Below are 57,671 nucleotides of genomic sequence, written 5' to 3' on the forward strand. Positions count from 1 at the left end.
TTAGTTCCTCCTTGTTATTCTAACCTATATTAGTTTCTATAATATCTAAATTTAATACTATTCTACTTAATCATATCTTCCAAAATCCTTTACTGCTCTGAGCATTGCATCAACATTACAAGCTGGAGTCGTAGGAGAAAGTCCGCAATCAGGCATTAAGATAAACCCACCTGGAAAATCTTTCATCTTCTCAATTATATATTTACTTTCCTCATAAACCTTATCCGGATGCTCATTATTTAATGTAGTATTTTTTACATTACCTCCTATAATATAGTCATCACCCAAGTATTCTGCTGTCTTCACTATATCCATCTCAGTGCCGATTGCAAATACTGCCCTTTTAGGAACCTTTATATCCTTTATCCAATAGCCAAGATTATTAATATGATCTCCACATAAATGAATGACCATCTTTCTTACTCCCCAATTTTGCAAAGTCTCTATAATCTCTTTAGTATAAGGTAGTGAGAACTCCTCGAAATTTTTAGATGATATTAAAGCATGAGACTCTAACGGATATGCAGTAAAAGCTGAAGCCTTTTCAACACCAAATCTATCAATCATATATTTGGCAATTTCAAGAATATAGTCAGTACTTATTCTCATAAGATAATGAATTCTCTTTGGATCCCTTATCATGGATTTTAATAGTTCCTGTGGCCCTATAAGTGCCTCTACTCCTGTAAGTGCCGAACCCGCCGGAACGCTATATCCAAACCCTCTTTCTATTGACAGTTCTGCAAACCTTATCATTCTTGATGCCATTGGTGCCTTATTTATATCCGGTATATTTAATTTCAGAATATCTTTAGTAACTTCAATTGGATACTTTACTATTTTAGGTAAGGCTGCTCTATTTCTGGTTGAAAATTCTAACTCTCCTCCAAAATCCCAAGTCTGCCAATTTGGGACTCCATAGCCTGGTCCGGCATCATATTTATGAAGCATTATTGAATTTATATGAGATTTTAAAGCTATTTCAGGCTCTAAATAATATTCCCTTGAGGTATAATTAGATATCAATGCAGTATACGTACTAGCAAATGGATTCATTGGTACCCTGTCTATCTTTGTCTTCATAGCTAGACCTTTCATTCTTTCAGCTGAAGTTAACTCCATATTAACCCTCCATCATCTATATTTAATTACTTTCTTGTCTCCAACGAAGCACTTTTTTTTCCACATGTTTTAATAAAGAATCTATAATTGACATTAAGAAAAATAAGATAGATATGCACGAAAGTACCCTTGTAATATTATAAACACCGCCTGCTGATTGAACCATCCATCCAAGCCCACGATTTGAACCTAAATATTCTCCTACAATAGTACCCATAACAGCTGAACCTGCTCCTGCCCTTAGACTTGCAGCAATCCAAGGAATACATGAAGGCAAAGTTACTTTCATTATTATCTGAAACTTTGATGCCCCCATTAATCTCAATGTGTTGAGCAGATTAATATCTGTACTTCTAAAGCCTGCATATGCATTAAAGAATACTAGAAAAAACACCATAATTGCTGACATAAATATCTTCGCTTCTATACCTATGCCAAACCATATTATAAAAAGAGGCCCTAAGGCTAATTTAGGCAATCCATATAGCCCTACTAAAATGGGATCAAATATCTTTGAAAGTATTTGAAAATTACCGAATAGAAAAGCCACAACCACCCCTGCAACAGTCCCATATAATAATCCTAAAATAGATACACCAAGGGTTATACTAATATTAGGCCAAATTTCACCAGTTTTAAATAGTATGATTAAATCCTTAAAAATTTCCAATGGTGAACTGAAATGAAATGTATTTATCATCTCTCTATTAGCTGCAATTTGCCAAGCTACTATAAAAATAGCTATAAATCCTATACAATAACTTTTATCTATCATGGATTTCTTGCTCATATTATAGCCATTTCCTCCTCTCTCGATATAATCACTTCATTCTTTATATCCTTCCAAATAGCTTTCTCCAATTCTATAAAGAGAGATTTATGCCTATTTTCCTGAATATTTCTTGGTCTAGGAATATCAACTTTATATTCAGACTTTATATTTGATGGTCTATAGCTCATCAATATTATTCTATCAGCCAAGTTAATAGCTTCAGCTATATCATGAGTTATATAAATTATAGTATTCTTCCTTTTCTCCCAAATCTTAAGTATTTCCTCCTGAAGCAATTCCTTTGTGAATACATCTAATGGACCAAAAGGCTCATCCATGAAAATTATGCTAGGATTTGTAGCAAGTGCTCGAATTATAATAGCCCTTTTTCTCATACCTCCTGATAATTCATAGGGGTATTTATACTCAAATCCTGATAAACCACTGGTCTCCATAAGCTCCCTTGCAATTTCATACCTTTCTTTCTTAGAAATACCTTCAACCTCTAAGCCAATAGCTACATTATCAATTATTTTCCTCCAAGGAAGCAGAGTATCAGATTGAGATATATATCCAATTCTATGCTTATTAAAATCAAGGTCTTCTCCATCAATTATTACCTGTCCATTTGTTGGTTTTATCATACCTGACATAATATTCAATAAAGTACTTTTACCACATCCGCTTGATCCAACAATAGCAAGAAATTCCCCATCTTCCACAGCTAAATTTATATTATTTAATGCATGAACCATTTTTCCATCTTTGGATTCATAATAATGAATAACATCATTAACTTGCAATTTAATTTTCTTTTCCATATAGAAACAACCACCTCCTTCTGTCTACAGCATTTTCAAATGCTATTATCCTAATAATTAGTTAACCCATTGTTTCCTATGAATAATCTGTTTATAAGTGGATATATGGATTGCTTTTTTATTTGCTACAATTATCCCCTCCGTATTCAATATAAAATGCTTTGGATTAATAGGATTATTTCATGTTAACTTTATAACATCCTTTAACAGTGTATATTAATTTAAAAAACTAATCTAATTATTTTTTTAAATATAAGCATTATAATTTATAGATATAATTTATAATAAAATCATCAATAAAGGTTCTTTCATATTTGATTTAAATCTGTCTAAATTGATGAAGATATATAGTATCTACAGCATTAATATAATGAATATCTAGTAAATCTCTATATCTTATTTTATTAATTCATTTGCCCAAATGCTGTTTTCAATTAATGACTTTAATTGTAGTTCAGAAGATTTTCCAAATGACAGTGTATCTATCATGGCATTTGCTGCGGGATGGTAATATTGTCCTCTTTCTTCCGCTTCCTTACCTGCATTTTTAGCTTTTTCTATTATAGTTAAATCTTTTAATCTAATTTCATTTGGTATAGGATTTAATAACAATGTTTTTCCTTTTAATGGTTGTCCACTGTATTTGCCTGTAAGTTTAATTGATTTATCAGTTACCATAAAACCATCTATAGTATCTGTATCTTTGCCCCATATACTGACATCATGGTCCAATAACCATTTAATAGTTGCCTCTATATCTATAACATCCTTTGGTGAAGTAGCTATCAATGTTACATCCATAGTTGCTATGGCAGGTAAATCTGCACATAGCTCTTCTCCTATAATATCTCCAATGCCACCCATTCCGGCAGTTACTGCAATATGGATTCCTCTTTCCCTTGCTGCCATCATGGTTCCAGATGCAGTTAGAGCACCGCTTATACCATTATCACAGGACTCTATAAAGATATCCTTATCAATTCGTATCAATTCCTTAGCTCTATTTCTAAAACTAATAAATTCGTTTATATTTCCTATTATTACTTCTCCCATATCAACCCAAGCTATACATTTATGCTCCCAAGGCCATAACTCAACAAGGGTTTCATTATCAATGGATTTTAATCCATGGGTCAATAAAGCTGTTTCTACGATGAATTTAGTTTCTATATTCATTAAATTCTCACTTCCTTAAATTAATATTATTATTTAAATCCGTTATTAATTATCTCCATTCTTAATTATCTATTATAGGTTTCCTGCTAAAATTCTTTATATTGCTAATAATCAATACTAAAATAACCACTACAAAAGGCATCATCTGCAATAACTGAGTAGGTACTCCAAATGATGTTAAGGTAAGGGTTATTGCATTTGTATAAGCAAATAACATACCTATCAATGCAGCTTTTAAAGGGTTTCCCTTCCCCACAAGTATAGCCGCAAAGGCTAAAAATCCACGACCTGCTGTCATGTTTTCAGAAAACATACTTAGTCCTGACAAAGGCATATAGGCACCGCCTAAGCCTGACATCATTCCCATAATAATCAATGCTATCCACCTGTATTTTAATATATTTACTCCTGAGGTCTGAGCTCCTACCTCGTTAATTCCAATACCTCTAAGTCTTAGACCAAAGGGAGTCTTATACATGATTATAACGCCTATTAATATAGAGATATAAGCTATATATACAAGTATAATTTGATTGTTTAAGACCTTATTGATATATGGAATTGACTTTAAAACAGGTATATCTATAGGTTGAAAATTTACAATTTGAGGACTATGAAAGAAACCCCTTACTTTAAATATCTTAGTTAATAACAAGGTAGTCATTGCCCATGACCCGAAGTTAAGTGCTATACTTACAATCATTGGATTTGCATTAAAATGAAGTACAAATATACCAAAAACTGCAGCAAGGATTACTCCTGCAAGAATAGCTAATAAAGCACCTATATAGGGACTTCCCGATAAATAGCTTCCCCATGCAGCAAAGAATGCTGCTGAAAGCATAAAACATTCAAAGGCAATACAAAATGTTCCTGTTTGTCTACTGAAGGAACCGCCTATGCTTGTCAATATAATTGGAGTGCTCAATCTAAAGGTAGCTGACCATGTTACAGTTCCAAATAAGATTTCCATTATAGTCAACATATTGAAGAGCCTCCTTTACAATTAATTTTCTTTGACTTTATCTTCTCTTTCCATTTGTTAAATAAATTATCATAATCAATAGAAACAAATAATACAAATAACATTTGAATTATGATGACTACAAGTCTATTTAACGTAGTCATACGTTCCATATGCAATGCCCCTTGTTTAAGAGCTCCCCATATAAGAGAAACTATTATTACTGCAATTGGGTTATTATTTGCTACACGAGTTATCATAATCCCATCCCAACCTAAATTATTACTGAAATTAGGCGTGAATCTATAATATGAGCCGGTCACCTCTATACCCCCGCCCATTCCAGATATTAGACCTGATATTAGAAAAACCAGTACAAAGGATTTATTGATATTTACTCCACCCATTCTGGCAAAATTCATATTCTGTCCTATTTGAGTAAATTCATAGCCCTCTAAAGTATATTTATAGATAAATGCTATGAATAATAAAATTCCTAATGCTATAAAAATCCCAGTATTGGCAGTAGTACCTTTGATGATTGTAGAAAGCCTAGCAGTCTTAAATATCTGGGGAGTTGTTATAGATGCGGAGCCGTTAGCAGACTGCTGTCCTCCCATTATTATCCACATGGTTATATATTCTGTTAGATACTTTGCTATGAAATTAAGTATTAAAGTTGTTATAAGCTCATCAATTTTAAAATACATCCTAAGTAATGCCGGTATTAATGCATATAACATTCCAACTACAGATGCAGCTAATAAACATGCTATTACATGCAGTCCATGGGGTAGTTCTATGGAATATCCGATTATTGCTGCTGATAATGCTCCCATATATAGCTGCCCTTCAATACCTAAATTGGAGACTCCTGATTTAAATGCGACTATAGCTGCCCCTCCTACCATTAAGCTGGATATAACCCATCTAATGGTATTTCCAATATTTATCTTACTTCCGAAGGCACCTTCAACAATATACCCTACAGCTTCCAAAGGGCTTTCTCCTTGAACAGCAATTAGAATACATCCAAATAAAAGAGTTAATATAATTGATATACTATATCTTAATATAGTTCCCCTAACCTCATGACTCATTTTAAGCTTCATGGATTTCACCACCTAACATCATAAGACCTATCTGCTCTTCTGTTAATGATCTGCTGTCTTTATGCTCAATTATGGAGCCATTATACATTACTAATATCCTATCAGAAAGCTGCATCACTTCATTGAGCTCATGGCTGATTAACAGTATCCCTACTCCTTCTTCTGCCATTTCAATTATTCTCTTCCATATAAATTCAACTGAGCCAACATCAATCCCTCTAGTCGGGTCTTCAATAATCAATAGCCTTTGCTCTTGTAAAAATTCACGTCCTACTAGAAGCTTCTGTACATTACCTCCTGACAGAGTCTTTACCTTATCTTCTATTCCTTGTATCTTTACTGAATAGTCCTTAACTATTTTATTTGTAAATATATTTATATCTTTATAATCAAGTAGATGTTTAATCTTAAATCCTTTGGCCCTATGGTAACCCATTATTGCATTTTCCCATATAGTCCCTTCTTTATTAGTACCTACAGATGACCTGTCTTGAGCAATATATCCCATTCCCATTTTTCGCCTTTTAGCTATTGTCTCATCTATTACATTTTCTCCTGAGAACAGTATTTCACCATCTTTATTACAGTTTGACAGACCTACCAATGCTTCTACCAACTCTGCCTGACCTGAACCTGCTATTCCCGATATACCTACTATCTCTCCCGCATGTACATTAAAACTGGCATTTTTAACTCTTGTTACTCCTGACGAATCCTTAACTGATAAATTTTCAACCTTCAGTACAGCATTTCCTATTATAGGTTCCGGCTTATCAACTTGCAATATGACTTCTCTTCCAACCATAAGTCTGGCTAATTCCAATTCGTTTGTATTCTTAGCTGATAAATTTCCTGTTACTCGACCATTTTTTAATACCGTAATATCATCAGCAATTTCCAACACTTCTTTCAATTTATGGGTTATAAGTATTATAGTTTTCCCTTGAGCCACTAAAAATCTTATGGCATTAAATAAACCCTCTACTCCTTGAGGAGTCAATACAGAAGTTGGCTCGTCCAATATTATAATATCTGCATTTCTATATAAAACCTTTATAATCTCCACTTGCTGTAATGTAGCAACTGGTAATTCATCGACCTTTGTATCAATAGAAATATTAAATTTATATTTCTTACATATCTCTTCCACTTTTCTTCTGGACTTCTTATAATCTATAAAAATTCCTTTTTTCTGCTCAAACCCCATTATTATATTATCCAAAACTGTCATCTCAGGAAAAACCATAAATTCCTGATATACCATTCCTATTCCATGTCGAACTGCATCTAAGGGGTTCTTAAAATTTACCAGCTCCCCATGAACATATATATTTCCACTATCAGGGCTTTGAATATTAGTTAGTATATTCATCAAAGTACTTTTGCCGGCACCATTTTCTCCAATTAATGCATGTACTGTACCTTGTCTGACTTTAAACGTAATATTATCATTGGCCTGCAGGTCCTTAAATTTCTTATTAATATTATGCATTTCCAATACAAATTTATCTTTATCCATATCTCTATCTCCTTGATATGCAAATATAGGAACGTTTAAACGTTCCTATATTTAAAAAATATTATTAATAATTTAGTCTATATTGTTCAAATCCTTCATAAACATCTACTTTTCCGCTTTTAATATCCTCAATTAATTGTTTAACCTTTGCTAGTAAGTCTTCCGGAATATTTTTTTCATCTCTTTCGTCATAAACAGCGCCGCCTGAGCTTAGGTCAAAATCCACTGATGTTCCAAATTCTTTTCCTGCTGCATGATCTTCAGCTAAGGATATAACCGCAATATCCATTGACTTAACTGCTGACCAGAACACGGCTGGGTCTATATCTCCTTGCCAATCATCAACACCAATAACTTTGATACCTGCTTCTGCACAGGCTGATATTACTCCAGGTCCTCCTAAATATGCACTTTGATATATAATATCTACATCATTGTTTTGAATCATTGTTTTAGCAGTTTCTTGTCCCTTAACCGGATCAAATGGATCTCCTGTAAATGCAGAGATTACTGATTTGCCATTGTTAGCATAGTTAACACCTGCTGTATATCCATCACGGAATCTTTGAACCTTTAGTATATCCTTATGTCCAATCCAACCAACTATATCCTTTTCAGTCATATTTGCAGCTACATAACCAGCTACAAATGATGATTCAAATGGGTCAACAGATACACTTGTTGCATTTTTCTTATCATGTTCCATATAAGTATCTAACATAAATATATGAAGATCTGGATAATTTTCTGCTAGTTCATCAGAAAGTTCCAATGCTACATTGCTTAATTCATCAAACATAGTAAACATAGCTGTATATCCTTGAGCTGCCATTGCTCTAATTTGTTCCGGATATTCTGATGCTTCTGATACTTCAATTGACTTAACTTCCCATCCTTTTTTCTCTAACTCTTGAAATCCGCTCCATATTAAATCTGTAAAATCATTTCCCAATGGTGTTGTTGTTATTAAACATGCTTTTTTAGCAATTCCATCTTTACTTCCTTCACCATTTTCTTCTCCTGTAACTTCTGGTTTTCCTTGATCTACATTTGCCGGTTCTGCATCTTTCTTGGTACATGCTGTCATTGTCACTACTAGCATAATAGCCATAACTAAACTAAGTAATCTTTTCACTCGTATCTCCCTTTCTTTTAATTTTATAGTTCATCCTTGAATAGGATTTTTAGATAAAATATAAGTAAACCATATCTGATTTAATTAGTAATTACATTTTATCTATATTCCCTTTATACAAAGATTTTCTTATTTTTTATAAAAATAACCCTCAACATTTTGTCGAGGTTATATTTTAAACAATTTAAATTATAGACATCTTTATCAAAATACTTAGGAAATTACTATTTGGAGCAAACCGATTTTCCTCCGCATCCCCAATTTTCACTTGGATGCTCTTCAATAATTACAGTAGTCTTAGTATAATAGTCTTCATTGCCTATGGCTTCTGCTAAAGCATGGCTAACTTTCTCTATTGCATCTTGCTTCATATTGCTATCCTTCAAAACGCCTTCTTTCATCTTTAAGATTATTAACGGCATATTATCTTGCTCCTTTCATTTAATAATTAATCTATATTCAGTCCAATAATTTATAACTGAATATAAAAGTGATATCTAATATGTACTTTACATATCTTTCGACATTTTCAGATATGTTTCGATATTTTTCATGATAGCACATCACATTTCTATAGTACAATTAAATATATCTATCCTAGTATTTTCTTTATAGATTTTATCTATCGATATAATCCCATTTGACTCCCTCTACTCTTCACTGAATAACAACTCCTCATCAATAGGATAACTTCCATATATTCTAGCTGCATCAACTAATGCTTGGATATTTTCAATTGGTGTATTCATAGGAATTTGACATCCTGCTGAAAGAACAAAACCTTTCTTAGAGTCATAAGCTTTTCCAATACATTGTTTTGCTGCCCTAAGGACATCTTCTACTTTACCTAGTCTCATTACATCTACTGGTGGAACATTACCTGATATCGTTATCCTATTTCCCATTATTTCTTTTGCATCTTCAAGATCTTCTTCATTATCTATGCTAAAACTTGAAATTCCAGTATTCATTACATGCTCCCAAATTTCCTTACTCTTACCACAAATATGTATGGATGAGCTACGTCCTGTTAATTCTTTTACTTTATCTACATTTTTCTTAATATAAGGTGCAGAAAACTCATTAAAATGCTTAACACTTATTACACTTGTGGAGGAAACTGGATCGGAAAACCCTACCCCTACTCCTAATTCTACAGCTTTTTCAATTAGTTTGTTATTAGATTCTGTTATTATTTCCATCAATATATAAATATCTTTAGGATATTTAATCATCCACTTCAATAAATTCTCTGTACCTACTACTGAGGCAGCTGTACTAAAAGGTCCCGTCAATCCCAATCCAACCTTTGCCTTATTTCCTATCTTTTCTTTTAGTATCTTTAAAGCTTTAAGTACTATAGGTAATCTTCCATCTTTCTCAGGATTCGGTGGAACTAGATTTGCTATATCTCCTACATTCTTTATAGCAGGGGATTCTAATAACTGAAGCCCGTTATCTGGATAATATAATTTAGAACCCATGGCCTCTCCGACTCCTTGTAATGTAGTTGAAACACTAAGACCATCAGCCCCAAATCTTTCATATAATGCAAGTTTCAATTCAACCATTTTCTCTGCAGAATAATAATATTCTTTAGTACTTATACCTATTAAAGATGCCATGGTTTCTCCAGTACTAATACTGCAAGGTATTCTATCTACATCTTCTCCCTTTGCAAAAGCTGTCATTCTTTCTATTGAAGTCATTTGATCCTTCTTAGGTTTCAATTTATATCCTTTCAAATTTATTCCTCCCTAACTAATTAGATAAATAATTAGAGAACAGTCATCATTTGAACACTGTTCTCTAATTTCTACTTTTTATTGATTCTATAGCATTTCCAAAAATGCGGATATTCTAGTAGTCAATTGTCCTATGGTTTCTTGTGAATAATCAGTTTCTAAATGAAGATATGGTCTATTCTTTGCATTCACAGTGGTTTTTACCCTATTTCCTTCCATATTATAAGTATGACATGATTGAAGTGTTATATCTATAACACCATCTATTTTATATTCATCAATATAATTCGATATCATATTCATTCGATGATCATTTGGACTCATACATGCGCATCCTGATTTTAAATATCTTTCAGTAAGTGCATCTATTGGATCTCCTTCTTCGTCAACTTTATCCTCTTTATCCTTTATAGATGAACACATTTCAAAACATACTACTACACCGCCATTTTCTTCAATTATCTTTATTATATTTTCAGTAGCATCTCCAAGGGGAGAGCCTGTTACAAGGATTCTCTTTGCTGTAGTAGGTACTTTACTTCCATTCTTTTCATAGTCTTCTTTTATATCATTTGTCAACTTCTCTATTCTCTCTATTTCCTTTTCCTTATCAGCAATAAACAATGTAGCCTGCAAAACACGTCTAAGATCAAATCCATAGATTGGAGGAGGTGTCAATTTACCTAATTCATAAAACTCCCTTAAAGCTTTTCTCTCTTTATTTCTTATTTTTATTCTTTCTCGTATTTTTTCATCAGTTATCTCTACATTTAATTCCTTTTCTATGGCCTCTTTTAACTTTACCATTTCAGATCTATAATACCTAAAGGAATCTGAAGCCTTTGGATTTTGGGGTAAATGCATTATATGCATAGGCTTAAAATCACCTAAAAATTCATACATCTTTTTCTTTCCATCACAAGTTGTTTCCCCAATTAGCATATCTGAAAAATAAAAGTAAGGACATTTATCTTCAACTGCAAATCCATAACTTGATTTAATTAAAGGGCAAAGATTAGCTGGAAGATGTTTTTCTGCATAAGGAATAGTTTCTGCTGACATTCCGCATAACCATGCAGCTATAGCTCCAGAGGCAGTTATTATCTCCCAAGGCGCAAATCCGCAATATACTCCTATTACTTTCTTACCTTCATCCTTTAACTCCTTAGTAGTAATAAAGCCATTTTGTCTTGCTTCAGCAAATTCATTTAACATTTGAGTAAAATCCATGATATCATTCTCCTTTATAGCATCTCAATAAATGCTTCTATTCTAGTGCGAAGTTGTCCAATTTCTGCTGGTGTAATATTGCTTTCAATCTCCATATATTCAATATTCTTTTTCTCAGTTATAAGTCTCTTCATTAATATGGTCTCAACTCCAAATGTAAGACATGCCTGAAGGGATAAATCAATAACTCCATCTATCTTATATTTATCAATTAATTCTGAAATAAGATTCATTCTTCTATTATTTGGTGTCATCACTGGACAAGGGATATTTAAATATTTCTCAGCAATACCATCTATTGGATTAATATCCTCTCTTACTAAGTCCTTAGTTTCCTTCATCCAATCACAAGTCTCTAAACAGACAAGATTTCCTCCTGCCCCTTCTATAATATTTATTATTCTATCCATTTTTTGACCCAATGGACAGCCAGTTAATAGGATTTTAGGTTTCTTACTAATCCCTATATTATCAGCTTTAGTTTCTGATTTAATCGTTTCTGTTATAGTCTTTATATCTTCCAATGCCTTTTCATTATCCAATCTATAATTGTAATTAGCTAATATTGTATAAACTTGTCCACTACTTAAGATTATAGGAGCTTCAGTCCATGTTTCATATAAATCTCTTAAAGCAATTCTCTCCGCATTTCTTAATTTAATAGCCTCTTTAATTTTTTCATCTGAAATCTCAACTTTAAACTCCAATTCAAGTTTCTCTCTTAATCTTTCAATCTCATTTCTCCACAATGAGTATTCTTCTTCCCCTTCATTTCTTTGAGGTAGTTGCAAAATATGAGTTTCTCTAATATTTCCTAAATACTCATACATCTTTTTCTTTCCATCACAGGTTGTCTCCCCTACGATTAAGTCAACAGCCTTAAAATATGGTGAATTCCCACCTAAGGCCTCTCCATAACTTGATTTAACTATATTACAAATATTGCTAGGTAATTCTTTTTCCCCTATAAGTATATATTCATCTGTTGTATTACACAGTCTAATTGCCTTTGCATTAGCTGCTAATATCAACTCTATTGGTGTAAATGAACAATATGTACCAACTATCTTTGCACCTTCATTTTTTAATCTGTTTAATTCTTTAATCGAATCAGCTCTAGCATTAATAAATCTCTCTAGGATTTCCTTTATTTCCTCCACTCGAAGTCCACCTTTCATTGTTAAACTAATTTCAAATTTATCAGATTTATTTACCTACTTAAAGCATTATCAATTTTTTTAATTGATGCAGTTATACATATAAATAAAATTAATATATCAAATGTAATACTTTGAAATTCATTATTAAAAGGTTCTCTTTAAGACTAAAAATAAGTAATAACTTCCTATGAGATATAAAAAAATCAGGGAACTAATCCCTGATTTTTTTAATGATGATGGAATATACTCATGGATAAAGCCATTACCATCATTCCTACAATAGCTCCATATACTGATATATGATGATCTTCGTATTTTTGAGATGATGGCAATAGTTCATCTAATGATACAAATATCATAATACCTGCTACTATGGAGAAAAGGATTCCGAAAACTAAGTCATTGAAGAAATTTGATAAAATCAGATATCCTATAATTGCACCTAAGGGTTGGCAAAGACCTACAAATAAGGAATATAAAAATGCTTTCTTCTTACTGCCTGTAGAATAATAAATTGGCACTGATATAGCGATACTTAATGGTATATTGTGAAGAATTACTGCTGCAGCTATGGGGACTGATACAGATATATCTTTTAATCCTGCAGTAAAAATCGCTAATCCTTCTGGTAAATTGTGTATAGCTATTGCAACAGCCGACATAAGTCCTAGCTTTGATAGATGCTCACCATTTTCACAATCATCGTTATCGTGGTCATGATCATGCCCATGATGTTCATGATAATGTCCTCCATATTTATGAACTAATTTTTCTATAATTGCAGTAATAAACATACCTCCAAAAAAACCTGCCAAGGCTATAAATTTACCATGTTCTCCAAAATATCCTTCTATTAATTCCATTCCTTCTGGTAAAATCGCCATAAAGGATACATATATCATTATCCCTGCGGAAAAGCTCAATGCTATAGCTAAAAACCTTTTATTAGTTTCCTTTACAATAAATGATAATAAACTACCAAGTCCCATGGATAATCCCACTATAGTCGTAAGCCCCAATGATAATATTGCTTCTTTATTCATTTTTCACATCTTCTCCCGTTGTTTTTTATTAAAATATTAGCTCGTATGTTGGTCATAGTCTTAATTCTATTTTTATCTACATTTAAATTTGCAGACCATCTTTCAGATTTAAAATCTATAATTTAAAGAATAAATTATGACTTCCTCTCTTAATCTAGTTAAATATATAAATCTCATATAATGATATTAATCCTACTAATACCTAACTCCATAATCTTAGTATTGACACTAGATAGTGAAAATATAGTTATTATCCTAATTCCTATTGTCATTAATATAGATATAAGCTTAATATCTGATTATCTCAGTATCTAAGATAATAGTTAAAAGATAGATTCTATTATTAAAATCAGCCATATAATTTCTTTTAGCTACTTTATACCCCCTACTACAATAGCTAAAAGAATAATTGCAAATCTTTACTGTACAATTAATTAAAACTATTATTAGTAAATAAAGATATATTTTTCATAAAATATTTTCTTTCATTTTTACTTCAAAATATTATATCACAATACCCTATAATTGAGAAAAGAATTGTCAGGAGAATAACTCTCATGACAATTCTTAATTTATAGTTAAAGTTATTATAGGTACAATAATTGCTATAACAAAGGATAATACCAATAAGTAAATTATAACATTAGTAAACTTTGATTTTCGCATAAAATCCCTCCGACTATTAATTATACTTTAAATTCTTTAATTAGGCAATTTAATCTTTCAGCTATTGTACTTTGATTTTTTGTTTCCAATACTATCTGATCTAATACCTCCTTAGTTTCATTCATCCCCTTTAATATTTCATCTGCCGCTATCAAATGCACTAGTTGCCAGCTGCATAACTCCAGAATCAACTTCTTCTATAGTATAAGTTAACTCACCAGTAGCAAAATTAACACTCTATATCCTCTATTATATTTACCGTATTACTAGATATGCTAGTGAACTACCCCCACTTGTAGAAGTTTTGGCTCCTTGGTCAATATTCCGTTTATCCAAGCTCTAAAGATCATTCCAATCTCGCACTTACCAAAACTATATCGCTAATTTCAGTAGGTTTTTAAATGCATTTATGTCCATATCATGCTTAGTATTACATACATATCAACTATTATCTCCCCCATATATAGTCTCTATTTCTTATATCATAATCCATCTTTAATATAACTTCAACGGTTTTTACAATATTCTGTTATTTCCTAAACCTATAATAAAATAAAGAAATATATTATATCAAATACCTTCTAATATATTGCTAAACACAGTGGTTTATGATAATATATACTGGAATAATAAGGGCGGTTAACTCAGCTGGTAGAGTGTCATCTTGACGTGGTGAAAGTCGTAGGTTCGAGTCCTATACCGCCCACCATTTTAATTAATAATTAATACATTAGTCAATTTAGTAGACAGTATTTACTGTCTTTATTTTTTTTGCCTGTTTTATTTTCCTAATATTTGGTATAATTAGAGAGACTAAATAAATTAGAATGGGGTGTTGAATTTGAAGATATTAGTTGGTAAGGGTGGAGAAGTAGAAGTTCTTTTAGCATTTAAAGATACAAGTAAATTAGATAAATCACAGGAATTATATGACTATCTAAAGAAAAAAGAAATCTTTAAAGGTTCTTGTGGTGAAGTATATTCAGATATTTCGCCTAAAGGAGATAATATAGTAATACTGGGACTAGGAGAACAAGAAAAATTAACATTTGAATCTCTTAGGAAAGCTTTCTATAAATTAGGTAAAGAATTAATGAGATTTAAAGTAGAATCAGCAGAAGTAGAAGTACCTAAATTTGAAAATCTTTGCTACACAAAAACTAATATGGCCATAGCGGAAGGTCTTCTACAATCAGAATATGCTTTTGAAAAGTATTTATCTGAAAAGAAGGTAAAACCTACAGTTAAAGAGTTTTTCTTAAATATATTAGAAGATAAAAAAGAAAAAGTAGAAAAAGGACTTAATGAGATTAATAATATTGTAGATGGTATATTTCTAGCTAGAGACTTAGTTAATGAACCTGCCATAACAATGACTCCTGTTGAATTAGCTAAAAGAGCCAAGGAAGAATTAACAACTCTAGGTGTTGAAGTTGAAATACTTGAAAAAGATAAAATAGAAGAATTAGGAATGAAAGCATTTCTAGCTGTCACAAAGGGTTCTGCTATTCCACCTCAATTTATAGTGATGAAATGGAATGGAGATAGTTCATCAGAAGAAAAACTTGCTCTTGTTGGCAAAGGACTTACTTATGATTCAGGCGGATATTCTATAAAACCTGGAAATAGTATGGTAGATATGTATAATGATATGGCCGGCTCTGCTTCTGTAATCGGAACTATGAAAGCTATTGCTAAATCTAAGTTAAATAAAAATGTTGTTGCAGTTGTAGCTGCTTGTGAAAATCTAATTTCTGGTGAAGCATATAAACCAGGAGATGTAATTGGATCTATGGCTGGAAAAACCATTGAAGTATGGAGTACTGACGCAGAAGGTAGATTAACTTTAGCTGACGCCTTATGGTATGCTGCAACAGTAGAAAAGGCTAATAAAATAATCGATATTGCTACACTTACTGGTGCATGTGTTGTAGCTTTAGGTAATGTAAATACTGGAGCAATAACTAATGATGAAAATCTAATGAATTCAGTGAAAAATGCAGCAGAATTAGCAGGTGAACCAGTGTGGCAGTTACCTTCGAATAAAGAATATAAGGAGTTAATAAAAGGAACTGTCGGTGATTTAAAAAATACTGGCGGAAGAGGAGCAGGTACAATAACTGCTGGACTTTTCCTAGAAGAATTTGTAAATAATATTCCTTGGGTCCATCTAGACATAGCTGGAACAGCATTCCTTTCATCCGAAATGGGATATCTACCTAAAGGAGCTACTGGAGTTCCTGTAAAAACTCTATATCATTTAGCAAAGGAATATTAATAAAAAATATGTAATCATTAAAAGCTAGAGAACAAACTCTAGCTTTTTTATCTTTTAATAATATATTTTATTTAAGAATTTATTATTTCATTTCTAGACTTAAATGTAAACGCAATTATAGTTGATATAATAAGGAGTATGCCTGCTACTATATATGCAGTATTATAACTATTGGCAGAGTCAAAAATAGCTGCTGCTGTCATAGGTCCTATAATTCCTCCAACACCCCATCCAGTATAAACAAGGCCATAGTTCATTCCAAAGTTTTTAATTCCATATAAATCTGTTACAGCAGCAGGGAACACTGAAAATCCTGCACCATAGCATAGACCTGCTATAGCCACTCCTATGGATAAAAGAACTATATTTAAGTAGTAAGTGAATAAAAACATATTTACTCCCTGTAAAATAAATACTATTTTCATAAGCTTTACCCTACCTATTTTATCTGACAAAGTACCTCCTAATATTCTTCCAACAGCATTAAATATGGAAAGTAAAATTACTAATATAAATCCTGCCTGCCAGTTTACCTGATTTTTAGCAATACTTGATATATGACCTATAATCATCAAACCAGCTGAAGATGAAAATGTTAACATAAGCCAAAGCTTATAGAAATCTATGGTTTTCATCATTTCTTTCCATGTTAAATCATTAGATATTTTTTCTTTTTTATTGCCAATAGAATTATTCTTCTGATATAAGAAGCCTTCAGCTGGGTTTTCTAAAAACTGTGCTAGTATTAATGTTAAAACTAAAGCTCCAACCCCTATATATATAAAAGTCTTAGATATTCCAACTATATTTATTAGATAATTTGCTAATGGGGAATAGAATACAGAAGACAAGCCTACACCAGCCACTACTATTCCTGTTATCATTCCTTTCTTTTCATGAGGAAACCATTTAACTGCTGGAGGTGTAGTAGATGCATTTACAGTACCTATTCCTGCGCCTGCTACTACTCCCATAGTTATAATCATAGTCTTTGGATCTGTAAATATTCCTGAAAGAATAAGACCTACGCCCATTAATATTCCTCCAATTGTAACTGTTAGTTTAGGACCTTTTTCATCCTGTATCTTTCCAAATATGACCATAGCAATTACGAAGGATACTGTAATCATTGTATAAGGAAGTGATGCTTCCTTGCTGCTCCAATTAAGATCATCAACTAAGGCTTTGCTAATTACACTCCATATGTATACTAAGCCTGCTATGATATTGGTTAATGTAGCTGCCCATAATACTTTATATCCCTTTTTATTCAGATTCTTCTCCATACTAGCCCCCTTATTATATAATTATTTTCTACTATGACCATATTATACCATTGAAAAATCCTATCTACAATGAAGATAAAATAAGTCCAAATACTAGAATTCCTCTAGAATTTTATCTTCCATAAAACATATAAATAAATATTAGATAATTTTCGAGGAGTGATTTTTTGAATAAGGATAGATTCATCTATGGCTCAATTATTATGGTTTTTATGAACTTTCTTATGAAAATTATTGGATTTGCCTATGAGGTCTTCTTATCAAATCTTTTAGGTGCAGAAGCAATGGGATTGTTTCAAATTGCTATGTCTACTTTAATGACTTTCTTAATTATAACTACTTCCGGAATCCCTACATCTGTAACCAAATTAGTAGCGATAGAAAACTCTAAAAAGAATTCCAATAACGTAGAAAGTATATTTAGGTCAGCAATTACCTTTAATCTTTTTATTTCCATTATAATTAGTATAGTACTAATATTATTTTCTCAATTTATTTCTGTTAAGATGCTTAAAAACAAGGATATGGTACTTGGAGTATATTTTATGGTACCTGCCATTATTATTCTTTCTATAAGTTCAATATTAAGGTCTTATTTCTATGGTATGAAAGATATGATAACTCCAAGCATTGCACAGATAATTGAACATTTAACTAGATTTATTATTGTTATATCCATTCTTTATTATATATCTCCTGTAGATCCTATATATGGAGCTACTATAGCTATTTTAGGAGTTAGCATTGGAGAGTTCTTTGATCTCATGTGGTCATTAATTATGAAAAAACGATTATATAAAAATAACTATATCAGAAATAAATCTTACTTATTTAAGATTTTATATATGTCCATACCTTTGACTATTTCTGGGTCATTTGGTGTTATATTAAGATTTATCAATACAATTTTGATACCAAATAGACTTATGGCAGCAGGATATACAAGTAGTGAATCTATATCAATATTTGGCAGAATTATGGGAATGACTATGCCTTTAATTGGACTCTCTTTTATTGTCACATCTGCTTTAGTCATCAATCTAATACCTAGTTTATCTGAACAAATAGCTTTAAAAAGGTATAGAGATATAAAAAGAGATATACAACTTTCCATTAAGGTTACATTGCTAATATCTCTTCCTTTGATGTCTTTATATGTGGGATTTTCTAAACCATTAGCTGTATTTTTATATAATGACCTTATGGTTTCTGATTTTATACGTATTATGGGTGGGGGTACTGTTTTATTAGCATTACAACATACATTTTCAGGTATACTTCTAGGTCTTAATAAGCAAATAAATGCAACTGTCAACAGTATAATAGGTATGATAATTCGTATAGTTCTTATATATATCTTTACTGGAAATCCTCGATTTGGAGTAAACGGAATCTTTATCTCCTTTTATGGTTCTAATATAACTATTCTGATTTTAAATTTAATTACAATAAGATCTGTAGTAAAGTTTAGCATTGACTATATAGATATTATAGGAAAGCCTTTGTTTGCTTCTATATTTATGCTTGGATTTATCTATGTATCTACCTATGATATAGGAAATATTCAAAATATCAGCACTTTAGGATTTATATCCAGTTTATTAGCTGGCAGCCTATCCTATATATTTATTCTGTTCATAACTAAAGCAATCCCTAAAAATCTTTTTAGGAAATTAATTAATATACGTTAATTTACACATATTGTAAGCTATTTGTAACTCTTAGTTTAATATATTATTATATAATCTACTAAAAGGAGATGAGTATAATGAGGAATAGAAAATTGCTTTTTATAATGGTTTTAATCTTATCTTTTACATTAATATTTTCAGGATGTGGAAAAAAATCCGAATCATATAATATGGTTTCTCAGGACACAGCACCTTCTTCCACATCAGCCGAAATGAAAAATAGTTCATCTAGCCCATTAGAAACTACTGAAAAATATGGTGGAACTGAGCCTGAGAAAATAATCACCACAGTATCAATTTCCATGCAAACAAAAGAATTTATAGAAACTACTGATAAACTGACTAATCTTATAAAAATGAATAAGGCTTATATTGAAAATTCAGATATCTATCATAACAATTATTATAATACTACTAGCCCAAAGTATTCTGAGTATTTAATAAGAATTCCAAAAGAAAACTTAGATGAATTTATCATTGATTTAAAAGATATTGGAAATATTATTTCTGAAAACACTTCTAAATCAGATATTACTAAACAATATACAGATACAAAGTCTAGATTACGGGTATTAGAAGTTAAAGAAGGAAGAATACTGGACTTAATGAAGAAAGCAGAAAAGATGGAAGATATAATAGCCCTTGAAGATCAACTTAGTAATATTATCTATGAAAAAGAAAATCTGACTGCAAATCTAATGGATATGGATGATAAAGTTAATTATAGTACTGTTCATTTCCAACTTGAAGAAGTGGCAAAACTTACTTCTGGGAAAAATATAAAAACTCCTTTCTGGACTAAGGCAGGAAACGCATTTAAAGATTCCATGTACTTTTTCACATATAATATTGAACAACTAATTATAGCCTTTATATATTTCCTACCTTATGGAATCATCATAGCCATTATTGCATATATAGTGTGGAGATTTATGAAGAATAGAAGAAAGACATTTAAAGGAGAGTAAATTTATACTCTCTTTGTACTTTCCACTTTTATTAATAATATAGCTACAAATATGGCACTAACCCCTGCTACTAATTTACTAGCAATAAAAGGATTAACTGCATCCTTTGAAACCGATGATATATACCCTAACTGTCCGCCAAAAGTAAAGGCGCCTGATACAACAAATGCTGCATTTATTATCTTACCCTTTTCATTCATCTTATTATAAATCCCTAACATAGGAATACAGTTAGCCAAAGAACTAAAAATACCCAATATAGAATATTGATCTAGGTTGAACTTTTCACCTATTTTAGACAGGTATCTATGTAGTATCTTTGATAATAAATGAAACATTGGATATGCTCCAGATAGTATAATACCTATTTTTATTACTATCATAGCACCTTCTTCTATAGGTAATATACCTGTAAGTAAGCTATATCCAAACATAAAACTAATTATATTTATAATCAAACCAATTGTACTAATTATTATGATTATCCTACCTATTATATTGAATACTTTAATAATATTACTAGGAAATTTTAGCAATCCCCAAATAATTAAAATTGAAAATATTATAACCAGTATTAGATTAAGAATAATATCTACAAATCCTATCCCCATCATAACTCCACCTACAATCATTCCTAGTGGTATAGTAGTAATACCTGCTAAAATCCCTTTGGCAAAGAACTTAAAATCTTCCTTTGATATAAATCCTACTGCTACTGGAATAGTAAATGAAATAGTAGCACCTAAAATAGAAGCTAATATAAGTCCATTAAATTTCCCTATCATCTCTGATTTTGCTATTTGGATACTAGTTGTATATCCTCCTAAATCCACAGCCAATATACTACTAAGAAATACAGATGGGTCTACATTGATTAGTTTAGATAATGGTTCTAAGATAAATATGAGATTCCTTGCTATAATTGGTGACAGACTATATATACCAATTATAGTTAAGGTCAACTCTCCAATTGCCTTAAATCCATCATCAAATTTTTCTCCTAATCCAAATCTATTATTTAATATCTTATCTATTCCACCTATAATTGAAAAGATAATCATTATATAGATCATTTCACACCTCAATTCTAATACTTTATACTATCCATTATTTTACTAAATCATAACCTCATTGTCCAATAGATTTGATTTCTCAGATATATGTACTTCACTAATAGAAATAGCAAGGTACTCCCTTGCTATTTTAATATTGCTTTTCAATTTTATAATCTTTTGCATCTTTTATCATTGTAATGTTTGGATTTCCTCTTTTTAATCCAGCATCATAAGTGGTATCTATGATAATCCACTCATTAGTATCTTGTAGATATACTTGATTCCATGCGTGATATTCTTTAATATCGCTTTTATACCCCATGATTAGCTTAGTAGGCACATTTACTGACCTAAGCATAGAAGCTGTTAAAGATGCATAATCATAACATATGCCTTTTTGTGCTTTTAATGTATCTTCTATATTTGGTATATAGTTTGAACTTGTCCTACTTGCCTTATTATTATCATATCTTATATTAGTCATAATATATTTATAGATAGCTGTCACTTTTTCTTTGTCACTTTTAGCATTTTTAGTTAATTCTTTTGCTTTTTTTATGGCATCCATCTCATTATTCCAGTTAATCATCTGAATAGATTGCAAATACACTTCATTTGGATTTGATAATTTTAATGTAACAGCTTCTTTGGCAACTTGTTTAAACTTTTTACCTTCTACATTTTCAAGTATAGAAATAGTATAGTCTCCATCTCCAGATTGTAGAGGTATAATATTGTTTCCATTTAATATATAATCATAATTTATATTGCCTTTACTAACTCTAACTGCTACACTTTTATTGCTATTATAACTAATATTTATTATTCCACTGTCTACCTTAGACTTATCAATATAACCACCTGTAGCTTGTCCATTAATTGATGATGTAAATACTATTAAAACAATCGTCAACAAGGAAATAGCCCTAAGTTTTTTTGACATAAAAAACTCTCCTTTCGGTAACTGGCTGCCATCTTATTTCTAAGGAAGGCCCTTTAGCTTTGCGTCTCTAGTTTTCACTAGATTTGCCTTTATCGGTGGAAAGCACCAATAAAATATATTTATTTTCTTCATTATACCATAATTTTCCAAACTTTTATAGTCGTAATCCTAGTTATAAATCTTCTTATTATATAACTTTATACCTATTATATACCGTATTTTCCCAATTATAAACTATTCTGTATATAAAAATTCAACAGCCAAAGTCCAATAAAATATGGAACTTTGGCTGTTCAAAATTCTCTGCCTTTTCAACTAAGCTATTCTTTTTCTTATAATTATCCCTACTACTATGAAGAATAATCCTGCAAAATAGAATAATATTGAATTTAATTGTCCTGTTCTTGGCAATGTCTCAGTTTTAGTTTTAGCTTCCGTTTCTATCTCTGGTTTTACTTCTGATTTTATACCACCTAAAGGAGCCTCTATATCTATTTCTATTAATTCTTCTTCATCTTTTGGTGGTTCAAATTCAGCAGGTTCTTCTGGTTCTACTATATTTTCTATTTCTACTGGTCCGTCTGGTTTCGTTGGCTTTTCTGGCTCAATTGGTTTCTCAGGTTCTGGCTTTGATTTTGGGTCTCTATCCCTATCCCTATCCTTTGGTTCTCTGTCTTTATCTTTCGGATCCGGTTTTGGATCTGGTTTTGGATCCGGCTTTGGATCTGGCCCCGGTCCTGGATCCGTTGATTTTTGTTTGTTTTCTACTGTAAGCAATATTTCTTGATTTTCAGCATCTAGTTTAACTTTATATTCCTTGGAATTCAACTCATAATCCTTTGGTGCTTTTATCTCTACTACTTTGTATTCACCTAGTGGTAAATCATTTATTGTTGCAATCCCATTGGAATCTGTAACCAATATACCTACTACTTCACCTTTAGAATTTATAACTTCAAACTCTGCTCCAGATAATACCTTTGTTGAATCATTTTTGTCTATTTTTTTAAGGTTGATGCGACCCTTAATTGGCTCTGGATCTATTGGTCTTTTTATGTTCTCTATTTCTAACTCTATTTCTAGTCTTAATTCACCAGAATCATATTTACCAATAATCAATTCCATAGGATTAGAATTCAATCTATATCCTAATGGAGCTTTAGTTTCTATTAATGTATATTTACCTTGAGTCAAATTCTCTTCTTTAGCTTCTCCATCTTCATCTGTAACCAAATCATAAACCTCTTTAGTTATATCATTAGTTAACCTAAACTCTGCACCTTTTAAAATCTTAGCATTATCTTGACTATCTACCTTTTTAATGGTTAATGAACCCAGTTTATAGTTTTCTACTGTTATTTCTATAGCTTTTTCGTCTTTATTCAAATCTATGTTTATTGTTTCACTGGATCCTTTATATCCATTAGGAGACTTTATTTCTTTAAGCTGATATTTTCTAAATGGTAAATTATCATATCTTAATTCTCCATTTTCAGTAATCTTGCTTTCACCACTTACTACTTGTTTTTCTCCATTTAGATAATAGTATAGCTCAAATTCAGCATCAATAGATGCCTTAGTATCTCCATCAATTTTTATTATTTTTATACTTCCCCTATTTTCTTTACCTTCTCCTGTTCCCCAAGATGATTGTTTTACTTCAAATCTCTTTTCTCCTGAATTTTGTGAATCCAACTTCTCACCACTAAATAAAGCATTATTTGTAATCTTACCTCCTATAGCTGTTACTACAGTATCGTAGGTAATTATATAAACAGTATTAATATCCCCTAATCTCGACTCTAATTCTACTGCTCCCGATTCAAGAGTCTTTTTTGTCAAGTTTCCTTCTTCCAACTCTACTAAATTATTCTCTCCTATAGAACCCCTATATACTTTCAAACTACCATTCACATATACATGACCAACACTTATAATATCCTTAAACACTGCATTTCTTATATCAGATAAACTTTCATTTAATATAACCTTCCAGTTTATCTCATCGTCAGTATAAGCCGTGTTCTTCTCAACATTTACCCCTTCTTTTACTATAAATTTATTGTGGTCTTTATATCTTAACTCTTTTTTATATTCCTTATCTGTATTTTTACCTTTTACTTCTGCTGTATTAACATATTTCTCTTCAGATATGCCTTCTATCTTTGTGATATATTCTATTAGATAGGGTTTATCTATGCCACCTTTAAAAGTTAAGATAAAACCATCTTCTGCTTCTCTAACTTCATATTCATTAGGGTCTAGGGTAGTACCAATAGAAAAAGTTCCATCTTTATTTAGACTATATTCTTTAACAGCTAAAGTCCCTTCATCAAATACCTGACCTTGGCTAAGAATATCTGTTATAATAAAATCTTGTCTTTTTAAATCTTGTCCAAGAGCATTCACATAAATCTTCCATGTGATTTTTCTTCCTTCCCTATCTAAGTCCCCATCCTTCATTCCACCATTAAATATATTTTTTTCCATCCATATATCTGCATCATCCTCTTCTCTTAAAGATCTTTCGACATTATTTACATCTTCTACTTTACCAATAAATAAAGCTTTATTATTATACTTTGTAGTATGATTTAATGCTCCACCTGCTGCTAATACTTCATCTGGATCAAAGGATGTTTTATAGAAAATTTCATATTTTGCTCTATCAAGCTTATCATTAAACTTGAGAACAAATCCATTTTGCTTATTATCAGTCAAATTGTAATTGCTTGCTTCTACTAATACTCCATTTTTTACTACCTTTAAACTGTTGCTTACAAATACCATACTACCATTAGGTTCAAAATCATCTGTAATTTCAAGTTCGGTTATTCTTTCCTTAATGGCATCTACTGTGATTTTCCAACTCATGGTTTTTTCTAAATAATCTATTCCTCTATATTCTATTCCATCAACATCTTTCCACCATTCTACGGATTTGTCGTAAATATTCCTTACTTCATTTCCAGGTTTAATCTCTCCAGTTTTTATATTGTCTTCTATTCCTATCCCTGTTAGACCTTCACCTTCTAAAGATACACTATTTGTATATGAGTCTACTTTATCTGAATTTATAATATCTGTAATATATTCTATCTTATATTTTGAATCTATATCTCCAAACTTTATCTCAAATTCATTATCACTTTTCTTAATAAACTTGGGATAAGAATTCTCTCCTAAAGCTACAAGTTTATTCTCACTATCAAATATTTTTAAGCTCCCATCTCTTAATTTTAGTCCTTCTCCTATAGTATCTTTTATTACTGCATCCTTAATACTATGATTAGCCTTATTAACTTCTATAGTCCATGTAATATGTGGCTTATCATAATTTGTCGTTTCCTCACCACTCTTCTCCAAAAGTGAATCTCTCTTTACAACAACCTCTTTTTTAGCTTTATCTATTTCTTCATTATTTTCTTTTAATATAGCCTTATTTATAAATTTAGTTTCTCTTTGATACTCATTTCCATATTCTATTTTGGTATCAAATAAAATACGATATGCTTTTCCATTAAGATTGCCTAGATTAATCTTAGGAAATTGAAGTTTTCCTGTTTCATTAAATTCACCAGTTAATTCTTTCCCATATCCCCATCCATTTCCTTCTTTTTTCAGTTCAAATATCCTTATGGAGTCATTATCTACAATTAAATCTTTTGGTATAAAATCTTCAATAGATACATTTTCTAAAATCTGTTCAGCTTTATTTATATCTATGGTCCAAGTAATCTTATCAGGATTTAAGTTCTTATTGACCCCCCCATCTTTCTCTATAAGAGAGCCTCTAGAAACTTTATCTATCTTATATTCTATTTCCCCTTTCTTATCTTTTCCATCCATTAAAATAGCTTTATTTATATATCCATTTTTCATATAATCTACTATTTTAGTCCTATATTTAATCCTATAGGCAGAATTCCTTTCACCTAATTTCACAGTAAATCCATTATCAGTTATAATTGTAGTTATATCTTTAGCCTCACTGCCTTCAGTTAACTTTCCTTCATATCCAACTGATAAATCATAGATTTTTATAGTGTCTGATATTAATTCTAATCCTTCTGGAATAATATCTTCAACTACAGCATCTTTAAGTTCGTCTAAAGATGTATTTACATCTATTACCCAATCAATAGTAGTTGCATTTATCTCTGCATTAGGTTTACCAGACTTAGAAATTGAAGAAGTCTTACCTCCAGGTTTAATGGTTATTGTAAATTCTTTCTTTATAGGATCTTCAAATTTAATAGTCTGAGAAGTATCATCCTCAAATTCTTCTAAATTAAACTCGAGAAGAAATCCTACGATGCCTTTTCTATCAACTTTGCCTACCAGCTTCTCGTTAAAAATAAGTTCTAGTACATTATCTTCTCCTATGATGTAGTCACCAACTTCACCATATTCATCAGATATTAGCTTTCCATTCATTCTACCACTAATTCCACTGAATGCTTTTGGGATTGTAGCTTTAGCTATATCCCCTTTCTGAAGACTAACGGAATCATTTATTTCCCATGTATACTCTAAAGAAACCGTGGTGTCATCTGTAATATTAATTTGAATATCTTCTGAAATCTCTTTACCATCCACCTTTAATATTACAGTTTTAAAGATATTCCCTAAATCCTTTCCTCCTTCTTCATCTAAAACTTGAACTGGTACTTTAATCTCTTCAACAGCTGGTTCTTCCTCTATAACTTCTATCTCTTCTTCATCAACATGTTCTTCTTCTGAATTTTTTATCTCTTCATCATCTTGGTCAATTGTATTTTCATTGATTTCATCATCTATTGGTTTATCTATTTCATCCGTCACCTCAGAGTTCTCATCCCCTGGAGTTTCTAATTTCTCTGTGTCATCCTCCCATGGCTTACTTTCATCTTCTACTTCTACAATATCTTCTATATCTGGTAACTGGTCGTGATCTTCTTCTACTCCTAATTCTTCTTCAACCCCCTCCTTCACCTCATCAGCAAAAGAATAGCTAGACATCATAGGTCCAACTATTTGAAGTAGCATAGCTAAAATAACCATGATTATTATGCTATATCTAGTTTTCTTGTAAAATATCTTCAATATTCTTTCCTCCTTTCTTATATATTTGTTGCTAGTATATTATTATATGTCATACTAAGTTACATATATATGCTAATCTTGGTAAATTCTATACCTTTTCTTGCTAGTTTTTCAAAAATTAAACAGACTATGTTTCTAAATATAGTCTGTTTAATAAAAAGGTATTTAAATTTAAGTTTTTATACCTATATTTGCTTTTCAAATATTAGAAGTTCTACTCCATGGACTGGGATATATAAACTTTCTGAATACTCTCCCTCTATGTCTATATACTCCACCATTATTCTAGGCTTTGCTTTGCCTCTTAGATAGTTAATTTCTTCTTTAGTCATATTCTCTGGATTTCCCATCCTTACCCATTCATCAAATACTGAACCATCTTCTCTATTTAAATAATATTTTATAATTTTATAATTTCCTAAAAGTCCTGATATATTAACTTCTACTACCTTTTCAGTTTTAACTTCATATATTGAATATCTTTCAGTATTACTTATTGCTGATATATCTCCATTCATAAAAAATTCATCGAAATATGCAAAATTATAGGCTAAAATCTGAATATCATCATTATTCTTAGTAACTATATACTCTTCCCCTTGTTCTATAATAGACCTTCCTAGCTTTGATAATAAATAATATGCAAAATATGATGGTTTCTTTAATCCATCTTTATTTATTAAACCAAATCCCCCATGAAAATGAGAAATACCAGCTTTTGTTTCCTCCATGATATCTGTAAATGTCCAATAGCCTAGAGAGTCTACCATACCTATGTTGTCTAAAATATTTTTAATGATAAAAGTAGCAACAAAACATGTATCATTAATTGGATTTCGGCAGCATGATGAAGTATTCCATTCCGTTATATGGATTTCAGGTTTATAATATAAGGATTTTACCATACTATCACGAGCATATTTTATAGTTTCAAATGTATGATCCTTATCAAAATAAATCCTTTTTAGCCATTGATATTCTTCCATTAGCTTCGAAGGCTCTACCCCTTCTTTTACTTCTGCCATCATCTTTTCTACCTTTTCATCTGACAAGAAGGCTTCAGGATAAATATGAAAAGATATAAAATCCAAAGGTACTCTGTTATAATTGCAATATAGTAAAAAATCTTCAAACCATGTTTCTTCTTTTAAAATTTGATAAGTAATAGAAGGTCCTCCTACTTTTAATTTATTGGATATTGATTTAACCGCTAATACAGTTTCCTTATAGAACTTAAAATATTCCTCCTTCCCTCCAATCCAAAAGACATATTCCAAATCTGGCTCATTCCAAATTTCAAAATACCAAGTTTCTACTTCCTCTAGACCATATCTATTTATACAATGTTTTATAAATTCTTTAACCAAATCCGTCCATAAACTAATATCCTTTGGTCCAGAAATATTTGCTCTCCACCAAAACATGGTTTCATCGGATTTTTTTATTTCTGACGGCATAAATCCTAATTCTATAAAAGGTTTAATATTGACTTCATGAAAAAAATCAAATAGTTCATCTACATAGGACCAATTATATATGATATCTCCATCATCACCAATATTACATATCATCATTTCATCTGAAAAAATGCCATGAAATCTAATATATTCAAATCCAATTTCAGATTGAACCTCCTTTAATTGACTTTGCCATTCCCTCCTTAACCCTTCTACCGCTCTTCCAAATGTAGTCAATCTTTTCCAATAGAAATTATGTCTAATTCCACTACAAGCTCCATCTATATTGATTACCTCTTCTACATTATGGAATACCTGCTTTTCTTCCGTTAAATCCCATTTTAAATATTTATATAATTTTGAAAATGCTGCGCTTCTATCTACATCCAAATATGTTCTACTCCTTATTTTCTCCTTATCTCCATTTAAATCATATATACTATTAGGACTTACTGTATATTCTTTCCTATACTGTGTTGGAGAACAGTCGTATACCTTTTTAATAAGATTATTTAAGGATTTAGTACTAGGGAATCCGCTTTCAAAGGCTATTTCAGTTATTGTCCTATTTGTTGTAGTTAACAAATCTACAGCTATGTCTAATCTTTTGAGATTCATATATTCTTGAAAAGATATTCCCATCATATCTTTTATATAATGAGATAAATAATAGATACTAAGGTTTTCATTATCTGCTATGTCTTGAAGTGTTACTCCTCTTTCAAAATTTTCATCTATATAGTTTATAATATTATTTAATCTTAAAATATCTTTATTAGCCATTTCAGCTCTATCGTCTTCTAATATAAAACTTTCAAAATTATTAATTAGGTGGTTAGCAAATAAAAATATTTCTGAACCTATTATAAATTGATGCCCACATCTCATCTTATTTAATTCCCATACTATTTTTGCTAAATGATGTCTGATAATATCAAATCTCTCTTGTTCCTCTTCAGCATACATAAAAGACTTACAATCAAATACCCTCTTGCTAAACTCCGAAAAATATCTATCAAAATATTCTGTTTCAATCTGTAATGCCAATACTATATTATCGTCTTTAGTCCTACTTGTATTGTGGACTTCATTACGATTAATTAAAATAAAATCATTTTCCCTTAATGTATATTGGTTATCTCCTATTCTAATATTAATTGAGCCTTGTAAGACTAATAGTATTTCCATTTCTCTATGCCAATGCATCTTTAGTTCGTTTACAGAGTGTATAAATAATTTTATAGGGATACCTACCTTACATCTTACTAACTCATAAAGATATTCCAATTCCCCAGCCCCCATCATATTCTTTCTTTTAAGATCCTAATATGATATCAAAACTTTATGATGATATTACCATGTCCCTACCACTTTCTTTAGCTATATTTAGGTTCTTATCAACTATATGGAGTGCTTCTTCAAAGCATTTAGTGCCTGGTTCTATTGCATACATGCCAAAACTAATTGTTAATTTTATTATATAGTTATCAAACCTAATAACCTTATTCCTTAAGGCCATTTGAATCTCTTTTACAACTTTATTGGCTACTTCTATACCTGAGTTTTTTAGAACTATAAGAAACTCATCGCCCCCAAATCTTGCAACCCAATCATAATCTCTCCTAATTTTACATTTTATTATATTGGTTAACTCTTTTAGAACTAAATCCCCAGCAAGATGTCCATACATATCGTTTATTTCTTTAAAATAATCAATATCTAGCATAATAACAGAGGTTTTTTCATTATTTCTTGCTGCTGAAAGAATATCAGAGGGCAATTTCTCATTTATATATCGTCTATTATATGCTTCTGTTAAATCATCTCTTATAACCTTCTGATTAAGCATAGATATAATATCTGTTGTTTCTCTAATACTTAATCCATTTAATCCAGTTACAATTCCTGTTTCTGTAAGATCCTTCAATACTTCTGATACATATATAGTATCTCCAAATATAATTGGAGATACTATGACCATGTATACACCATCCCCCTTATACTCAATTTTTGTAAAACTCTTTCTTTCTCTAATAGCTCGAAATGATATACAGTTATCACATGGCTTTCCTTTTCCCCAAAGTCCATAACAGTCATCACCATGGATTATAGTATCTCCACTACCATTCTGATAAACAATTTTCTTCGATATGGGATTTACAATCCGAACAATATCAAATAGTCTCTCAAGTCCGTCTAAATAGCTTTTCAAATCGTATACTCTGAAAACATCCATATTAACAACTCCTCTTACTTTATAAAGCAAAATCATTCTCTAAAGAGATATTTTATTAAAATAGACATACTTACTTAGTACTATACAGCATCTCTAATTTGCTCATTAAACTTTCAGCCACATTTCCTAGGTGTTTACTTAAATCTTCTAATCTCAATGTACTATTTTTCTGTTCTTCTACTTTTACACTTACTTCTTCTGTATTTGCGTTATTTTCTTCTGCGATTGCACTTAAATTCTCTATCACTTCTGTTATTTCTTCTTTTCTCGCATCAAGAATCATTCGACTTTCATTAAGTTCATTTATCATATTTTTTATTTCTTCTATTTTTTCTCTTATCCTTTGGAACTTTTCCCCTGTTTTTTCTACACTTTCAGTTTGATACTCTGTTTCTTTCCTTACTCCGTTCATTAGCTTTACTGCCTTCTCAGAATCTAATAATAATTCTTTTATAACTTCTTCAATCTCTAAAGCAAATACATTGGATTCTTCTGATAATTTTCTTATTTCATCTGCAACTACTGCAAATCCTTTACCATATTCACCTACTCTAGCTGCTTCTATACTTGCATTAAGAGCTAAAAGATTGGTTTGATTAGCTATTCCTTTTATCTTCGCACTTGCCTCTTCTATTTTATTGGCATTAGAATTAGACTGGTCTATGACCTGCTTTACTTCTACGGCCGCATCATTACTTCTCTTTGTATATTCTTCTAAAGTCTCTATTATTTCATTTCCTTCTTCTTTTAATTTGTCTATATCTTCGATTCTTAAATTTAATATCCCTAGTTTCTCTTCTTCCTCATCAATTATTTGTTTTAATGAACCTAATTTCTCTAGTCCTCTCATAGTCTCATATGCTTGATTTTCACTTCCACTAGCAATCTCATCTACTGCAATTACAATCTCTTTACTTCCAAGACTATAGCTTCTAGTTAAATCCTGAAGATTTTCTCCTTCTAGTAATAGTTCTTCACTATTTTCACTTAAAGTTTTTATTATGTCCAACATATTTTTAGAGGAATCTATTAGTACCTCATTAGTTTCAGAAATCTCATCACTCATATTAACCTTAAGTTCTTCTAGATTTTCAAAATCACCTTGTCCAAACCTTCGCGCATTGTCTCGAATGATTTTCATCTTATCCCCTACTAACCTTTTAATTAAGTAAATAAAAATCATTGAGGCAATTATAATACCAATAGATAAGAAAACAAGTATCTTCAATATTTCTCGCCTAGCTTCTTCTACAATTGAGTATTCGTCTAATATACTTGCTATATAGAGACTTTTCCATCTTTCGATTCTTCCATAATAATTTTTTCCATCTAATATAAACCGCTCTTCCCCTATGAAGGTTCTATCAGAACCCTCACCTTTAGGCGTATTTTCTAAGGAATAATTAAGTATATCTTCATATATAAGAGCATATTTATCTTTAATTTCAAAACCATATTTTTGCATATAATCTTTATCTGAATGTAATTTTATTTCTCCTTTTTCATTAAATGCTGCGAAAAATCCTTCCTTCCCAATGTTTATGCTTTCTATATAATTTTGAGGAGATAGTATATCATTTAATTCTTGACTTTCTTCATCAATAAGAGATTTTACATATTTACTTGCACGACTGGCAGAAGCCAGTGCATCAATTGCAACATTATTTACATTTTCTAGATTCCTCTCCTCTGTATTAACTGCTATATTGATATAGCCCTTCAATCCTATAAAAGCTAATATTGATACAAATAGCAAAAATATCATCAAAACAGATAATAATATTTTTATGTTTAAACTTAAGTATTTCAAGTTGTTATTAAACCTTTTCTGCATTTTTTCACAATCATCCTTTCTTATAACTATTTACCTATATGTTACAAATTTTTCTAGTAAAATTATTAAATCTGACAAAATATCCTTAAACTTAAGAAGAGCAATACTTATTACTCGATTATATCTATATGTTCTGAACAACATCTGAACAAATAAAGATTACGCTTTATAAAATACAACAATTTATATGAAATCCATATACTTTTTATATAACCTTAGAGTACTTTCCATTGGTTCTAATCCCATTTCAGTCCAAAGGTTTTCTACATAATCATTGAAAAAAGCTTCTAGACTGGCCCTCTTGCTCTGTTTGCCATAATAATGGATCATCATCTTAGCTACACCCTCATTAAAAGAATCCATTTTATAGATTTTATCCAAAGATGCCTTTAAAGTTAAAGAGAATATTTCATTTTCCAGCTTTTCTCTTGTGAACTTTTCTAATATATTAAAAACCATATCTCTATATATCTGCTGGACATCTAATGCCCAATGATACCCCTCTTCTAGAAAGTCTCCTTTATAAATTTCTAAAACTTCTCTTATATTCTCATCACTATATTCCTTCGACTCCAATATCCTATCTAATTCCTCTATATCGCTTATGACAGGGACATTCAATTGATAGCTGTCATTAAAATGGATAATTCCATTTGACCAGCCAATTTTCTTTAGATTCTTTCTTATTTGATAGATAGTAGTGTGAAGAAGAGTACTAGCCTTCTCCAAGTCTTTATCTGGAAAAATCGTATCCATAATCAGCATTTTAGGAACTGCTCTTTCTCTCTTCTTCCACAAATAAGCAAATAACTCCTTAGATTTTTGAGTACGCCAAATCAAAGGTTTATTCATACTATCTAATACCTCAAACCCTCCAAAACTATTTACTCTCAATTTTTTAGTATCCTTCTTTTCATCCTGTGTATGTTTTCCACTAATCTTTTCTTTTAACCTTTCAATAGTTTTGTGAAGACGTTTTTTTTGAATAGGTTTTAATAAATAATCAATGGCATTTATCTCAAAAGCATCTACTGCATATTGAGAATAAGCCGTAATAAAGACTATCTCAACATCATCAAGCTGTTCCATAAAAAGCTCAGCAATTTTTAGTCCATTTATCTCCCCCATCTCAATGTCTAAAAATATAACTTCTGGCCGTATTTTTTTAGATTTTTCTAATGCCTCTATAGCATTAGTATAACTACCCATAATATCTATATTTTCATAAGAAGAAAGCATGATTGTCAGCACATCTAATGCAATAGGTTCATCATCAACTAAAATAACTCTCATGATATTTTACCTCCGGAATAACAATCTTTACTTTTGTACCTTCATCTATTTTGCTTTCTAATGTTAACTCTGCTCCTTTTAATATCTTTATTTTCTTCAATACATTTGTAAAGCCGACTCTTTGGCTATTTCCTTTCAATAATTCTTGTTGCTTTTCAATAGGCATTCCCCTGCCATTATCCTCTATTACAATATTTATGAAATCTGTATCTTCTTTCTTTACAGAAATCTTAATTTTTCCACCACGATTTTTAGCTACTATCCCATGTCGTACAGAGTTTTCTACTATAGGTTGTAATGTTAGTGGTGGAATCATAGCACTTAACCCTTCTTCAATATCATATTCAATCTCTAGCCTTTCCCCATACCTCATTTGCTCAATTTCTAAATATGCAATTATTAATTCTAATTCTGATTCCAAAGTAATAAGACCCTTCTTTCTATGAAGGTCAAGCTTCCCCCTAAAATAAATAGACAAATTACTTAGGGCTTTCCTAGCCTTCTCATCATCTTTATAACTAAGACCAATAATAGTATTTAATGTATTGTACAAAAAATGAGGAGATATCTGTGAATAAAAGTATTGAAACTCCTTTTCCAACCCTTCTTCTACTGATTTTTTCATTAGTAACAAGGATTGAATTCTAGATTTTAATTCTTCTGCATCTACAGGCTTTCTCTGAAAGTCATTGGCGCCATAATCAAATGCATTCATTAAATCAATTGTTCTTCCTGATGCTGTTAAAATTAAAATAGGAAGTTCTGCCATAGAGTATTTCTGGCGGATTTCTTTACATACTACTTCTCCAGACATATCTGATAACATAAAATCTAAAATAATTAAATCTATCTTATTCTTTTCAACAATATTTAAAGCTTCCTTGCCGCTATATGCTAGAATAGCATTGAGCTCTAACTCTTCCATAAGATCCCATAAGATTTTTTGATTTAATGGTTCATCATCTACTATTAGAATCTTTGGTCTACCTATATAATTTTTATTTTCTCTTTCCATTTTAGGGGATAGTTCTACAGATGTAATAGGTTTAAGAATATTTTCTTTTGTAGAAACCATTTTCTTTTTATCCTCTTCCTTTCCAGTATATATTGGTAATGTAAATTTAAAAGTAGAACCTTTTCCATAAATTGATTCAACCCATATCCTACCACCTTGAGATTCCACTAAATATTTTACTATGGATAGCCCTAACCCTAGTCCCGGTTCCATTTGTCCTTCTTCATTTTTTTGATAGAAAATATCAAAAACTTCCTTAAAATATTTTTCTTCAATTCCAATTCCAGTATCTGAGATTCTAATTTCAACTTGTCCATCTATTACAGATGCAGAAACAGCTATTTCTCCATGTTTCGTATATTTAATTGCATTATGAACTAAGTTATAGATAATCTGTCTAAATTTATCAGAGTCTGCTTTTAATGTCGGAAATACTCTCGGAATTTGATTCTTTAATGAAAGAGTCTTATTTTCTGGAATTAAACATTTCATCTCATTTAACATATCTCCCACGATCTTATATGGCTCAATAGAGCCTAATCTTAACTTTATCTCTCCTTTCTTTATCTGAGAAGCATCTAATATATCCTCTACTAAACGAGTTAATCTTTGACCTTCTTGATATATAAACAGTAAATCTTCTTGCTGCCGGAAATTTAAACTTCCATTTTTCCCTTCTAATAAGTTCTTTGCTAAATTAAGCATCACATGTAAAGGTGTTTTCATTTCATGGGATGCTTTAGCTAGAAATTCATCTTTCAATCTATCATATCTTATAAGTTTTTCAGAAAGGGAATTTGCTTCTTGATAGTCTAACTGAAGTCTATGGCTCATTAATGAAGCCACACTAATCATCATTAACAAAATTAACATAATGGGAATATTGCCCAAATCTATTTCTAAAAATATTTTCAATGCAGTTATAAACCAGTATGAAAATATTGAAGTTGTAATTATTAAAATATATTCTAAGGAATATGCCTTGTTATATATTGCCTTTAATAAAATATAAAATATATAAATATAGCTTATTGTATAACCAATTATGATTAGAATCTGTTGAATTCCTATAGGGATTGATAATGGTTCTTCTGGATTATTAAATATAAAAAGCATCAATAAAAGCATAAAACCAGTTATTTTCTTTATAATCTTTTCATTGCTATATTCCTTAAAAAAATGATGTATAAATTGTAAAAAACAAGCAGTTGACATTATCATTGCTAGGGTCTGTATTCTAGTTCTAGTTATAAAATCATAGTTATATATTAAATCTAGAAGCTGCTCATTCATAGTTGATAGATATAATCCCATGAAGAAATTAGCTCCGCTAAAATATGCTAAAGAACGCTCTCTATTTCGTTGTAAAGCTATTATAAAAAAACGTATACCTATAATTAAGCAACCTGAAATCACCAGTGCATCTAATGCACGGCTCTTATTATTGTCTTTCATAATTGATTCAGATGAACCAAAGTAAATAGACTTAAGAATACCTCCTGCTCTATATTCATAGCTTGAAACTTGAATTATTAATTCAAGTTCTTTATTTAAACTATTTTCAATTCCTATTTTATACTTGCTTTCCGGTTTGAAACCCTCTTTCCTTATGGAAGTAATTCCTGTATGAGCAACTTCCTGCCCATTTAAGTAAATACGGCTTGCCGATCGTATGGTTCTTGTTTTAATACCATATATTCTATCTTCTGGGACCTTTATAATAAGCCGATATGTCCCAGATCCATCTATAGATCCATCTTCATTTAAATAGGACTCCCATGAACCAGGAACTCTTACATATTTTCTAATTTTCTCATATTCTTTAAATTTATTAGTTTTTATTTCCTTAGGTTCAAGTAATATTCCAGGATAGAATTCCCATTCTCCATCTAATTTAATATTTTCTTCTTCATCCAGTCTCCAATCATCTAAATTTAATACTCCTTTTTCCGATATATACTTAATATCTTCATTAAAAAAATTAATTATTAAAAGTCTGCTAATAACCGTAAATCCAATTATGATGGAAATAGCTATAGAGATAATATGTCGAATTTCTGGTTTTTTATGATTTATCATATCCTCATCCTTTTGACTATCATAGATATAAAATATTATCTTTATACCACTAGTCCAATTATTACCCCTAACTTCGTTATATTATCAAAAACTTATACACAAAAAAGTTGGGATAACCTATGACATTATTCCAACTTATAATGAGTTAATTAATATCTTTATCATAAATATTAATTATAATATACTACCTTATTAATATATATTCTTATATTGCGAAATACCATACTATTATTTGTCATATCAATCTCTTTAATATAAATGACAGATCTGATTCCTTTCTATTAATTCTGGTCCTATTTCATGACATCTAGTAACAAACTTACAGCCTGATGGTAGACTAAGAGGACTAGGTGCATATATCCATTACATAGGGACAACGCTTTGCAAAAAGCAGCCTTCAATTGTCTTAGATAAATCTGAAAATCTCCTTTTATCGGTACAAGTCTTCGTCTCTCTTTAGTGTCCTTCTTCGGTAAAGATTAAAACAATTTTGATATAGGTATTTATCATTTACTGTATTCACATACTTTTTTGACTTATGTTTATTAATTACCTTATCTTCCTAAAATAAACAAAGCTTTTTCCTTAGCAAAATTTTGTACATTAAATAAAATTAGTGCCTCATCAATTTCTTTTTCTTTAGCGAGATCTTCTATACTCATATTAAAATATCTAGGATCTATCACTATAATTTTTTCATAATGATTTGTTAAAAATGGAATAAGACTATTGGCAAAGGAATCTTTAATTACCAATAAACTTTTATTATTCTTCACTGATGTTTCTATTTCTATTAATGATTTATCTCCTCCTAAGAAATAAGAATACTTATCAGTTTTATTTAAATAAGTTTCATCATAAAGACTATGAACTTTTTCTTTATTATTAATTTTAATATTATAGTCCAACTTCTCCTTTGGCTCATAGATATATATATTATCTGGTTTTCCTAAATAAAAATTAGCCTTTCTATAATTAGTTCCCCAAAACTCTTGAGATACCTTTTTTATTATAAAATCCTCTTCTTTCAATGGATTTTCTCCCATTGCTTTCATATAATATTTATAAGCATAAAAAGCCCCTTCAGTAGTCCAATGATGGTCAGTTCTATAGTATATATCTTTATTAGATTTTTCACTTAAAGCCTTTACTAAGTTTATTAGTTTCATTTTTCCGTTAAAGGAGGATTCCAATTTATCTATAATAAGGTCCTCATCAATTATAGGTGCATATAAAGGCAATTTATGATTTAGAACTGTAGACTTACTAGGTACCAATAGAGAAGTAACATGGATATTGTGCTTATTCATTTTATCTAAAAATATATTGATACTTTCTATATTTTTCTTTAATTGTTCTTCATCTATTTCCTTATCTATATCAAATAAATAATCTTCTTTTCCAAAGTAAACTCTGCCATTATCCTTCTTTAATAAAGATAAATCTGAAATTGTCTTTAATCCTATCCAGTTATCTCTAGAGATAAATTGATCTGTTGTATAGGTTTCAAAATCTTTACTAAACCTTCCTGATATTATAGTATCCAAATTAAGCTTTGGAAGCCCTTGTAGATATCTATTTTCTTTATTGGAAAACACCCTTTTGGGTGATAATATATTACTTATGGATAAGGATAGTAATAATCCAGTACATATTATAACTCTTGTTTTTTCTTTCATATACATCCTCCTAAAAACGAAAATATAAAAATGGATTATAAGATTGATCTACTAGATATGCTATTGATAATACTATGACTCCGAATAAAAATATGTTTTCTATAATCCATGATATCTTATTAAATCTATTATTGATATTGACATACTTCCACAATCTCTTAGGTATATCCGTTGACCCTAGTATAAGAATTAAAAATAATAATATATTTGTATATAGTAGATATAAAGATGTATGGTTGTAAATACCATTACTTCCAAATCCAAATAAAATTTTGATATAATTTAGTCCATCTGCTATGGAATCAAAGGCAAATATGACCCAAGATATAAGGACTAGAAATAGAGTGTAAATTCTTGTAATCCACTGAGGTAATTTCTTTAATAGATCAAGAATAAATAACTTTTCTACAATCAATATAACCCCAAAGAATAATCCCCATAGAGCAAAATTCCAGCTGGCGCCATGCCATATTCCAGTTAAGATCCAAACTATTAATATATTCCTAATATGATTAAATCGCCCTTTCCTATTGCCCCCTAGGGGAATATATAGATATTCCTTGAACCATGTACCCAAGGATATATGCCATCTTCTCCAAAATTCAGTAATGCTTTTAGACATATAAGGATAATTAAAATTCTCCAAGAAATTAAATCCAAATATTTTTCCAAGACCAATAGCCATATCTGAATATCCGGAGAAGTCAAAATATATTTGAAAACTAAAAGCCAATATGCCAAGCCAAGCAGTTAGCACTGGAATATTTGACATATTTAAATGGGATATATTATTCCAAAGGATGCCTATATTATTTGCCAATAAAACTTTCTTTCCTAGACCTAAAATAAATCTCTTTATACCTTCACTAAATAAATCATAGGATTCTACTCTATTATCTATCTCTTCTGCTACAGTTTGATATCTAACTATAGGTCCTGCTATAAGTTGAGGAAAAAGGGTAACATAGGTGCCAAAGGAGATAATATTATTTTGTACTTTTGTATCTCCCCTATAGACATCTATTGTATAGGACATGGTTTGAAAAGTATAAAATGATATTCCTATAGGCAAAGTAAGGTTTAATAGTGGAATACTAGAACCTAATATATTATTTATATTGGATATAAGAAAATCAGAGTATTTGAAGAAACTCAATAATCCTAAATTAACAAATATAGATACTCCTAACCATATCTTTGCTTTGTTTATGTTTTCATTATATTTATAATAATGAACTAACCTACCACAGGTATAATCAAGAACTGTTGAAAATATCATAATCCATATATATTTAGGTTCTCCCCAGCTATAAAATAAAAGGCTTCCTATTAATAGTATGAAATTCCTATATTTTTTAGGCGATATAAAATATATCGTTAAAACAAATGGTAAAAAATAAAATAAAAATAATACGCTACTAAAAACCATAGTAATCCTCCAAAAAATATCTAGTCTGATAAAAAACCAGACTAGATTGTAATTTACTCAAAAAACTTATTGATAACATCTTCTACCTTCTGAATTTCTCCCTTTGCAAATTCAAGTCTTTCTTCATCTGTAGTATTTTCTCTATCATCAAATTTACCAAGCATTAAAAAGAAAACATAATCTCCATGTCTAACTACTTTAGCAGAATTTACTTTAGCAATATTCATAGGATATTGTAAAGATTCCCCTACAAGGTATTTTCTGTATTTTTCTAGACCTTCTTCTATTGTATCTCCTTTTCCTTCTTTTGCTTCAATTGCAATAAAAGTATCTACATTAGCACTTATCATTGGTGATTGTGCAATAAATGTTTCCATATCTTCTACCTTTATTCCTATTAAATTTTCTATTTCTTCTACAGTTAATTCTCTATTTGGATAGTAATCCTCACCAAGTGCTTCCTTAACTGCAGCATGTATTTCCCCTAAATCTACTACCTTTACTTCATTTTTCTTCGGCGTACAGCCTCCTAAAAACGAAACCATAATTATCATCACTAAAAATAATCCAAATATTTTTTTCATTTTATTTATCTCCTATCTATGTTATCTTTTATGTCATCTATATTATATTGGTTTCCAAGTTTATCTATAAAGATATCCTTTTCTACCTCTAAAAATTGACTTTCATTGCCATTCACTAAATAATATACTCCTTCCTCTTCCCGAAGAAATAATAAAGATTTCTTTCCCTTCTTAAATTCACCTTCCATCTGAGAGAAAACCTTTTCCTTTTCTGCTTTTCCTCCCTTTATCCTAAGAATAATTTCGTTTTCATAAATACCTCCTAAAAAAACCTGATCAACCCTTATGGTAATATCTGTATATATATAATTATTTTCTTTTACATATTGACTTCTATCAATTTTCTTAGTTTCTCCTACAACTATATAGTCTGCTTCATAGAAGCTAATCATAGGGTCATCTATGGTAAACATCCTAGCTATTTGAGGAATTTCAGTATAGTCTTTTGGAACTGAGTTTTGTCTCTTAAACAATAGTAAAGGAACTATTATAACTATAGCCGCTGCCATAGATGAAATCTTTACATATCTTTTATAGATTCTACTTTTTTTAACCTTTTCTCTTTCTAATGCTCCTGCCTTCTTATATACCCCTTCTAGGAATTCCCTATTATCTTTCATCATCTCCAGCTCCCTTCTCCAATACATCTTTAAGAGCTTTCCTAGCTCTATGGATCAATACTCTTGTCTGTCCTAAGGTTTTTCCTAGAATTTTTGATATCTCTTCATAGGATAATTCTTCAAAGTCAGCTAAATAAATAGCTTTTTCATAATCAGACTTTAACTTTTTCAAGCTATCAAAAAGGAGTTTTTTCTCTTCATCTTTTATTACCTTTTCCTCTATACTATCTTCATCTAATAATATTTCATTATCTCTCTCAAAAGGAATTACCTTTAACCTTGACTGCTTTCTTACATAATCTATAGCCTTATTTCGTCCTAATGTATATATATAAGTTTTAAAAGAATAGTCAAATTTATACTTTTCCTTGTAAACATAGACATAGGCAAATACATCCTGAGCAATATCTTCTGCAATAAAGATATCTCCAGTATATCGAGAAATAAAGTATATTAAGTTATCCTTGTGAGTAAATACAAGGTCTTCGAAGGCAGTTATATTACCTTTAAGAAATTTTTTATATAAAATTTTATCATCTACCATTGGAGTCCTCCATTGTCTTTCATATATTATTCGTCTGAACGGACAAAAAGTTACAGTAAATTCTATAATTTTTAAATTTGTTAGAAAATACTCCATAATATATGAGTTTAAAATTTTCTTGATTTCTCATATTAAATAGGAGAAAATAAATATATAATATCTTTGGAGGTGAAAAGTGAGATTAGATGAAAAAATTGTTCTAGTTACAGGAGCTAGTTCTGGTATAGGTAAGGAAATGGCTTTGCTCTTTGCCAAGGAAGGTGCAAGGGTAGTTGCTGTGGCTAGAAGAATGAACAAATTAGAGGAGCTGGTAAATTCTACTACTGGGTATAATGGAATAATCATTCCCTTTGAAGGAGATGTATCTAACCAAGAGGATATAGACAAATTGGTGGAGTAGATACAGAAATAGCTTCTCATCAAAAGCCTAATGCATTTGGAGTTAGTAGAATTATGTCTGGTACTTCAAATAACATAAGATCTGGTGAGCCTAAAGAAATTGCAAATATTGCATTATTCTTAGCTTCAGATGAATCTAGCTTAATAAATGGCGCAACTATTGTAGCTGATGCTGGTTGGACTGCATATTAATCAATGAAAGAACTAGGTGAAATCTCACCTAGTTCTTTATAAATTCTCTTAAATCTTCTATGAATTTTTTATTATCTTTTCCATCAAAATATTTTGTGGGAACATCTAGTGTATTTAAATGTATCTTTTCCTTTTCGACTAAAGACAATAACTCCTCCATAAGTATTCCTTTTGTAGTTCTTATACTACAAGTTGGACTGTTATTTATTCCAATAAGTCCTACAATTTCATATCCATTTTCCAAATACTCTTTCATCATATTTATGGCATCTTTAGATATATCTTTACAAAGCGTCCTAAAATCTACAGTATCATATTCTAATTTATTCATAGGTTTTCTATTTAATCCTAAGTGTCTATATTCGGGACAAGGTAATTGATGAATTCCAATTCCATTGTTCATAATCTCTTGAACTATATCTCTATATGCTCCTTTAGCTCTAGCCAATGGATTAACGACTGTGTTCTGGTTTAATATACAATGAGATATAAAAACTACTTTTTTACTTCTTTCCATCTATCTTATACCTCCAATATATCTCTTAGGAAGTCTTTGTATCAAGAAAGCAACCATTATGCAACTTGCTATTTTATCAACAAGATTACTTGTAATTCTAGGAATAAATGCAGCTGTAAATATGGTTCCCACAGTATCTAAGAATAACAATGGTATACTTAACATGTCTATTACTGTGCCAAGTACAATATTTACTGCTATTGCCAAACCTGAGAAAATTAATGCATAAGTATTATTCCTTTGATTCATTATTTTAACCTCCTACTATAATTTAACTACATAAATTATAGTATACAGGCTATTTATTGTATAATTGATAAATCTTATAGTTAATTTCTATATATAGATGAATTTTATTATTATATTGTTTATTACCCTTACTCTATATCAAATAATGACATTATCTCTTCTTCAGATAATTTAGATATTAACGTTTCCCCATCAGTAATTACTTTATCAATCATTTCTTTTTTCTTTTCCTGCAGCTTAAATATCTTTTCCTCTATGGTTCCCTTTGTAACTAGTTTAATAACCTGAACAGTCTTTTCCTGTCCTATCCTATGAGCCCTATCTGTGGCTTGATCTTCTACTGCCGGGTTCCACCAGGGATCAAAATGGATTACCATATCTGCAGAAGGCAAGTTTAATCCAACACCTCCAGCTTTAAGAGATATTAAAAATACATCTCCTATACCTTTGTTGAATTCCCTTACTAGATTGCTTCGTTCTGCAATAGGAGTACTCCCATCAAGATATAGAGCATCTATATTCTTGTATTCTAAAAGTTTTCTTATTTTTCCTAGCATAGTTGTAAACTGAGAAAATATCAATATCCTATGAGAGGAATTAACAGCTTCAACTACTATTTCCTCTAAAGAGTCTAACTTCCCACTTCCACCATTATATCCTTCTACAAAGATTCCAGGATGGCAGCATATTTGTCTCAATCTTGTTAATCCAGCGAGAATTTTTATATGTGCCTTATTATATCCCTTTGTATTTATCTCATCGTCTATTTCACCTTTTATAACCTGTAAATATGCCTTATATAATTTCTTCTGTTCTTTTAACATATCTACTACTACCTTTTGTTCTATCTTATCCGGTAATTCTTTTAATACTTCTTTTTTAGCTCGTCTCAATATAAAAGGTCTAATCTGATTACTTAATTCTTTTAACTTCTCATTATCTCCCTTCTTAACTATTGGACATTCATACTTCCTAATAAATTTCTTACTTGTCAAAAGATACCCTGGCATCAAGAAATCAAATATTGACCAAAGCTCAGATAATGAATTCTCCATAGGCGTTCCAGTCAAAGCAAAATAATTCTTTGCCTTAATATTTTTTACAGACTTTGCACTAAGAGATTCCTGATTTTTAATATGCTGTGCTTCATCTAATATACAATATCTAAAAAATATATCTCTATACTCTTCTATATCTCTTCTAATTAGTGGATATGAAGTGATTATTAAATCATAGTTTGTTATGCTATTAATAAGTTTCTTTCTCTCATCCCTATTCCCAACTACTATTAAGGTTTTGAGACTTGGCGCAAACCTATTTACTTCCTCTTCCCAATTATATACAAGAGATGTAGGCACTATTACAATACTTGCTTCAGAACCTTTTTCCTCCTTTTCGGATAGCAAAAAGCTTATCATCTGGATTGTCTTCCCTAGACCCATTTCATCAGCTAGAATTCCACCAAACCCATAATTTGATAATGTTTTAAGCCATTTGAAACCGAATTTTTGATAATCCCTCAAATCAGCTGTTAATCCTTTAGGTAATTCATATTCTATATCATCTGGATCATTTATATCTCGAACTAACCTCTTAAAATTTACATTTTTCTTGATATAGTCAATCCCTCTATCTCTTATAAACTTATCAAGATACAATGTCCTAAATTTAGGAATTTTAACATTTCCATCACGGAAGTTTTTTCCTTCAATATCTAAATAATTTAACATATCCATTATGTCAGCAAAGTCCTTATTATCAAGGGATAAAAAAGATCCATTTTTCAATTTATAATATTTCTTCTTTTCTCTCAAGCTTCCTAAAATATTTTCAAGTTCAGAATCATCTACACCTTCTATATCAAAATTAAATTCCAAACTATCCAATTTATCATCAAGTTTAAGTCCAGCTTTAAAACTATTGGAACTTATAAGGCTTACTTTCCTAAAATTCTCAGAATAATATACTTCACAGTGTTTCTGCAATTCAGGTATAATATCAGTTATAAAATCATAAATTTGTTCTTCTTCCTCTAGATAGAATCCCCCATCCTCTACCTTAAAATCTCCTTGTTCTAGAAGCGTCATTATAATTTTTTCAGTTTCTATATCTCTCAATAATATTTTTTCTGTATCTAAGCCAGTTATATTTTGTGAGGAAAAAGGATTTATATCTATATTTCCATAATTAAATATTACCTTTCCAAGAATTAAGTCATCTTGCTTATCAAAATACATTATAGAATGCAATGGCTCATTATATATTGACTCTTCTACATTTTTATCTATAATTAATTTTGAATGTTTTCTAATAATAGGAAGCACTTCTGATACAAAGGTCCCTTTTAAGTCTTTTTCTATTCTTATTAATTCTGTTTCTTTTCTTATTATTTCATTATATATTGGCATTATATTATTTATCTGCTCTTGAGATAATTGATAAATCTTATCTTTATAAAAAAAATATTCTCCATCTTGAGTCAAGGATACTAACTGTAATCCATCAACAACTCTTAATAAAAGGTCCTCTTTACTTTCCTCTATTTTAAAATTTAATTCTATATTTTCATCAGTTATCATTATATCCTTAACATAGTTATCATATATACTTGCATTAAACTTTCTACCCTTCATTAATTCAAGGAATTTCTCAAGGGATTTTGAGCTTAAATATACAGTATTCCCTTTAAATGTGCTACTATATTTATTACCATAATAGTTATAAAAATTTATTTCATAATTTTCATATAATAAGGTAATAAAATCTATCAGCTCCTTATCTTTAGAGTTAAAACAATGGATCCCTGGAGAAAATTTAAATTTCTTGCCAAATTCTATTACTCTATTCTCTTGTAAATCTGATATAAATTTCCCTAAACCTCTAACTACATATAACTTATCTTCACCAATTTTAAAATCAAGAAAAGCTCCTTCATCTGTAAACTTAAAATTCACTTCTAGATTTACAGGAACTTTCATATCACTTGATTCTTGCCTATAATAATGAAGTATGTTTTTTATATCTCCTTCAGATTTCTTATATCTTGTAAAATTCGTTTTTTCGTAGTTCATAATTGACATCAATAAAGCAACTATATGTTTACAATCTCCATGATATTTTTTATAGGCTTGACACGTACAAGACGTAGCAGCAATATTATCATAGCTATTAAACTTAACAGTTGATTTATATAGAGAACTGCCCACTATACTGGCAACATAATAATTATGGCTTGGAGTTGTCTTCACTTCCCTTACTTTCCCAGACTCATAATATTGTTTTCCTTTTACATAAGTGTCATAAAGTTCTACCCTGTCTATTAATATTTCATCTGTTAATCTTGACATTTGTCCACCACCATATCTATAAGCAATATATTTTTTCTATATTTCCATTGCTAATATAACAATTTAATTCTAATGGATATTCCAATACCTAAGAATTATTTTAACATATCCAAATATTACTTTGTCAGATAATATATTATTATAGTTCTATAATCCCGACATAGATTCTTAGTATATACTTATTTCTTTCATGATATAATGAATTGAGGTGAAAATATGAAAATATATGTGGATGCAGATGGATGTCCAGTAGTTGATATAGCAGTTAGAGTTGCGGAAGAATATAAATTAGAAATAATAATTGTAAAAAACTATGCCCATGAGATTGCTAGCCCTTATGCGACTGTTGTTTCTGTAGATATATCTCGTGATAGTGCTGATTTTTATATTGTAAATAAAATAGAGAAAGGTGATATAGCTATCACTCAAGATTATGGCTTAGCGGCCATGTGTCTATCTAAAAAAGCTATCCCTATAAATCAAAATGGTCTTATATTCTCTCAAGATAATATAGACGGAATGCTAAACCGAAGGCATTTACATCAACAGCTTAGAAAACAGAATAAATATTATAGTAAATCTAAAAATAGAAGTCATAAGAATGATAGGGAGTTTGAGAGGGGCTTAAGGAGCTTGATTATATAAGTGGTAGTACTAAAAAAACCAGGGAATTTCCTAGTCTTTTTAGTATATTAATTGAATTTCACATTATATTCTCCGTCTGTTTTTTCTACAACTATAGCTAGATTAGTTTTCTTTAAAAATTCATCTGGAATCTTAATATCTTTTTTAGTTAAATCATAAAGAAGATCCTCTATAGACTTCACTGCCTTTGATTCTGTGGCATCGACTTCGGCAACAAGTATTTTGTCCTTCTTTGGATTAATAGTTACTGTCAATCCTTTACCAGATAATTTTACTCCATCATCAGTAATTACTTCTTCCTTTAAATATTTAATATCTGAGGAAATATTGGAAGATAACTCCTTCAATGACATATCTGCAATAGATTTATCTTTATATTTGAATTCACTTATTTTAACCTTACTTACTTCTACTGCATTATCAACCTTCCTACTGGTTTCAGGATTAAACATGCCTAAAGCATTAAATATCAGAATAAATATAACCCCTATTACTGCAAATTTAATAATCTTCATAATTTACCTCCTATATTTATCTTCTAAAAATTATTAGTTACTTCTTATTACGTTCTATAAATCATACTTATACCTATTTTTCTTAATGTCATTCGACTTAGATTAGCTCCATTTGCTTTAAGTCCATTACTCTTTATGTAAAAAGTCCCTATCTAAATAATTATGTAGCAAAACACCTATTTTAGTATGCCTAATCATAATAAGACTATTTTATAAATAATTAAAATCACCTATAATTATATCTTATTATAATCATGTAAACTTGTCTACAATTGTTATTAATTATACGCCACTTACAGAACATTATACTATAAATCTTTTAATCTTTTCCTTAGCATTATTTATTTCTTTCTCTTTATCATTTTTAACTAAATCACCTAAATACCATTAGCACACTTAAATTTAATCTTAAAATATAAGCCTATCCCTGTCATTTAATTTTTCATCTATTCTTCTTTATTCCTTATTATACCATGTTATTTCTTATTTTATAATCATATCGTATTAATTTAGTGTTTATTATTATATAATAATAAGTAAAACAATAATTTGGGAGGTATGATTATGACTAATTTTAAAGAAATTGGACCTGAGGATTTTAACTATAGCCCATTTAAATTAATTGGAAAAGACTGGATGTTAATTACTGCAGAAAAAGATGGAAAGGCTAATACAATGACTGCATCATGGGGTGGTTTAGGTGTTATGTGGAATAAAAATGTAGCATATGTTGTCATTCGTCCACAAAGATATACTAAGGAGTTTGTAGATAGTGCTGATTCCTTTTCATTGACTTTCTTTGATAATAGTTTTAGAGAAATACTATCCTACCTTGGTACAAAATCTGGTAGAGATGAGGATAAAATTAAAAAATCAAATCTTACACTTATACATGATAATAATATTCCTTATTTTGAAGAAGCAAATATAGCAATTTTCTGTAAAAAATTATTTGCTCAAGAATATAAACCTGAATCCTTTATTGATAAAAAAATCGACAAACAATGTTATCCTAACTCCGACCATCACACACTTTATATTGGAGAAATAACTAAAATACTTGTAAGAGAATAAGCATTGGCTTTAAATAGGATTATTAAAACATTAGGAATAAACCTATTGATAATGCAATAAATATAGGGACTGAAATAATCTCAGTCCCTATAAATTAAATTTTATTCCTTGATTTTATTGAATAAATACAGTGATATATAATGTTTTGGCATACTGTCATCAATATAAAACAAATACTTAAAATATAATATGCACGATTTGTTTCCGCATTATATATAAGTAAAAAATATACTGTCCATACACTTATAACAATAGTAAATATCATTGATATCATACTGACTTGGTTTTTTATCTCTAAATTTCGATAACGTAGATACACAACGATTACAAGAGCAATTATGATACTTATTGCAATCCATTTTCATACATAATTAAAAATGGAATAGATGCACGCCAACCTGTTCCACAGTAAAAAGCAAGGTCGTTATCCAAAGTAAAATCAAGGTCTTTCCATAATTCCTTCATTTCATCCATAGTAATATAAGTTCCATCTTCATGAGTATAATCTTCCATATGATATGGATCACTTCCTGCTTTACCCCATACTGCTCCTTTAGCTTCTCCAGCTTTATCTATATAAGAATATCCACATGTACAGCACCTAGTATATGACCCTTATTATAATCAGGACTATCATTAGCTGTTCCCCAAGAAGCTTCTAAAACTATATGTTTCTTTGATTCTTCTTGTTCGCCGTCAATAACACTTTTAACCCATTGTGGGGATACGAATACTTTCTTTACATCTACTGCTTCTACTTTCGTCTCTTGTGTATTTTCATTATCAACTACTGATTTATCATTTACTGGAGCATTGTCCGACTGCTTAGGCTCTTGCTTGCATCCTGCCATTACTGTCATTATCAATGTAACTACAAGCAATAAAGCAAAAAATTTTCTGTTCATTAATAAGCCTCCCTAGTATTCTTATAGGCTTCTCTTGTAACAATATAAAACTCAGTATCATTAAAAATGTGGCACTATTGTTTGATAAAGTCCAATTAGCAATATCTATAGATTATATTATGTATATAAGTATAATCTATAGTAAATCCATACATATTCTAGTATCAAATATTGTATACTACAGGAGTTTGACGTATTTATAAAAGAATAATCCATATACCTAAAGTATCTTTCATCACAATCTGGAGTATTATGGTATAATCATATTAAATAGGAGGTGCTAAAAAAGATAAAAGAGGTTCCAATATTAGGGCTAATATAAGAGAAATGACTATTGATAAAACCAATAATTCCATACCAGAGTTTAACAAATAAATCATAATATACTAAAACTAGGCGTGAGCCTAGTTTTTATTTGATCTTTTTTAAATAATATTCTTTTGTCATAGATTCTTAGCTACTAAAAATCTTTCAATTAATTATTATTGTTTTAGTTTCTTTTGCTCGTCTATTATATTAAATATAATTTCATTTTATAATATAAAGTTTAGAAACTTATAAAAACATTGATATAATTGGTATTGTTATTATTGATACTATATGACTTATTATGGTAAATTTAGATGCAAATTCTATTTCTCCCTCATGCTTTTGTGTTAAAACTACGAGCAATATTGCTGATGGCAAAGATTGCATTATAACTACAATATTTAGAAGTAATTCTGGTGTATTTACAGCTCTAAGTGCAATTAATGTTATAATTGGTGTTACTAACAATCTAACAAAGCAGCCATAGTATATATCCTTATCTGCAATTATTTCTTTTAGCTTTATCTTTGTAATTTTTTCACCTAATATTAACATTGATAATGGTGAAGTAAGAGCTGAAAGCATTGAAAGTGGTTTACTTACTACATATGGTAATTGTATCTTTAGTATAAATAATATTGTTCCAACTAAAACTGCAATCAATGCTGGAGTCTTTGCCAGTTTCTTGATAGGTGATTCTGATTTCTCCTTTGATAATATACTTTCTCCATAAGTCCACAATAATGTATGATATGGAATCATAAATACAGAAGCATATAAAACTGCCTCTTGACCAAATAACTCATATATCAATGGAAGTCCCATAAATCCAGAGTTAGGAAATATTGTACCAAACCTTAAAACTACATTTTTCCCCTTAGGATATTTCACAAAAACTAATTTAGCTAATATCATAGTAATGAAATGTATTCCTATAGAGTATGTAAATATAAGCAATACCCATTTTAATGTATCTTCCGAATAAGTCATATTAAAAGATGAAAGTATAAGTGAAGGTAAAGCTATTGCCGTAAGTATCTGAGTCATACCCTTAGATATAACATCGTCTATTATATTTCTTTTAGTAGCTATATATCCTATGACCATTAGTATAGCTAGTACTACAACTTGTTGTGTTACAAAATATGTCTGCATGTTCTTCCCCCTAAAATTCAATTACTTATATTATATATCTGTTTTATTAGAAAATCTAGATGAACTCATTGGCCTTAGTTCTAGATATTCATTATACCTTTAAACTCATTTATCTTGCTCCTACTAATGGGGATTTTTTCCTTTACTCCAGTTAATTCCAAGGCATAGGTAGCATTATACCAAGGAATTATACTTTCTATAAAATTTAAGTTTACCAAATAACTTCTATGACCTCTAAAAAAATTAGGATATTTTAACTGTTCTTCTAAATTATTTAATGTTAGACGAGATTTAAAATTTCCCTTAGTAGTTATTATATATACATATCCTTCTAAACTAGTAATATATACTATATCAGATGGGTTTAAAACTATTATTTTGTCTTTCTCATTAACGTATATCTTTGTAAGTTTATATTCTTCATCCTTATGTAATTCTCTAATTATTTTCGCTATAGATTCTATATATCCTTGACTTTCCCCTTTCCTCAGTTCTATAACTCTTTCAATGGTTTGTCCTAATCTAGATTTCGATATAGGTTTTAATAAATAATCTACTGCATTAACTTCAAAGGCTTTTATTGCAAATTCATCATAAGCTGTTGTAAATACAATCACAGTTCTTCCTTTATCTTTCATAATAATATCAGCAACTTCTAATCCACTGATTTTAGGCATTCGAATATCTAAGAAAATTAAATCAGGCTTTAATCTAAAATTCTCATTTATGGCTTCATACCCATTGGAAGCTTCTCCAACAATTTCTACTTCGTCAAAGTCTCTAAGTAATGAGATTAATCCCTTTCTTGCATAGTCCTCATCATCAACAACTAGACACCTCAACATTGAAATCTACCTCCCTTACTTTAGGAATTTTCATTGTTACAGCTGTACCTTCATTATATTTGCTATTTACCTCTAGTCCATAATCTTCACCATATTTATTTTTTAACCTTTTGTTTACATTGATTAATCCTATGGAATCATTATTTTCTTTATTATGAAATAAATTAAATAAGGTTTCTTCCTCAATACCTATACCATTATCTTCCACAGTCAGAGTTGTTATCTCTTTTTCATCCATAGCTTTTATTCTCACAGTCCCTCCTTCAATTTTTTCAAATATTCCATGATTTATTGCATTCTCAACTATGGGTTGAAGTATTAAAGGTGGAAGATAGCAATCTAAATTATCTGGTATATCAAATATGACTTCTAATTTATGCCCAAATCTGGCTTTCTCAATTTCAATATATGATCGAATATATTCTATTTCTTCATATATATTTACTTCTTCTAAATTCTGCTGCAAATTCTTCCTAAAACAAGTTCCTAAATGTAATAATAGCTCTTTAGCTTTCTGAGGTTCTGTTTCTGTACAATACGCTATGGTATTTATGGAGTTAAATAGGAAATGAGGATTTATTTGAGATTGAAGGGCTTTTAATTCAGCCTTTGCTAAAAGTCTTTTTTGATGCTCCAATTTACTTAAAGCTATTTGAGTTGAAAATAAATCCCCTAATCCTAGAGCTAATTCTAAGTCTACTTTAGTGATAGAATCTTCTTTTTCTTTATATAAAGTCAAAGTGCCTATAGTTTCAATATTTTCTTTAAGGGGAACAATAATCGCTGAGCCTAAGTTCTCATTAATATCCTTGTAATCTATTTTTCTATTTAATACCTTTGCATATCCAGTTTCTATAACTTCTTTCATTAGGCTTTTCATATTTTTATCTTTAATATCATAGTTTTTATCTTTTCTTCCTACATATGATAATATCTTATCTTTATCTGTAAATACTATGGCCTCAACATCTATCATTTCCTGTATTATTTTTGAAGTGCCCAATGCTGTTTCTTCATTAAACCCTTTTCTAAAATATGAAAATGACTTATTAGCTATTTTCAAAGTTACTTGAGCCTGTTTGGCAGCTATTTTTTCTTGTTCACTAGATATACTATCTATTATTGCAATAAATGCAGCTATTCCTATGGTATTTAATATAACAATAGGAATTGCAATTATATTTACTATTTTTAAAGCATCGTAAAAAGGTCTAGAAATCAATAAAATTAAAAGCATCTGCATGCTCTCTACTATTATTCCTCCTATCGCGGCTATTCCACATCTATTTTTACTTTTATAATATCTCTTACTCAATAATCCAGATATTACTCCTGTTAAAATAGTAGAAGTGGTGCAAGCAATAGTAGTTAATCCATGTATATCTATTATCATTCTATGAAGACCTGCTATAATCCCAGCTAATATTCCCACCATGGGACCACCTAAAATTCCTCCTACAAAAACTCCAATGGCTCTGGAATTAGCTAGTCCTCCTTGTATGTATATTCCTATGTACGTTCCAATTATCCCAAATACTCCAAATATTAAGGATAAAATCAATTTATCCTTAATTTCAATATTCTTTTTAGCCAATAATTTTTTCACTGGTTTTACTCTAGATATTATAAAAGCGAGTATCATTATGATTCCAACTCTGTTAACTAAATCAATAAATATAGTCAGCATTTTCCTCACCTCTTACACTATAAATCAATTATATATCTTTCTAAGGATAATTAATAGAGTCTGCTTTTACAGAAAAAGGATGGTTAAAACCATCCTTTTTATCTGTCCTATTTAAATAACTCTGCCATTAGTACTCCTACGCCTTTACCGAGTTCTACTTCAATTCCCAATCTATATAATGTTCTTTCTATAGCTGCTATGGTAGAAACCATGTCATGAATACCTATATTGCCCATATGACCTAATCTAAACATTTTTCCTGCATAAGCTGCTAATCCCCCTGCCACAACTACTCCTTCTTCTCCTAAAACTTTCCTAAATTCTAAATCATTTACTCCATCCATATATAAAACATTAGATAGAGTAACAGCTCTATGCTCTTTTTCTGCCAACAAAGTGAAACCTAAGGATTCTAAAGCAGACTGCATAGCTCTTGCATTCTTTCTATGTCTTTCATATCTATTTTCAATACCTTCTTTTTTAATTAAATCCACAGACTCTTTCAATGCCCAGATTAAATTTATTGCTGGTGTAGCAAAATATTTTGATGGATCTTGCATTACTGGAAGCCATTTTTCAAAGTCTACATAATATTCTGTTATACTACCTAATTCTTTCCTTCTCTCTAGTGCCTTTGGCCCTGCCCAAAGCAGGCAAAGTCCTGGAGCCACACCAAAAGCTTTTTGGGAACCTGATATTAGTATATCTATATTCATATCATCAATATATTCTGGTTCTCCTGCTGCAGCACATACTCCATCTACTATAAATAGAGTGTCTTTGAATTTTTTGACTACTTCTCCTATTTCTTTAATAGGTGCAACTACTCCAGTTGATGTATCCACATGGGTTACTGTAACAGCCTTATAGTCTTTTTCTTTTAATTTCTTCTCTATAGCTTCTGCCGATACTGTTTTTCCCCATTCACTCTGTATTAAATCTACTTTTATACCTTTTCTCTCAGCTATATCAATAAATCTATCTCCAAAGAATCCATTAGATACTATTAATAAATTATCACCTGATTTTAAAGTATTTGCTATGCCCATTTCCATTGAAAGAGTTCCAGTTCCAGCTATTACAAATACTTCTCCTTCTGTTTTCCATAGTTCTTTCATATCTTTAAGTAATTCTTTATAATCATTTATAAATCCTGAGTCTCCAAAAGCAACAGTTTCTCTACCCATTTGATTTTGAATAGATCTTACAACAGGAGTTGGTCCTGGTATCATTACTAGTTTACGAGTATTCATTATTAATTTCTCCCCTTTATATTCTATATTAGTTAAGCTTTCATAATTAATCCTATAAACTCCAAATCTTCATTTCCAATATTCTTTATTGAATGTCCTTCTCCACTTTTGCATAAAGTGAAATCTCCTTCTTTGATATTTATCTCATTGCCATTATCGCTGTAAATAGCCTGACCCTTAAGTATATAGTAAGCCTCTTGCTCCCCTTCATGCTTATGAAATCCTATGGAATTTCCAGGTTCTATTACATGCTTTGCAAACAGTCTGCCATGTCCGCAAAAATCTTCTACTTCTAAGAAATGTGTTCTTTTAATTTCCCCTTCTCCTTGCATTAAATTTACCACTACATCTTTTCTTAATTCATCTGGTTTTTTCATCATTTTAAAATACCCCCATATCTAAATTAATATTTTCAATAACCATGGCACTAAAAATACAGTAAGCAATCCCGCAACACTTATGGCTAATGAACCCATTGCCCCTTGTACTTCTCCTAATTCCATAGCCTTTGCAGTTCCTATGGCATGGGATGATGTTCCCATTGCTATCCCCACAGCAACTTCATCATGAATTCTAAATAATTTACATACATATGGTCCTATAACATTTCCTGTAATTCCTGTAAGTACTGTTACAGCCACAGTTAAAGCTGGTATTCCCCCTATTTGAGCTGATATCTCCTTAGAAATAGCTGCCGTTACAGACTTTGGTATAAGTGATACAAATACTGGTCCGTTCAATCCAAATGCCTTACCTAAATAAAATATACTAACTACTGACGTAATACATCCAACTATTATACCTAATAATACTGGTATCCCACTGCTTTTTAATCTATCGATTTGTTTATATAATGGTATTGCTAAAACCACCGTTGCAGGTCCTAAAAAGAAGTTAATTATACTGCCTCCTTTATTATAGATTTCATAATCAATATCAAAGTATGATAATAGGATTATTATCAAGCCTATTGCTATAATTAAAGGGTTAAATATTGCCTTCTTAGTTTTTTTATTTATAAAAAGCCCTATTTGAAAAGCAATAATCGAAATAACAAATCCAAATATAGGTGTATCTAAATAATCCACTATTTGCTCTCCTCCTTTCTTCTGCCTTTTAATAATTGAACAGTTAGACCTGTAACAGCTATTACTAATGCTGTTGTTAAGATTATAACTGCCAAAATTTGCAGCCATTGCTCTTTTATTAGTCCCAAGGATACTATTAAACCTACACCTCCTGGAATAAATAAAAAGGTTAAATGATCTAGGAAGAATTGAGATGTTTTTTCGATATTTTCTAATTTTAATATTCCAGTCAGTAAGCAAATTAATAGTATTATCATTCCTAGAACTGTTGCTGGAATAGGTATTCTTGTTATCTGCTGAGTGATATGTGCTATAAATAATATTCCAACTATTATAGATAGTTCTTTAAGAATTTTCATCAATACCACCACCTTATCTTTAATAAAACATGTTTAAACTTGCATTTCCTCCTTTCTTTATTTTATAAGATACAAATCTTTTACATTAATATGTTACAGTGTTGTTTCCATATTGATTATATGAATTTTTCCAAATTTATACAATATTTTTGCTATGAAATGCTAACAATCATAGACAAAATGCAAGATTAATTTGTTGATTGACAATTAACAAATTAATGATAATAAATTTTATTCTACAATAAAAAAACTAGATAATACCTATCTAGTTTTCTATCTAATGATTATTAAAAATCATATTATATTGTAAATATACTTAATTTATCTTTTAATTCCTTAGCTAGTTCTTTTAATTGTAATGCAGTTTCATTAAATTCTGTCATAGTTGCATTTATTTCTTCAGCAGATGCTGATACTTCCTCAGTACTTGCTGAACTTTCTTCTGCTATTGATGATATACTTAGCATCCTATTTACTATATTGTCTTTGTTTTCATTTGTCTGATTTATGGAGTCCTTTATTTCTCCTATTCCTTCTATTAATCTATCTATAGATTCCATAATCATGTTAAATATAGACTTTGTTTCGTTT

The 57,671-nt window shown here is 30.2% G+C and carries 49 protein-coding genes, 1 tRNA gene and 1 riboswitch (1 of these 51 running past the window's edge); of the genes, 8 read left to right on the forward strand and 42 right to left on the reverse strand.

Annotation, left to right across the window (positions count from 1 at the left end):
• Window positions 1-66: 66 nt before the first annotated feature.
• The 14 genes from ABWP20_RS06845 to ABWP20_RS06910 all read right to left on the reverse strand — a co-directional run bounded on the left by ABWP20_RS06845 (window position 67) and on the right by ABWP20_RS06910 (window position 14,626).
• The gene (locus ABWP20_RS06845) at window positions 67-1,122 is read right to left on the reverse strand and encodes a uroporphyrinogen decarboxylase family protein (protein WP_353095036.1); all 1,056 of its coding nucleotides are present in this window, start codon (window positions 1,120-1,122) and stop codon (window positions 67-69) included.
• Between the two features lie 22 nt (window positions 1,123-1,144).
• Entirely contained in the window at window positions 1,145-1,912 is a 768-nt protein-coding gene (locus tag ABWP20_RS06850) for an ABC transporter permease (RefSeq protein ID WP_353095038.1), read from the reverse strand.
• A complete protein-coding gene (locus tag ABWP20_RS06855) occupies window positions 1,909-2,715 on the reverse strand; it encodes an ABC transporter ATP-binding protein (RefSeq protein WP_353095040.1) in 807 nt (268 codons plus the stop codon). Before ABWP20_RS06855 ends, ABWP20_RS06850 begins: the two co-directional genes overlap by 4 nt.
• 396 nt (window positions 2,716-3,111) lie before the next feature.
• Entirely contained in the window at window positions 3,112-3,891 is a 780-nt protein-coding gene (locus tag ABWP20_RS06860; RefSeq protein WP_353095042.1) for a pseudouridine-5'-phosphate glycosidase, read from the reverse strand.
• 61 nt (window positions 3,892-3,952) lie between these two features.
• Window positions 3,953-4,876 carry an ABC transporter permease gene (locus ABWP20_RS06865; RefSeq protein ID WP_353095044.1) on the reverse strand — a complete coding sequence of 308 codons (924 nt, stop codon included), beginning with the start codon at window positions 4,874-4,876 and terminating at the stop codon, window positions 3,953-3,955.
• Window positions 4,870-5,967 carry an ABC transporter permease gene (locus tag ABWP20_RS06870; protein WP_353095046.1) on the reverse strand — a complete coding sequence of 366 codons (1,098 nt, stop codon included), beginning with the start codon at window positions 5,965-5,967 and terminating at the stop codon, window positions 4,870-4,872. Before ABWP20_RS06870 ends, ABWP20_RS06865 begins: the two co-directional genes overlap by 7 nt.
• Window positions 5,957-7,486: an ABC transporter ATP-binding protein gene (locus ABWP20_RS06875; RefSeq protein WP_353095048.1), complete on the reverse strand. Its 1,530-nt coding sequence runs from the start codon at window positions 7,484-7,486 to the stop codon at window positions 5,957-5,959. The genes ABWP20_RS06870 and ABWP20_RS06875 overlap by 11 nt, the downstream gene beginning before the upstream one ends.
• Before the next feature lie 64 nt (window positions 7,487-7,550).
• Complete coding sequence (locus ABWP20_RS06880; RefSeq protein WP_353095050.1) at window positions 7,551-8,621, reverse strand: BMP family ABC transporter substrate-binding protein; 1,071 nt, start codon at window positions 8,619-8,621, stop codon at window positions 7,551-7,553.
• Between the two features lie 224 nt (window positions 8,622-8,845).
• Window positions 8,846-9,043 (reverse strand): tautomerase family protein, encoded by a 198-nt coding sequence (locus tag ABWP20_RS06885; protein ID WP_353095051.1) that lies wholly within the window; start codon window positions 9,041-9,043, stop codon window positions 8,846-8,848.
• Window positions 9,044-9,271: 228 nt separating this feature from the next.
• Complete coding sequence (locus ABWP20_RS06890; protein ID WP_353095052.1) at window positions 9,272-10,366, reverse strand: uroporphyrinogen decarboxylase family protein; 1,095 nt, start codon at window positions 10,364-10,366, stop codon at window positions 9,272-9,274.
• 87 nt (window positions 10,367-10,453) lie between these two features.
• Entirely contained in the window at window positions 10,454-11,596 is a 1,143-nt protein-coding gene (locus tag ABWP20_RS06895) for a double-cubane-cluster-containing anaerobic reductase (protein ID WP_353095053.1), read from the reverse strand.
• A gap of 14 nt (window positions 11,597-11,610) precedes the next feature.
• Window positions 11,611-12,756: a double-cubane-cluster-containing anaerobic reductase gene (locus tag ABWP20_RS06900; RefSeq protein WP_353095054.1), complete on the reverse strand. Its 1,146-nt coding sequence runs from the start codon at window positions 12,754-12,756 to the stop codon at window positions 11,611-11,613.
• A gap of 227 nt (window positions 12,757-12,983) precedes the next feature.
• Window positions 12,984-13,799, reverse strand: a complete 816-nt coding sequence (gene zupT, locus ABWP20_RS06905) for a zinc transporter ZupT (protein WP_353095055.1) — start codon at window positions 13,797-13,799, stop codon at window positions 12,984-12,986.
• A 686-nt stretch (window positions 13,800-14,485) separates the two neighbouring features.
• The gene (locus tag ABWP20_RS06910; RefSeq protein ID WP_353095056.1) at window positions 14,486-14,626 is read right to left on the reverse strand and encodes a hypothetical protein; all 141 of its coding nucleotides are present in this window, start codon (window positions 14,624-14,626) and stop codon (window positions 14,486-14,488) included.
• A 472-nt stretch (window positions 14,627-15,098) separates the two neighbouring features.
• On the opposite strand from ABWP20_RS06910, the gene ABWP20_RS06915 reads away from it, so the two are divergent.
• Together ABWP20_RS06915 and ABWP20_RS06920 are read left to right on the forward strand one after the other, a co-directional pair.
• A tRNA-Val gene (locus ABWP20_RS06915) sits at window positions 15,099-15,174 on the forward strand.
• 123 nt (window positions 15,175-15,297) lie between these two features.
• Window positions 15,298-16,743 carry a leucyl aminopeptidase gene (locus ABWP20_RS06920; protein WP_353095057.1) on the forward strand — a complete coding sequence of 482 codons (1,446 nt, stop codon included), beginning with the start codon at window positions 15,298-15,300 and terminating at the stop codon, window positions 16,741-16,743.
• A 71-nt stretch (window positions 16,744-16,814) separates the two neighbouring features.
• On the opposite strand, the gene ABWP20_RS06925 is transcribed toward ABWP20_RS06920, so the two are convergent.
• Window positions 16,815-18,029, reverse strand: coding sequence for an L-lactate MFS transporter (locus ABWP20_RS06925; protein ID WP_353095058.1), 1,215 nt, complete (start codon window positions 18,027-18,029; stop codon window positions 16,815-16,817).
• A gap of 167 nt (window positions 18,030-18,196) precedes the next feature.
• On the opposite strand from ABWP20_RS06925, the gene ABWP20_RS06930 reads away from it, so the two are divergent.
• On the forward strand, window positions 18,197-19,720 hold the full coding sequence (locus ABWP20_RS06930; protein ID WP_353095059.1) for a putative polysaccharide biosynthesis protein: 1,524 nt from the start codon (window positions 18,197-18,199) through the stop codon (window positions 19,718-19,720).
• Window positions 19,721-19,797: 77 nt separating this feature from the next.
• Window positions 19,798-20,688: a DUF4349 domain-containing protein gene (locus ABWP20_RS06935; protein WP_353095060.1), complete on the forward strand. Its 891-nt coding sequence runs from the start codon at window positions 19,798-19,800 to the stop codon at window positions 20,686-20,688.
• A gap of 2 nt (window positions 20,689-20,690) precedes the next feature.
• On the opposite strand, the gene eutH is transcribed toward ABWP20_RS06935, so the two are convergent.
• The 13 genes from eutH to ABWP20_RS07000 form a co-directional block, all read right to left on the reverse strand.
• The gene (eutH, locus tag ABWP20_RS06940; RefSeq protein ID WP_353095061.1) at window positions 20,691-21,761 is read right to left on the reverse strand and encodes an ethanolamine utilization protein EutH; all 1,071 of its coding nucleotides are present in this window, start codon (window positions 21,759-21,761) and stop codon (window positions 20,691-20,693) included.
• A 130-nt stretch (window positions 21,762-21,891) separates the two neighbouring features.
• On the reverse strand, window positions 21,892-22,686 hold the full coding sequence (locus tag ABWP20_RS06945) for a transglutaminase-like domain-containing protein (RefSeq protein WP_353095062.1): 795 nt from the start codon (window positions 22,684-22,686) through the stop codon (window positions 21,892-21,894).
• A 13-nt stretch (window positions 22,687-22,699) separates the two neighbouring features.
• Window positions 22,700-22,784, reverse strand: a riboswitch (cyclic di-GMP riboswitch).
• Window positions 22,785-23,001: 217 nt separating this feature from the next.
• Window positions 23,002-27,771, reverse strand: coding sequence for a collagen binding domain-containing protein (locus ABWP20_RS06950; protein ID WP_353095063.1), 4,770 nt, complete (start codon window positions 27,769-27,771; stop codon window positions 23,002-23,004).
• Between the two features lie 185 nt (window positions 27,772-27,956).
• Window positions 27,957-30,515: a GH39 family glycosyl hydrolase gene (locus ABWP20_RS06955; protein WP_353095064.1), complete on the reverse strand. Its 2,559-nt coding sequence runs from the start codon at window positions 30,513-30,515 to the stop codon at window positions 27,957-27,959.
• 55 nt (window positions 30,516-30,570) lie between these two features.
• Complete coding sequence (locus tag ABWP20_RS06960) at window positions 30,571-31,464, reverse strand: GGDEF domain-containing protein (RefSeq protein WP_353095065.1); 894 nt, start codon at window positions 31,462-31,464, stop codon at window positions 30,571-30,573.
• 70 nt (window positions 31,465-31,534) lie between these two features.
• Window positions 31,535-33,298, reverse strand: a complete 1,764-nt coding sequence (locus ABWP20_RS06965; protein ID WP_353095066.1) for a methyl-accepting chemotaxis protein — start codon at window positions 33,296-33,298, stop codon at window positions 31,535-31,537.
• A gap of 183 nt (window positions 33,299-33,481) precedes the next feature.
• Complete coding sequence (locus ABWP20_RS06970) at window positions 33,482-34,591, reverse strand: response regulator (protein WP_353095067.1); 1,110 nt, start codon at window positions 34,589-34,591, stop codon at window positions 33,482-33,484.
• The gene (locus ABWP20_RS06975) at window positions 34,572-37,685 is read right to left on the reverse strand and encodes an ATP-binding protein (RefSeq protein WP_353095068.1); all 3,114 of its coding nucleotides are present in this window, start codon (window positions 37,683-37,685) and stop codon (window positions 34,572-34,574) included. Before ABWP20_RS06975 ends, ABWP20_RS06970 begins: the two co-directional genes overlap by 20 nt.
• A gap of 554 nt (window positions 37,686-38,239) precedes the next feature.
• Complete coding sequence (locus ABWP20_RS06980; RefSeq protein ID WP_353095069.1) at window positions 38,240-39,364, reverse strand: DHHW family protein; 1,125 nt, start codon at window positions 39,362-39,364, stop codon at window positions 38,240-38,242.
• A 10-nt stretch (window positions 39,365-39,374) separates the two neighbouring features.
• Window positions 39,375-40,793, reverse strand: a complete 1,419-nt coding sequence (locus tag ABWP20_RS06985; RefSeq protein WP_353095070.1) for an MBOAT family O-acyltransferase — start codon at window positions 40,791-40,793, stop codon at window positions 39,375-39,377.
• Between the two features lie 53 nt (window positions 40,794-40,846).
• Entirely contained in the window at window positions 40,847-41,377 is a 531-nt protein-coding gene (locus tag ABWP20_RS06990) for a DUF4358 domain-containing protein (protein WP_353095071.1), read from the reverse strand.
• Window positions 41,378-41,382: 5 nt separating this feature from the next.
• Window positions 41,383-41,997 carry a hypothetical protein gene (locus ABWP20_RS06995; RefSeq protein WP_353095072.1) on the reverse strand — a complete coding sequence of 205 codons (615 nt, stop codon included), beginning with the start codon at window positions 41,995-41,997 and terminating at the stop codon, window positions 41,383-41,385.
• A complete protein-coding gene (locus ABWP20_RS07000) occupies window positions 41,987-42,541 on the reverse strand; it encodes an RNA polymerase sigma factor (RefSeq protein ID WP_353095073.1) in 555 nt (184 codons plus the stop codon). Before ABWP20_RS07000 ends, ABWP20_RS06995 begins: the two co-directional genes overlap by 11 nt.
• 175 nt (window positions 42,542-42,716) lie before the next feature.
• On the opposite strand from ABWP20_RS07000, the gene ABWP20_RS07005 reads away from it, so the two are divergent.
• Both ABWP20_RS07005 and ABWP20_RS07010 read left to right on the forward strand, forming a co-directional pair.
• Complete coding sequence (locus ABWP20_RS07005; protein WP_353095074.1) at window positions 42,717-42,941, forward strand: SDR family NAD(P)-dependent oxidoreductase; 225 nt, start codon at window positions 42,717-42,719, stop codon at window positions 42,939-42,941.
• 50 nt (window positions 42,942-42,991) lie between these two features.
• Complete coding sequence (locus ABWP20_RS07010) at window positions 42,992-43,132, forward strand: SDR family oxidoreductase (protein ID WP_353095130.1); 141 nt, start codon at window positions 42,992-42,994, stop codon at window positions 43,130-43,132.
• 28 nt (window positions 43,133-43,160) lie between these two features.
• On the opposite strand, the gene ABWP20_RS07015 is transcribed toward ABWP20_RS07010, so the two are convergent.
• The 3 genes from ABWP20_RS07015 to ABWP20_RS07025 form a co-directional block, all read right to left on the reverse strand.
• Window positions 43,161-43,649 (reverse strand): CD3072 family TudS-related putative desulfidase, encoded by a 489-nt coding sequence (locus tag ABWP20_RS07015; RefSeq protein ID WP_353095075.1) that lies wholly within the window; start codon window positions 43,647-43,649, stop codon window positions 43,161-43,163.
• On the reverse strand, window positions 43,650-43,898 hold the full coding sequence (locus tag ABWP20_RS07020; protein WP_353095076.1) for a hypothetical protein: 249 nt from the start codon (window positions 43,896-43,898) through the stop codon (window positions 43,650-43,652).
• A gap of 128 nt (window positions 43,899-44,026) precedes the next feature.
• A complete protein-coding gene (locus ABWP20_RS07025) occupies window positions 44,027-47,245 on the reverse strand; it encodes an SNF2 helicase associated domain-containing protein (RefSeq protein ID WP_353095077.1) in 3,219 nt (1,072 codons plus the stop codon).
• A gap of 216 nt (window positions 47,246-47,461) precedes the next feature.
• Here ABWP20_RS07025 and ABWP20_RS07030 point away from each other — a divergent pair, with 216 nt between their 5' ends.
• Window positions 47,462-47,890: a YaiI/YqxD family protein gene (locus ABWP20_RS07030; protein ID WP_353095078.1), complete on the forward strand. Its 429-nt coding sequence runs from the start codon at window positions 47,462-47,464 to the stop codon at window positions 47,888-47,890.
• Window positions 47,891-47,937: 47 nt separating this feature from the next.
• Here ABWP20_RS07030 and ABWP20_RS07035 read toward each other — a convergent pair whose 3' ends face one another.
• A complete protein-coding gene (locus tag ABWP20_RS07035) occupies window positions 47,938-48,405 on the reverse strand; it encodes a hypothetical protein (protein ID WP_353095079.1) in 468 nt (155 codons plus the stop codon).
• Between the two features lie 564 nt (window positions 48,406-48,969).
• Between ABWP20_RS07035 and ABWP20_RS07040 the strand changes: the two genes are divergently transcribed.
• Window positions 48,970-49,479 (forward strand): flavin reductase, encoded by a 510-nt coding sequence (locus tag ABWP20_RS07040; protein ID WP_353095080.1) that lies wholly within the window; start codon window positions 48,970-48,972, stop codon window positions 49,477-49,479.
• A 345-nt stretch (window positions 49,480-49,824) separates the two neighbouring features.
• On the opposite strand, the gene ABWP20_RS07045 is transcribed toward ABWP20_RS07040, so the two are convergent.
• From ABWP20_RS07045 to ABWP20_RS07090, 10 genes are all read right to left on the reverse strand, one after another.
• A complete protein-coding gene (locus ABWP20_RS07045) occupies window positions 49,825-49,992 on the reverse strand; it encodes a hypothetical protein (RefSeq protein ID WP_353095081.1) in 168 nt (55 codons plus the stop codon).
• A 59-nt stretch (window positions 49,993-50,051) separates the two neighbouring features.
• Entirely contained in the window at window positions 50,052-50,384 is a 333-nt protein-coding gene (locus ABWP20_RS07050) for a rhodanese-like domain-containing protein (protein ID WP_353095082.1), read from the reverse strand.
• Window positions 50,385-50,939: 555 nt separating this feature from the next.
• Window positions 50,940-51,848, reverse strand: a complete 909-nt coding sequence (locus tag ABWP20_RS07055; protein WP_353095083.1) for an AEC family transporter — start codon at window positions 51,846-51,848, stop codon at window positions 50,940-50,942.
• Between the two features lie 80 nt (window positions 51,849-51,928).
• Window positions 51,929-52,693 carry a LytR/AlgR family response regulator transcription factor gene (locus tag ABWP20_RS07060; RefSeq protein WP_353095084.1) on the reverse strand — a complete coding sequence of 255 codons (765 nt, stop codon included), beginning with the start codon at window positions 52,691-52,693 and terminating at the stop codon, window positions 51,929-51,931.
• Entirely contained in the window at window positions 52,671-54,380 is a 1,710-nt protein-coding gene (locus tag ABWP20_RS07065) for a LytS/YhcK type 5TM receptor domain-containing protein (RefSeq protein WP_353095085.1), read from the reverse strand. Before ABWP20_RS07065 ends, ABWP20_RS07060 begins: the two co-directional genes overlap by 23 nt.
• A 107-nt stretch (window positions 54,381-54,487) precedes the next feature.
• Window positions 54,488-55,633, reverse strand: a complete 1,146-nt coding sequence (locus tag ABWP20_RS07070) for a pyridoxal-phosphate-dependent aminotransferase family protein (protein WP_353095086.1) — start codon at window positions 55,631-55,633, stop codon at window positions 54,488-54,490.
• Window positions 55,634-55,665: 32 nt separating this feature from the next.
• On the reverse strand, window positions 55,666-56,013 hold the full coding sequence (locus ABWP20_RS07075; protein WP_353095087.1) for a cupin domain-containing protein: 348 nt from the start codon (window positions 56,011-56,013) through the stop codon (window positions 55,666-55,668).
• Between the two features lie 18 nt (window positions 56,014-56,031).
• On the reverse strand, window positions 56,032-56,721 hold the full coding sequence (locus ABWP20_RS07080; RefSeq protein ID WP_353095088.1) for an LrgB family protein: 690 nt from the start codon (window positions 56,719-56,721) through the stop codon (window positions 56,032-56,034).
• Window positions 56,721-57,080: a CidA/LrgA family protein gene (locus ABWP20_RS07085; protein WP_353095089.1), complete on the reverse strand. Its 360-nt coding sequence runs from the start codon at window positions 57,078-57,080 to the stop codon at window positions 56,721-56,723. Before ABWP20_RS07085 ends, ABWP20_RS07080 begins: the two co-directional genes overlap by 1 nt.
• Before the next feature lie 299 nt (window positions 57,081-57,379).
• A protein-coding gene (locus ABWP20_RS07090) for a methyl-accepting chemotaxis protein (RefSeq protein ID WP_353095090.1) crosses the window boundary here: on the reverse strand, window positions 57,380-57,671 show its 3' end. 1,736 nt of this gene lie beyond the right edge of the window; only the last 292 of its 2,028 coding nucleotides appear in the window; its start codon lies beyond the right edge, outside the window; its stop codon occupies window positions 57,380-57,382.

The sequence above is a fragment of the Tissierella praeacuta genome, assembly GCF_040396155.1.
GTDB classification, from domain to species: Bacteria; Bacillota; Clostridia; order Tissierellales; family Tissierellaceae; genus Tissierella; species Tissierella praeacuta_A.

Coding starts and splice junctions, on each gene's coding strand:
- ABWP20_RS07050 (WP_353095082.1), bottom strand. CDS start 50,384: ATGAACAGAAAATTTTTTGCTTTATTGCTTGTAGTTACATTGATAATG.
- ABWP20_RS06980 (WP_353095069.1), bottom strand. CDS start 39,364: ATGAAAGAAAAAACAAGAGTTATAATATGTACTGGATTATTACTATCC.
- ABWP20_RS06995 (WP_353095072.1), bottom strand. CDS start 41,997: ATGAAAGATAATAGGGAATTCCTAGAAGGGGTATATAAGAAGGCAGGA.
- ABWP20_RS06850 (WP_353095038.1), bottom strand. CDS start 1,912: ATGAGCAAGAAATCCATGATAGATAAAAGTTATTGTATAGGATTTATA.
- ABWP20_RS07075 (WP_353095087.1), bottom strand. CDS start 56,013: ATGATGAAAAAACCAGATGAATTAAGAAAAGATGTAGTGGTAAATTTA.
- ABWP20_RS06875 (WP_353095048.1), bottom strand. CDS start 7,486: ATGGATAAAGATAAATTTGTATTGGAAATGCATAATATTAATAAGAAA.
- ABWP20_RS06945 (WP_353095062.1), bottom strand. CDS start 22,686: ATGTCAAAAAAACTTAGGGCTATTTCCTTGTTGACGATTGTTTTAATA.
- ABWP20_RS06925 (WP_353095058.1), bottom strand. CDS start 18,029: ATGGAGAAGAATCTGAATAAAAAGGGATATAAAGTATTATGGGCAGCT.
- ABWP20_RS06895 (WP_353095053.1), bottom strand. CDS start 11,596: ATGGATTTTACTCAAATGTTAAATGAATTTGCTGAAGCAAGACAAAAT.
- ABWP20_RS07070 (WP_353095086.1), bottom strand. CDS start 55,633: ATGAATACTCGTAAACTAGTAATGATACCAGGACCAACTCCTGTTGTA.
- ABWP20_RS07000 (WP_353095073.1), bottom strand. CDS start 42,541: ATGGTAGATGATAAAATTTTATATAAAAAATTTCTTAAAGGTAATATA.
- zupT (WP_353095055.1), bottom strand. CDS start 13,799: ATGAATAAAGAAGCAATATTATCATTGGGGCTTACGACTATAGTGGGA.
- ABWP20_RS07065 (WP_353095085.1), bottom strand. CDS start 54,380: ATGCTGACTATATTTATTGATTTAGTTAACAGAGTTGGAATCATAATG.
- ABWP20_RS06845 (WP_353095036.1), bottom strand. CDS start 1,122: ATGGAGTTAACTTCAGCTGAAAGAATGAAAGGTCTAGCTATGAAGACA.
- ABWP20_RS07040 (WP_353095080.1), top strand. CDS start 48,970: ATGACTAATTTTAAAGAAATTGGACCTGAGGATTTTAACTATAGCCCA.
- ABWP20_RS06860 (WP_353095042.1), bottom strand. CDS start 3,891: ATGAATATAGAAACTAAATTCATCGTAGAAACAGCTTTATTGACCCAT.
- ABWP20_RS06975 (WP_353095068.1), bottom strand. CDS start 37,685: ATGATAAATCATAAAAAACCAGAAATTCGACATATTATCTCTATAGCT.
- ABWP20_RS06865 (WP_353095044.1), bottom strand. CDS start 4,876: ATGTTGACTATAATGGAAATCTTATTTGGAACTGTAACATGGTCAGCT.
- ABWP20_RS07060 (WP_353095084.1), bottom strand. CDS start 52,693: ATGTTGAGGTGTCTAGTTGTTGATGATGAGGACTATGCAAGAAAGGGA.
- ABWP20_RS06990 (WP_353095071.1), bottom strand. CDS start 41,377: ATGAAAAAAATATTTGGATTATTTTTAGTGATGATAATTATGGTTTCG.
- ABWP20_RS06935 (WP_353095060.1), top strand. CDS start 19,798: ATGAGGAATAGAAAATTGCTTTTTATAATGGTTTTAATCTTATCTTTT.
- ABWP20_RS07035 (WP_353095079.1), bottom strand. CDS start 48,405: ATGAAGATTATTAAATTTGCAGTAATAGGGGTTATATTTATTCTGATA.
- ABWP20_RS07015 (WP_353095075.1), bottom strand. CDS start 43,649: ATGGAAAGAAGTAAAAAAGTAGTTTTTATATCTCATTGTATATTAAAC.
- ABWP20_RS06965 (WP_353095066.1), bottom strand. CDS start 33,298: ATGCAGAAAAGGTTTAATAACAACTTGAAATACTTAAGTTTAAACATA.
- ABWP20_RS07055 (WP_353095083.1), bottom strand. CDS start 51,848: ATGCAGACATATTTTGTAACACAACAAGTTGTAGTACTAGCTATACTA.
- ABWP20_RS07085 (WP_353095089.1), bottom strand. CDS start 57,080: ATGAAAATTCTTAAAGAACTATCTATAATAGTTGGAATATTATTTATA.
- ABWP20_RS06885 (WP_353095051.1), bottom strand. CDS start 9,043: ATGCCGTTAATAATCTTAAAGATGAAAGAAGGCGTTTTGAAGGATAGC.
- ABWP20_RS07025 (WP_353095077.1), bottom strand. CDS start 47,245: ATGTCAAGATTAACAGATGAAATATTAATAGACAGGGTAGAACTTTAT.
- ABWP20_RS06855 (WP_353095040.1), bottom strand. CDS start 2,715: ATGGAAAAGAAAATTAAATTGCAAGTTAATGATGTTATTCATTATTAT.
- ABWP20_RS07030 (WP_353095078.1), top strand. CDS start 47,462: ATGAAAATATATGTGGATGCAGATGGATGTCCAGTAGTTGATATAGCA.
- ABWP20_RS06960 (WP_353095065.1), bottom strand. CDS start 31,464: ATGGATGTTTTCAGAGTATACGATTTGAAAAGCTATTTAGACGGACTT.
- ABWP20_RS06970 (WP_353095067.1), bottom strand. CDS start 34,591: ATGAGAGTTATTTTAGTTGATGATGAACCTATTGCATTAGATGTGCTG.
- ABWP20_RS06985 (WP_353095070.1), bottom strand. CDS start 40,793: ATGGTTTTTAGTAGCGTATTATTTTTATTTTATTTTTTACCATTTGTT.
- ABWP20_RS06870 (WP_353095046.1), bottom strand. CDS start 5,967: ATGAAGCTTAAAATGAGTCATGAGGTTAGGGGAACTATATTAAGATAT.
- ABWP20_RS07020 (WP_353095076.1), bottom strand. CDS start 43,898: ATGAATCAAAGGAATAATACTTATGCATTAATTTTCTCAGGTTTGGCA.
- ABWP20_RS07045 (WP_353095081.1), bottom strand. CDS start 49,992: ATGGAAGATTATACTCATGAAGATGGAACTTATATTACTATGGATGAA.
- eutH (WP_353095061.1), bottom strand. CDS start 21,761: ATGATCTATATAATGATTATCTTTTCAATTATAGGTGGAATAGATAAG.